Source organism: Streptomyces sp. NPDC058375 (assembly GCF_042723425.1).
Lineage (GTDB): Bacteria > Actinomycetota > Actinomycetes > Streptomycetales > Streptomycetaceae > Streptomyces > Streptomyces durocortorensis.
The window spans coordinates 1-47532 of the sequence record NZ_JBHXJG010000021.1 but is presented as its reverse complement, the minus strand read 5'-3'; the positions used below and the strand labels follow the sequence as shown (position 1 = coordinate 47532).

39 protein-coding genes and 2 tRNA genes are annotated in these 47532 nt (G+C 72.0%); 10 read left to right on the top strand and 31 right to left on the bottom strand.

Going from position 1 to position 47532, the window contains the following annotated elements:
• Positions 1-52: 52 nt before the first annotated feature.
• Entirely contained in the window at positions 53-1189 is a 1137-nt protein-coding gene (gene dnaJ, locus ACFWM7_RS06105; protein ID WP_383255618.1) for a molecular chaperone DnaJ, read from the bottom strand.
• Entirely contained in the window at positions 1190-2206 is a 1017-nt protein-coding gene (gene hrcA / locus ACFWM7_RS06100) for a heat-inducible transcriptional repressor HrcA (protein ID WP_030585444.1), read from the bottom strand. It lies immediately after the preceding gene.
• Between the two features lie 174 nt (positions 2207-2380).
• Here hrcA and ACFWM7_RS06095 point away from each other — a divergent pair, with 174 nt between their 5' ends.
• The 3 genes from ACFWM7_RS06095 (at position 2381) to ACFWM7_RS06085 (ending at position 7000) form a co-directional block, all read left to right on the top strand.
• Positions 2381-3112, top strand: coding sequence for an MBL fold metallo-hydrolase (locus ACFWM7_RS06095; RefSeq protein WP_383255615.1), 732 nt, complete (start codon positions 2381-2383; stop codon positions 3110-3112).
• A 52-nt stretch (positions 3113-3164) separates the two neighbouring features.
• Complete coding sequence (locus ACFWM7_RS06090) at positions 3165-3983, top strand: DUF3097 domain-containing protein (protein ID WP_383255613.1); 819 nt, start codon at positions 3165-3167, stop codon at positions 3981-3983.
• 140 nt (positions 3984-4123) lie between these two features.
• A complete protein-coding gene (locus ACFWM7_RS06085; protein WP_383255611.1) occupies positions 4124-7000 on the top strand; it encodes an ABC transporter substrate-binding protein in 2877 nt (958 codons plus the stop codon).
• Positions 7001-7021: 21 nt separating this feature from the next.
• On the opposite strand, the gene hemW is transcribed toward ACFWM7_RS06085, so the two are convergent.
• The 5 genes from hemW to ACFWM7_RS06060 all read right to left on the bottom strand — a co-directional run bounded on the left by hemW (position 7022) and on the right by ACFWM7_RS06060 (position 12459).
• Positions 7022-8263 carry a radical SAM family heme chaperone HemW gene (gene hemW / locus ACFWM7_RS06080; protein ID WP_383255608.1) on the bottom strand — a complete coding sequence of 414 codons (1242 nt, stop codon included), beginning with the start codon at positions 8261-8263 and terminating at the stop codon, positions 7022-7024.
• A 22-nt stretch (positions 8264-8285) separates the two neighbouring features.
• Entirely contained in the window at positions 8286-10259 is a 1974-nt protein-coding gene (locus ACFWM7_RS06075; RefSeq protein ID WP_383255606.1) for a SpoIIE family protein phosphatase, read from the bottom strand.
• 182 nt (positions 10260-10441) lie between these two features.
• The gene (locus ACFWM7_RS06070; protein WP_383255604.1) at positions 10442-10828 is read right to left on the bottom strand and encodes a barstar family protein; all 387 of its coding nucleotides are present in this window, start codon (positions 10826-10828) and stop codon (positions 10442-10444) included.
• A 54-nt stretch (positions 10829-10882) separates the two neighbouring features.
• Complete coding sequence (locus ACFWM7_RS06065; protein WP_383255600.1) at positions 10883-11365, bottom strand: DedA family protein; 483 nt, start codon at positions 11363-11365, stop codon at positions 10883-10885.
• A 263-nt stretch (positions 11366-11628) separates the two neighbouring features.
• Positions 11629-12459, bottom strand: a complete 831-nt coding sequence (locus ACFWM7_RS06060) for a hypothetical protein (RefSeq protein ID WP_383255625.1) — start codon at positions 12457-12459, stop codon at positions 11629-11631.
• A gap of 136 nt (positions 12460-12595) precedes the next feature.
• Here ACFWM7_RS06060 and ACFWM7_RS06055 point away from each other — a divergent pair, with 136 nt between their 5' ends.
• The gene (locus tag ACFWM7_RS06055; RefSeq protein ID WP_383255598.1) at positions 12596-13792 is read left to right on the top strand and encodes an MFS transporter; all 1197 of its coding nucleotides are present in this window, start codon (positions 12596-12598) and stop codon (positions 13790-13792) included.
• Positions 13793-13914: 122 nt separating this feature from the next.
• Here the strand turns inward: ACFWM7_RS06055 and ACFWM7_RS06050 are convergent, their stop codons facing one another.
• The gene (locus tag ACFWM7_RS06050) at positions 13915-15804 is read right to left on the bottom strand and encodes an AMP-dependent synthetase/ligase (RefSeq protein WP_383255596.1); all 1890 of its coding nucleotides are present in this window, start codon (positions 15802-15804) and stop codon (positions 13915-13917) included.
• A 261-nt stretch (positions 15805-16065) separates the two neighbouring features.
• A complete protein-coding gene (lepA, locus tag ACFWM7_RS06045) occupies positions 16066-17940 on the bottom strand; it encodes a translation elongation factor 4 (protein ID WP_383255592.1) in 1875 nt (624 codons plus the stop codon).
• 227 nt (positions 17941-18167) lie between these two features.
• On the opposite strand from lepA, the gene rpsT reads away from it, so the two are divergent.
• Positions 18168-18434, top strand: coding sequence for a 30S ribosomal protein S20 (rpsT, locus tag ACFWM7_RS06040; protein ID WP_007449624.1), 267 nt, complete (start codon positions 18168-18170; stop codon positions 18432-18434).
• A gap of 332 nt (positions 18435-18766) precedes the next feature.
• Here the strand turns inward: rpsT and holA are convergent, their stop codons facing one another.
• Positions 18767-19753 carry a DNA polymerase III subunit delta gene (holA, locus tag ACFWM7_RS06035; RefSeq protein ID WP_383255588.1) on the bottom strand — a complete coding sequence of 329 codons (987 nt, stop codon included), beginning with the start codon at positions 19751-19753 and terminating at the stop codon, positions 18767-18769.
• Positions 19754-19844: 91 nt separating this feature from the next.
• Here holA and ACFWM7_RS06030 point away from each other — a divergent pair, with 91 nt between their 5' ends.
• The gene (locus tag ACFWM7_RS06030; RefSeq protein ID WP_383255585.1) at positions 19845-20090 is read left to right on the top strand and encodes a hypothetical protein; all 246 of its coding nucleotides are present in this window, start codon (positions 19845-19847) and stop codon (positions 20088-20090) included.
• A gap of 30 nt (positions 20091-20120) precedes the next feature.
• Here the strand turns inward: ACFWM7_RS06030 and ACFWM7_RS06025 are convergent, their stop codons facing one another.
• Positions 20121-21002, bottom strand: coding sequence for a YceI family protein (locus ACFWM7_RS06025; protein ID WP_383255583.1), 882 nt, complete (start codon positions 21000-21002; stop codon positions 20121-20123).
• Between the two features lie 311 nt (positions 21003-21313).
• The gene (locus ACFWM7_RS06020; RefSeq protein ID WP_383255580.1) at positions 21314-22735 is read right to left on the bottom strand and encodes an FG-GAP repeat protein; all 1422 of its coding nucleotides are present in this window, start codon (positions 22733-22735) and stop codon (positions 21314-21316) included.
• A 231-nt stretch (positions 22736-22966) separates the two neighbouring features.
• On the opposite strand from ACFWM7_RS06020, the gene ACFWM7_RS06015 reads away from it, so the two are divergent.
• Positions 22967-23434 (top strand): pyridoxamine 5'-phosphate oxidase family protein, encoded by a 468-nt coding sequence (locus tag ACFWM7_RS06015; protein WP_383255578.1) that lies wholly within the window; start codon positions 22967-22969, stop codon positions 23432-23434.
• A gap of 111 nt (positions 23435-23545) precedes the next feature.
• Here ACFWM7_RS06015 and ACFWM7_RS06010 read toward each other — a convergent pair whose 3' ends face one another.
• The 5 genes from ACFWM7_RS06010 to leuS all read right to left on the bottom strand — a co-directional run bounded on the left by ACFWM7_RS06010 (position 23546) and on the right by leuS (position 32272).
• A complete protein-coding gene (locus ACFWM7_RS06010) occupies positions 23546-26098 on the bottom strand; it encodes a ComEC/Rec2 family competence protein (protein WP_383255574.1) in 2553 nt (850 codons plus the stop codon).
• A complete protein-coding gene (locus tag ACFWM7_RS06005) occupies positions 26095-27372 on the bottom strand; it encodes a helix-hairpin-helix domain-containing protein (protein WP_383255570.1) in 1278 nt (425 codons plus the stop codon). The genes ACFWM7_RS06010 and ACFWM7_RS06005 overlap by 4 nt, the downstream gene beginning before the upstream one ends.
• Positions 27373-27505: 133 nt before the next feature.
• The gene (locus ACFWM7_RS06000; RefSeq protein WP_383255568.1) at positions 27506-28351 is read right to left on the bottom strand and encodes a DegV family protein; all 846 of its coding nucleotides are present in this window, start codon (positions 28349-28351) and stop codon (positions 27506-27508) included.
• 111 nt (positions 28352-28462) lie between these two features.
• A complete protein-coding gene (locus tag ACFWM7_RS05995; protein WP_383255566.1) occupies positions 28463-29248 on the bottom strand; it encodes a hypothetical protein in 786 nt (261 codons plus the stop codon).
• Positions 29249-29398: 150 nt separating this feature from the next.
• On the bottom strand, positions 29399-32272 hold the full coding sequence (leuS, locus tag ACFWM7_RS05990) for a leucine--tRNA ligase (RefSeq protein WP_383255564.1): 2874 nt from the start codon (positions 32270-32272) through the stop codon (positions 29399-29401).
• A 579-nt stretch (positions 32273-32851) separates the two neighbouring features.
• On the opposite strand from leuS, the gene ACFWM7_RS05985 reads away from it, so the two are divergent.
• Positions 32852-34342 carry a hypothetical protein gene (locus tag ACFWM7_RS05985; protein WP_383255562.1) on the top strand — a complete coding sequence of 497 codons (1491 nt, stop codon included), beginning with the start codon at positions 32852-32854 and terminating at the stop codon, positions 34340-34342.
• Positions 34339-35916 (top strand): ferredoxin, encoded by a 1578-nt coding sequence (locus ACFWM7_RS05980; RefSeq protein WP_383255560.1) that lies wholly within the window; start codon positions 34339-34341, stop codon positions 35914-35916. The genes ACFWM7_RS05985 and ACFWM7_RS05980 overlap by 4 nt, the downstream gene beginning before the upstream one ends.
• Before the next feature lie 50 nt (positions 35917-35966).
• Here the strand turns inward: ACFWM7_RS05980 and ACFWM7_RS05975 are convergent.
• From ACFWM7_RS05975 to ACFWM7_RS05935, 9 genes are all read right to left on the bottom strand, one after another.
• A tRNA-Ala gene (locus tag ACFWM7_RS05975) sits at positions 35967-36039 on the bottom strand.
• A gap of 160 nt (positions 36040-36199) precedes the next feature.
• The gene (locus ACFWM7_RS05970; protein WP_003969224.1) at positions 36200-36433 is read right to left on the bottom strand and encodes a hypothetical protein; all 234 of its coding nucleotides are present in this window, start codon (positions 36431-36433) and stop codon (positions 36200-36202) included.
• Between the two features lie 332 nt (positions 36434-36765).
• Positions 36766-36838 (bottom strand) — tRNA-Ala (locus ACFWM7_RS05965).
• Positions 36839-36976: 138 nt separating this feature from the next.
• Positions 36977-37630: a histidine phosphatase family protein gene (locus tag ACFWM7_RS05960; RefSeq protein ID WP_383255621.1), complete on the bottom strand. Its 654-nt coding sequence runs from the start codon at positions 37628-37630 to the stop codon at positions 36977-36979.
• The gene (gene rsfS / locus ACFWM7_RS05955) at positions 37627-38058 is read right to left on the bottom strand and encodes a ribosome silencing factor (protein ID WP_124268201.1); all 432 of its coding nucleotides are present in this window, start codon (positions 38056-38058) and stop codon (positions 37627-37629) included. The genes ACFWM7_RS05960 and rsfS overlap by 4 nt, the downstream gene beginning before the upstream one ends.
• A gap of 137 nt (positions 38059-38195) precedes the next feature.
• Positions 38196-39947, bottom strand: coding sequence for an LCP family protein (locus ACFWM7_RS05950; protein WP_383255555.1), 1752 nt, complete (start codon positions 39945-39947; stop codon positions 38196-38198).
• 19 nt (positions 39948-39966) lie between these two features.
• On the bottom strand, positions 39967-40584 hold the full coding sequence (nadD, locus tag ACFWM7_RS05945) for a nicotinate-nucleotide adenylyltransferase (RefSeq protein WP_352241470.1): 618 nt from the start codon (positions 40582-40584) through the stop codon (positions 39967-39969).
• 38 nt (positions 40585-40622) lie between these two features.
• The gene (locus ACFWM7_RS05940) at positions 40623-40784 is read right to left on the bottom strand and encodes a hypothetical protein (RefSeq protein WP_032786345.1); all 162 of its coding nucleotides are present in this window, start codon (positions 40782-40784) and stop codon (positions 40623-40625) included.
• Between the two features lie 84 nt (positions 40785-40868).
• Positions 40869-41021, bottom strand: coding sequence for a hypothetical protein (locus tag ACFWM7_RS05935; protein ID WP_383255552.1), 153 nt, complete (start codon positions 41019-41021; stop codon positions 40869-40871).
• Between the two features lie 111 nt (positions 41022-41132).
• Here ACFWM7_RS05935 and ACFWM7_RS05930 point away from each other — a divergent pair, with 111 nt between their 5' ends.
• Entirely contained in the window at positions 41133-42257 is a 1125-nt protein-coding gene (locus tag ACFWM7_RS05930; protein ID WP_383255549.1) for a M48 family metallopeptidase, read from the top strand.
• Here the strand turns inward: ACFWM7_RS05930 and ACFWM7_RS05925 are convergent.
• The 5 genes from ACFWM7_RS05925 to proB form a co-directional block, all read right to left on the bottom strand.
• A complete protein-coding gene (locus tag ACFWM7_RS05925; protein WP_383255547.1) occupies positions 42190-43320 on the bottom strand; it encodes a hypothetical protein in 1131 nt (376 codons plus the stop codon). The genes ACFWM7_RS05930 and ACFWM7_RS05925 overlap by 68 nt on opposite strands.
• A 207-nt stretch (positions 43321-43527) precedes the next feature.
• Entirely contained in the window at positions 43528-44109 is a 582-nt protein-coding gene (locus ACFWM7_RS05920) for a hypothetical protein (RefSeq protein ID WP_383255545.1), read from the bottom strand.
• A 170-nt stretch (positions 44110-44279) separates the two neighbouring features.
• On the bottom strand, positions 44280-45563 hold the full coding sequence (locus tag ACFWM7_RS05915; protein ID WP_205084373.1) for a glutamate-5-semialdehyde dehydrogenase: 1284 nt from the start codon (positions 45561-45563) through the stop codon (positions 44280-44282).
• A 99-nt stretch (positions 45564-45662) separates the two neighbouring features.
• Positions 45663-46154 carry a hypothetical protein gene (locus tag ACFWM7_RS05910; RefSeq protein WP_383255542.1) on the bottom strand — a complete coding sequence of 164 codons (492 nt, stop codon included), beginning with the start codon at positions 46152-46154 and terminating at the stop codon, positions 45663-45665.
• 128 nt (positions 46155-46282) lie between these two features.
• Positions 46283-47437, bottom strand: coding sequence for a glutamate 5-kinase (gene proB / locus ACFWM7_RS05905; RefSeq protein WP_383255540.1), 1155 nt, complete (start codon positions 47435-47437; stop codon positions 46283-46285).
• Positions 47438-47532: the final 95 nt, after the last annotated feature.

Genomic DNA, 47532 nt, shown 5'->3' with positions numbered 1-47532 from the left:
CCGCCCGCCGGTAGGGAACCGGCGGGCGGTGCGGTGAAAGGCGAAAAGCGGTTCAGCGACCGTTGAACGCGTCCTTCAGACGGGAGAAGAGGCCCTGCTGACCTGGCTGGAACTGACCCAAGGGCCGTTCCTCGCCGCGGAGCTTGGCCAGCTCCCGCAGCAGCCGCTCCTGCTCGGGGTCGAGCTTGGACGGGGTCATCACCTCGACGTGCACGATCAGGTCGCCCCGGCCGCCACCGCGCAGATGGGTGATCCCGCGCCCGTGGAGGGGCACGGACTGGCCGGACTGGGTGCCGGGCCGGATATCGATCTCCTCCAGGCCGTCCAGCGTCTCCAGCGGGCACTTGGTGCCCAGGGCCGCGGCCGTCATGGGGATGGTGACCGTGCAGTGCAGATCGTCGCCGCGCCGCTGGAAGACGGCGTGCGGCAGCTCGTGGATCTCCACGTACAGGTCGCCGGGCGGGCCGCCGCCGGGGCCGACCTCGCCCTCTCCGGCGAGCTGGATACGGGTGCCGTTGTCGACGCCCGCCGGGATCTTTACCGTGAGCGTGCGCCGCGAGCGGATGCGGCCGTCGCCGGCGCACTCCGGGCAGGGGGTCGGCACGACCGTGCCGAAGCCCTGGCACTGCGGGCAGGGCCGCGAGGTCATGACCTGGCCCAGGAAGGACCGGGTGACCTGCGAGACCTCGCCGCGACCGCGACACATGTCACAGGTCTGGGCGGAGGTGCCGGGGGCCGCGCCCTCGCCGCTGCAGGTGTTGCAGACGACGGCCGTGTCGACCTGGATGTCCTTGGTGGTGCCGAAGGCCGCCTCGTTGAGGTCGATCTCCAGCCGGATCATGGCGTCCTGGCCGCGCCGGGTCCGCGAACGGGGCCCGCGCTGCGCGGCGTTGCCGAAGAACGCGTCCATGATGTCGGAGAAGTTGCCGAAGTTGCCGGCTCCGAAACCGCCCGCGCCGCCGCCGCCACCGGCGGAGAGCGGGTCGCCGCCGAGGTCGTAGACCTGCTTCTTCTGCGGGTCCGAGAGCACCTCGTAAGCGGCGTTGATCTCCTTGAACCGCTCCTGGGTCTTCGGGTCCGGGTTGACATCCGGGTGCAGCTCGCGGGCGAGCCGACGGAATGCCTTCTTGATCTCGTCCTGAGATGCGTCGCGGCGCACGCCGAGTACGGCGTAGTAGTCCGTGGCCACTTACGACTCCGCCAGGATCTGTCCGACGTAACGTGCCACTGCGCGTACCGCTCCCATCGTTCCGGGGTAGTCCATGCGGGTCGGTCCGACCACGCCGAGTTTGGCGACTGCCTCGTCGCCCGAACCGTAGCCGACCGCGACGACGGACGTGGAGTTGAGCCCCTCGTGGGCGTTCTCGTGCCCGATCCGTACGGTCATGCCGGAGTCCGTTGCCTCACCGAGCAGCTTCAGCAGGACGACCTGTTCCTCCAGTGCTTCCAGCACCGGCCGGATCATCACCGGGAAGTCGTGTCCGAAGCGGGTGAGATTGGAGGTGCCGCCGATCATCAGCCGCTCCTCCGTCTCCTCGACCAGCGTTTCGAGGAGGGTGGAGAGAACCGTGGAGACGGTCCCCCGGTCCTCGCTGTCGAAGGATTCCGGCAGCTCCTGCACCAGGCGCGGAACATCCGCGAAGCGGCGTCCGACGACCCGGCTGTTGAGCCGGGCCCGCAGATCCGCGAGCGATGCCTCGCCGAACGGCGCAGGGCAGTCGATCATACGCTGTTCGACCCGGCCGGTGTCCGTGATCAGGACGAGCATCAGCCGGGCGGGGGCGAGCGCCAGCAGCTCCACGTGCCGCACCGTCGAACGGGTCAGCGAGGGGTACTGCACGACGGCGACCTGCCGGGTCAGCTGCGCGAGCAGCCGCACCGTCCGGCCGACCACGTCGTCGAGGTCGACCGCGCCGTCGAGGAAGTTCTGGATGGCCCGGCGCTCGGGCGAGGACAGCGGCTTGACGCCCGCGAGCTTGTCGACGAAGAGGCGATACCCCTTGTCGGTCGGGATGCGTCCCGCGCTCGTGTGCGGCTGGGCGATGAAGCCCTCGTCCTCCAGCACCGCCATGTCGTTGCGGACGGTGGCCGGGGAGACCCCCAGCCGGTGCCGCTCGGTCAGCGCCTTGGAGCCGACGGGCTCCTCGGTGCCGACGTAGTCCTGGACGATGGCGCGCAGCACTTCGAGTCTGCGTTCGCTGAGCATCGCGCACACCTCCAGCTGTCTGTCTCCGGATCTCTCCGGTGTCCGGCTGGCACTCGGTGCGTACGAGTGCCAGCAATCCCGTCGTCAGTGTACGGGGGTGGGGTGGGGCCGGGGCAAGGGCGACCGGCCACGCTCCCACGAGACTGCGCAGGTCGTTGCCGATAGCGTCGTGGTATGGACGTCGCTTGGGAAGACCTCGGCTGGGAGCGGTTGGGCAACGGTATCGGCAGGCGCCGCCTCCCGGGCTGGGACGCCACCGCCGGGCTGGTCACCGGGCCGGAGGGCGTACTGCTGTACGACACGGGCGCGACCCTGCGCGAGGGCGTGGAGCTGCGGCGGCAGGCGGAGGCGCTGCTGGGTCGGAGGGTGACGCATATCGCACTGAGCCACCCGCACTTCGATCATGTGCTGGGCACGGCGGCGTTCGCCGGGGCCGAGGTGTACGGGGCGGTGGGCGTCGGGGCGCTGCTGCGGGACGAGGCGGATAGCCTGTGCGCGTCGGCCGTGCGCCACGGGGTGCCGGAGGACGAGGCGGCCAGGTCGGCGGACACGCTGGTGGCCCCGCACCACGAGGTGTGCGGCGACTGGACGCTCGACCTGGGCGGCGGCCGTCAGGTGCTGCTGGCGAACGTGGGCCCGGGCCACAGCGGCCACGACCTCGTGGTGCTGGTGCCGGGCTCGGACGGTGAGCCTCCGGTGGTGTTCTGCGGAGACCTGGTCGAGGAGTCGGGCGAGCCGCAGGCGGGCTCGGACGCGATCACCTCGCGCTGGCCGGCCGCGCTGGACCGGCTGCTGGCGCTGGGCGGCGAGGACGCGCTGTACGTACCGGGGCACGGGGCGGTGGTGGACGCCGGGTTCGTCCGGGCGCAGCGGGAGTCGTTGGCGGAGCGGTTCGCGGTGGCGTGACACCCGGGTCCGTGGCACGCCCCGACCCGGCCGGGGCGAATATCGTCATGCCATGCGCAGCTACCAGCCGGACCTGACCCCGCCGTGGAAGAGGTCCGCCCCCGTGCCCGAGGTCCCCGCCGAACCCGATCTGGTCGTGGAGGAGGTCGCCACCGGCTTCTGCGGGGCGGTGATCCGCTGCGAGAAGACCGCCCAGGGGCCGACGGTGACCCTGGAGGACCGCTTCGGCAAGCACCGGGTGTTCCCGATGGAGCCGCGCGCCTTCCTGCTGGAGGGCAAGGTCGTCACGCTGGTGTGCCCGGGCCCCGGCGGACCCGTGCGCCCCACCCGTACGGCCTCCGGTTCGGTGGCGGTGCCCGGCGCGCGGGCCCGGGTGGCGCGGGCCGGGCGGATCTATGTGGAGGGCCGGCACGACGCGGAGCTGGTGGAGCGGGTGTGGGGCGACGACCTCCGTATCGAGGGCGTGGTCGTGGAGTACCTGGAGGGCGTCGACGACCTTCCGGCGATCGTCGGGGAGTTCGCGCCGGGGCCCGACGCCCGGCTGGGGGTGCTGGTGGACCATCTGGTGCCCGGCTCGAAGGAGTCCCGGATCGCCGCGCAGGTGACCGGGGACCATGTGCTGGTGGTGGGGCACCCGTACATCGACGTGTGGGAGGCGGTGAAGCCGTCCTCGGTGGGGATCGACGCCTGGCCGGTGGTGCCGAGGGGCCAGGACTGGAAGACGGGCGTGTGCCGGGCGCTGGGGTGGCCGGAGAACACCGGAGCGGCCTGGCAGCACATTCTGTCCAAGGTGCGCAGCTACAAGGACCTGGAACCCCAACTTCTGGGCCGGGTGGAGGAATTGATCGACTTCGTCACCCTTCCGGACTGATGTCCCCGGGCTGAGTCCGACCCGCACCGGACGATCACGTACCGATCTCTATGAATGCCTGCGTCCCACACGCACCATCGGTTATTGAGGGATGTCGACGGGGAGAACGGGCCGCGGTTCACGGGGGAAGGGCACGGGCGATGGTGCGCGAGGTCTGGCGGGAGAGTGCGGACAACGAGGCGGCTTCGGCCGTCTTCCACCTGATGCAGCAGCTGATCGACCGGTACCGGGTCAACCGGCCGGTGATGCCGCTCGTGGTGACCCAGGCGGCGGACGCCGGGGCCGGGCCGGAGATCGACGCGCGGGTGGAGCAGCTCGTGCACCAGGTGCACCGGGCCAACGAGTTGCGCAGGGTGCCGGTGCGGCTGCTGGACGGTGCGGGGGCGGCGCCGTACGACGCGGCGCTCGACATGGTGCGCACGCTCTCCGAGAAGCCGTGGGAGACCCGCGAGAACACCCAGTACAAGAACTTCGACTTTCCGCGCTCCCGGCTGCTCGGGGCGATCGAGCAGGCCACCGCGACGGTCGTGGAGCAGTCCGACGGGAACACCTCCGAGATACGCGAGGAAAGGATTCTGGAGCAGCTGAGCCGGCTGCGCTGGCGGTCCGGCCGGCCGCGCGGGAGAACCCGGTGGGACGCGCTGCGGCAGTCGGTGCGGCCCGAGACATTCGTGGGGGCGCTGTTCATCGCCCTGCTCAGCGTGCTGCTCGGGGAGATCGACTGGCTGCTGACGGCCCTGGTGGCGGCCCTCTCGCTGATCGGGCTCGCCGTGGTGGGCCTGGCGAGCCGGGCCGCGCCGCCGTTGCTGTGGCTGCGCCGGGCCAGCCGCTGGTTCGCCACCACCTCCTCGCTGGCCGCGTCCAGCACCGGCTACCCGTCGGACGGCTGGTCGTGGTTCTCTCCGAGCGGTTCGTGGCGGGTGATCCGGGCGCGGGCGGCGGCGGTCGCGGAGCGGGTGGCGGACGCGGGGGCGGGCGACGAGCACGCGCGCCAGTTCCATCTGGAGCTGCGGGTGCAGGCGCTGCTGGAGGACCTGCGGCACAACTACCGCTCGCGCTCCCTGGACTGGCGGCGCAGCAAGCGCACGGTCCCGCCGGTGGTGTTCCTGCCCCGGGCCACGCAGGACAACGGCGGCATCCTGCTGATCAACGCGATCAACAACGTACGGTCGCGGCGCAGCGAGGTCGATCCGCTGCTGCTGCTCGCCTCGCTGCCGGCCTCCGAGATCATGCGGCACACTCCGCCGCTGCCGCCGGAGCGGCCGGGTCCGGGGGCGCCGACCGGTTCGTCCGGGGCGCGGGCCCGGTACGAGCGCTGGGTCGACGATCTGAGTCTGGGGCAGTCGCCGGTGGCGGCGGCGACCCTGGCGTGGGTGCTGCTGCTGCCGCTGTCCACCGCCAAGCTGACCCATGAGCACGCGCACGCCCAGCTCGTCACCCACCGGGTGCGGCGGACCTGGGCGTGGTGGGTGATGTCGCGGGCGACCATCGCGATGGCCGTCGTGGGCAGCCTGCTGGGAGCGTTCCTGTGGGCCGGGCACTGGCGTGACTCGTACTGCCACGGGCCGCTGACCGACCGCAACACGGACGCGATCTGGGACGGGGGCGGTGACGACCGGGAGTGCGTGGGGGTGGCGACCGCGCCCGAGGTGCTCTTCGCGCGGGGCAACGACCTGGAGCTGAACGGGGCGGGCGAGGGCATCACGTTCGAGCGGATCGAGCAGGCGATCCGCGAGGAGAACGACGACATCGAGGCGGGCGACGCGTATGTGACGGTCGTGTACGCCGGTCCGCTCACCGCCCCGGGCAACGACCGGGAGGCGACCCGCAAGGGGCTGGAGGAGCTGACCGGGGTCTACCTCCAGCAGCGGGCGGTGAACAAGACGGTGCGCCGGTCGGTGAAGCTGCGGGTGCTGACCGCCAACGGCGGCGAGGACATGCTGCGGCAGCTCACCGCCGTGGAGAAGATCATCGAGGTGGCCCGGCGGGATCCGACAGTGGTCGGGGTGGTCGGTCTCGGTCGCAACACCCAGGAGAGCGAGAAGGCGACGAAGCTGCTCCGGGAGGCCGGGCTGCCGTTGGTGAACACGACGAACTCCAGCAGCGACCTGCCCCGCGAGTATCCGAACTACTTCGGTCTCGCGGCGACGGACGAGGAGCAGACGCATGCGCTCGGCCTGGTCGCCCGGCAGATCGCGAAGGGGCTGGACCGCCCGCACGCGATCGTGCTGTCGCGCGAGGACAGCAACGGGGACCTGGACCGGTACACCGCCGAGCAGCGGGACGCGGGCCGCAAGATGCTTCAGGACGCGGGCTTCGAACAGGGCAAGGACGTGACGTACGACCTGGCGGGCGGGGCGAGCCTGAACGCCCCGCTGACCAGCATCTGCCAGGCCGAGCGGGTTCCCGACGCGCTGTACTTCGCGGGGCGGGTCGAGGACGTACCGACGCTGATGCGGGGGCTTTCGGAGACCACCGGGTGCTCGGACCGGCGGATGACGGTGTTCACCGGGGACGATCTGACGAAGGGGACGTTCGACGATTCGACGTCCATCGCGGCCAACGTCACGCTCTACCACTCCTCGCTGGCCCCGCTGGACCGGGGGAAGAACCTCGGCTTCTACGGGGACGCGTACCGGACGCTCCGGCGGCTGCACCCCGAGGGCGAGGTCACCGCGCTGGTCTCGGGGCGTCCGGCGTACGAGGACGACCTGTTCGCCAGCGGGCAGACCGTGATCTCGTACAGCGCGACGGCCGCCCTGTACGACGCGGCGGCGCGCGGCGACAAGCGGCGGAGCGCGGCGGAGACGTGGGCGACGCTGCACACGGTGGACCTGAACAACATGCCCACGGGGACGATCTCGTTCAGCCGGGCGCGGTCCTCGGTCTCGGACAATGTGCACGGTCTCAACATCGTCAAGGTGGTCCGGCCGGGGCCGAGCGCGGAGCGCACCCTCGTGTGCGGCAAGCCGGCCGGGGTCGCGCCGCCGCTGACGGCGAAGGACTGCAAGCCGTGAGGCTCCTCGTCCCGGTCCGGCTCAGTCGACCAGGTCGCGGACGACGGCGTCGGCGAGGAGCCGCCCGCGCAGGGTGAGGACCGCGCGGCCCTGTTCGTACGGCTGTGGCTCCAGCAGTCCGTCGGTGAGGGCGCGGCGGGAGGCGGCGAGGCCGTCGGGCTTGAGGAGGTCCAGCGGGCAGCCCTCGCGCAGCCGCAGCTCCAGGAGGATCCGCTCGACCCGGCGGTCCTCCTCGGCGAGGATCTCGCGGCCCGCGCCGGGCGAGCGGCCCTCGGCGAGCGCCTGGGCGTACGCGCCGGGGTGCTTCACGTTCCACCAGCGCACGCCGCCGACGTGGCTGTGGGCGCCGGGGCCCGCGCCCCACCAGTCGGCGCCGCGCCAGTACAGCTCGTTGTGGAGGCAGCGGCCGGCCTCGGTGGTGGCCCAGTTGGAGACCTCGTACCAGTCGAAACCGGCGGCGGCGAAGGCCTCGTCCGCGATGAGATAGCGGTCGGCGTGGGCGTCGTCGTCGGTCATCGGGATCTCGCCGCGCCGGATGCGGCGGGCGAGCTGGGTGCCCTCCTCGACGATCAGCGCGTACGCCGATACGTGGTCGGGGCCCGCGCCGATCGCGGCGTCCAGGGTGGCCCGCCAGTCGTCGTCGGACTCGCCGGGGGTGCCGTAGATCAGGTCGAGGTTGACGTGGTCGAAGCCCGCCGCCCGCGCCTCGGCGACGCAGGCCTCGGGGCGGCCGGGGGTGTGCGTGCGGTCCAGGATCTTCAGGACGTGCTGCTTGGCGCTCTGCATGCCGAAGGAGACCCGGTTGAAGCCGCCCTCGCGCAGGGCTTCGAGGTAGGCCGGGTCGACGGACTCGGGGTTCGCCTCGGTGGTGATCTCCGCGTCCTCGGCGAGCCCGAACTCCTCCCGGATCGCCGCCAGCATCCGTACGAGATCGGCAGCGGGCAGGAGGGTGGGCGTGCCGCCGCCGACGAAGACCGTACGGACGGGGCGCGGGTCGTCGCCGAGGACCTTGCGGGCCTGGCGGACCTCCTCGATGAGGTGGGCCGCGTAGTTGTCGCGGGAGGCCAGCGCACCGCCGGAGCCGCGCAGCTCGGTGGCGGTGTAGGTGTTGAAGTCGCAGTAGCCGCAGCGGGTGGCGCAGTACGGGACGTGCAGGTAGAAGCCGAGCGGGCGGTCGGCTGCGCCTTCCAGGGCGTGGCGGGGCAGCGCCCCGTCGTCGGGCACGGGCTCACCATCGGGCAGTACGGAAGGCATACCGTCCATTGTCGCTCGCGCCTGAAGTGGTTCAGTCCGCGTGCAGGACGAGCAGCGCCACATCGTCGTCCGGCGGCTGCTCGGCGAACTCGTGGACCGCTCGCCGGATCCGCTCGGCCGTCGCCTCGGCCGGCAGCCCGGCGCACCCGGCGAGCACCCGGGCCAGCCCGTCCCCGTCGTCGAACATCAGCGGGCCCGACCGCCGCTCGGTCACCCCGTCCGTGACGCAGAGCAGGGTGTCCCCGGGCGCGAGATCGAAGACCTGGCTCTCGTACGCCACGTCCTCCACGACCCCGAGCAGCACCTGCGGCTCGGCGGCCGGGCGTACGGAGCCGTCGGGGCGCAGCAGCAGCGGCAGCGGGTGCCCGGCGCTGGCCACCGTGCAGCGGACCCCGCCGTCCGGCAGCGGCACGACCTCCCCGTACAGCAGGGAGAGGAACCGCGACTGGGTGCCGTCGTGGAGCTGCTGGCCCCCGGCGGCGGCGACCATCAGGGCGGCGGCCTCGGCGGCCTCCATGGCGTCGTCGAGGAGGAGGCGGTTCAGCCGGTCCAGGACCTCCCCGACGCCGAAGCCCTCCCGGGAGAGGAGCCGGAGCCAGGGGCGGGCGAGGCCGGTGACGACGGCGGCCTCGGGGCCGGAGCCCTGGACGTCGCCGAGGACGAAGCACCAGCGGTCGCCGGGGCACGGGAAGATGTCGTAGAAGTCACCGCCGACCACGCCGTCGTCGCTCGGTTCGTAGACGAGGGCGCTGGTGACGCCCGGGATCTCCGCGACCTTGCTGGGGAGCAGGCCGCGCTGGAGGATCCGGCTGATGGTGGCCTGCCGGGTGTAGGCGCGGGCGGCGCCGACGGCGAGGCCGAGGCGGCGGACGAAGTCCTCGATGAGCGAGGCGACGGTCTCCGGCACCTGGGTGACGCCCTCGCGGCCGACGAGGACGGTGCCGAGCGCCCGGCCGCCCGCGGTGATCCGGAACGCGAGCGCGGCCCCGTCCCGGCCGCCGGGGTGCGGGGGCGGCGCTTCCTCGGCCGCCCCGGGCTGATCGGCCGGCTGGGCGGGCCAGGGTACGGGGACGGGCACGGGTCCGGAGCCGACGCCGGCCGGGAGGCGCAGCGGCTCCCTCTCCAGGGCGGTGCGCAGGGGCTCGGTGCCGGTCTCGTCGCTGTGCCAGACCCGGGCGAGCCGGGGTTCGGCGGCCGGTCCCCCGCCCTCGGTCTCCAGCCAGATCGCGCACCAGTCGGCGAGCCGGGGCACCAGCAGCTGGCCCGCTATGGCGGCCACCAGGTCCTCGTCGAGCTGCCCGGCGAGCAGGTCGGAGGCCTCGGCGAGGAAGGCCGGGGCGCCCCGGCTGTCCCAGACCGCGTCGTCGCGCTCGGTGCGCCGGGCGGCGGGGGCGAGGATCTCGGCGGCGCGCAGCCCGCGCCGGAGGGCCTCGCCGTCGGGCGGGGTGGCCGGGGTGCTCCAGTCGTCGACGGGGAGGCGGGCCCAGACGGTCTTGAGGCCGGTGCGGTAGGTGATGCCCCAGGCGTCGGCGAGGGTGGCGACGAGCTGGAGGCCCCGGCCGTACTCGGCGGGGTCGGGCAGCTCCCCCGCGACCGCCCCGCCCGGTTCCGGCCCGGGACTCGGCTCGTCGCCGCTGACCGGGCGGGCCGGGTGGTGGTCGGTGACCTCCAGCACCAGGGCGGCGGACGGCTCGTCGCCGCCTTCCTCCTCCAGCCGCAGGACCAGGTCGACCGTGGTCCCGGCGTGCACGACGGCGTTGGTGACCAGCTCGTTGGTGACGGTCACGGCGTCGTCGGCGAGCCGGTCGCTGAAGCCCACCGCGGCGGGCACCCCGAGCCCGGTCCACTCGGCGAGCGCGGCCCGTACGAACCGCCGGGCGGCGGACGGGGCGAGCGGTATCCCGGGCAGGCTGGTGCGACTGGCCAGGCGGGGGCCGTGCGCGGCACCGGCACGGACGGTGCCGGGACGCTGCACGGTGTCCCGCTGCAAGGGAATGGGCGCCACGGTGCGGCTCCTACGGTCGGACGACACCGACAGAGTGACAGACCGGCCGCATCCATAAGCACCGAGTTACGGAAGTGAGCAGAAAATCGAGCAGCTTCGAACGTGCGGGACGGCGGGACGGATTGACGACTCGTCGGACGCGGCGTCACCGGTGCCGCCGAACGGAGAGCGGTGGACGGTGTTCAGCGGAGCAGCAGGGCGCCGGGGGCTTCGTCCTCGAAGATCTCGACCAGCCAGTCGAAGACGGTCGGCCCCTCTTTGTCGCGCGCCGCGGCGAGCTCCTCGGCAACCGCCGGACGATTCGTCGGGTGGCAGCGGCTCAGCCGGATCTCCAGTTGCCGGGCGGTTTCCGCATGTCCGAGCGCACGCGCGGACTCGGCGTGGTCGTACCACTCGACGGCGAAGTCATCGTCGTCGGGCGTGCCGAATCCGCCGCGCAGACAGTCGGCGAAACTGTCGGGGCCCCGGCCGAAATAGCCCCCGGGCCCGTTGACGGCCTCGCCCATGACCAGCCAGAAGTCTTCGAGCGTACGGATGCGTCGCCCGTCCAGTACGTAGATCGCCGTCATGCCGTCAGGTTAGGCGGCTCAGGCGGCCCCGGACGTCGAAGGTGTCCGGGCCGGCTACCGCGCTTGGTCGCCGACGGAGGACGGGACCGCCGCCGCCCGTCGTCTGCGGTACACGACCACCCCGCCCGCCGCGAGCAGGATGGCGACCACGCCGGCCACCCCGAAGGCAGTCTGCTCGGCGAAGAGCCGCCCCAGCCCCTTGAGGATGCCGAGGCCCGCCGTCGCGTAGATGAGCGCCCAGGCGGCTCCGCCCACGAACAGGGCGGGGAGGTAGCGCGACAGGGGCATGCGCATGCTGCCCGCGAGGAAGTTGGCGGCGGTCTGGAACCCGACCGTCAGGAAGGAGACGGCCACCACCGGCGCGCCCCACCGCTGGATCGCCCGCTCGGCGCGCCGGAACTTCGCCGAGGAGGTCCGCGCGGCGAACCTGCTGCGCCGGGCGCCGGCTCCGGCGAGCCATCCGACGGCGAACGTCCCTCCGGCGCGCAGCAGGACGATGACGTACAGGGCTCCGGCCGCGAGCGCGATCTTATCCACGACGCCTCACCCCGGGCGCCGACGCGAAACCCGCGCCCCCCGTCATCCGCACGAGCGTCGCCCGCACGAGCGTTCCCGTCCGGCCGGGCGCACGCCGGGCACGAGCCCGGTCACCGTCTCTCACCTGCGCCCCGCCTCTGCCTGTTCCGTCCGCCGGGTACCACACCAGGCAAGGCCAGCCTAACCGGGCGCGCATACGGTGGGTAGCGGCCCCCTGGTCGGCGCCGGGGCGGGAGCAGATGCCCCGATCGGGCGGAGCCGGTTCAGGTCGCGCTCGCCCGGGCCGAGCGGGGGCGGGCTCGCAGGGCGGGCAGCCGAGCGCAGGCCTGCGCTTCGGCCAGGCCTTCACCGAGGGCCAGGAGCGAGAGGATCCGCACCGGCCGCCCGGCCATCGCGGCCGCTTCCAGTTTGTGGTGACCGTCGAGGAGGAAGTGGGTCAGGCCCCAGTGCGCGAAGTAGTCGTCTCCTCGGTCGACAGCGGGCAGGCACACGTCCAGCGTGGACATCGCCACCGCTGTCGGGACCGTTTCCCGCTCCATGAGCGCGACGTACTCCTCGACGCGCTCCCTCTCGTTCCAGTTCGGGGGGACCATGGGCACGACGAACTCGTAGAGATGGGCGTCCGCGTCGACGGCGGTCTCGAAGGTCCGGTAGTACGGGGTGCGGGGGTACTCCGGAAGACCCCAGAACTGATCGACTCCCCACGTCGCGACCTGCTCCCCGCTGAAGTAGTCGCCTTCCTTGCCGGGAACGACCAGCCGGGGTTCCACTTCCAGGAGCAGGGGACGGTACTCGCCTTGCGGCAGCAGCGCTCCGAACGCGTCGATCACACCGCCGTCGTCCAGATCGCCCAGCGGCCCGGTGAGCCGTTCTTGCAGGCTCTCCAGGGACAGCCTCTCCGTCGCACCCGTGAGCCTGCGGAACAGCAACGGGCATGTTCCGCAGTAGAAGCTGAGTTCAAAGGCAGGCTCGTCGTCGACCAGGAGCAGTCGTCGGCGGGGGCCGCCGCCGACTTCCTGCCCTTCCGTGTCGAAACGCAGCCGCGCCTCGGGGGCGGGGACGCCGAGGGTCCGCGGGGTACCCGATGTGATCATCACGGACCGACCGTACGTGACGGACGGCCCCGGCGAGACCGCCGACGACACCCTCGCCACACAACACCTACCACTCGGTCGGAATGCATGCCGCGAAGAGTGTACGTCCGTACGCTCGGGGGTTAGGGTCGTCCGCATGACCGTCGACATCGAGACACGGCCCCTCCCCGCCGCGCGCCACGCGCGGGTCGCCGTAGCCGTTCTGTTCTTCACGAACGGGGCCCTGTTCGCCAACCTGCTGCCGAGGTATCCGCAGATCAAGGAGGATCTGGCGATCGGCAACGGCGCCTACGGTCTTGCGGTCGCCGCGTTCCCGGCGGGGGCCATCACCGCCGGCCTCGCGGCAGGGGTGCTCATCCGCCGCATGGGCTCGGCGCAGGTCGCGGTCCTCGGAACCCTGCTGACGGGCGCGGGCATCCTGGCCGCCGGTCTGGCCCCGTCGGTGGCGCTGTTCGCGGCCGCCCTGTTCCTGGCCGGAGCCATGGACGCGCTCACGGACGTCGCCCAGAACGCGCACGGCCTCCGGGTGCAGCGGCTCTACGGGCGGTCCATCCTCAACTCCTTCCACGCGATCTGGTCCATCGGCGCCGTCACCGGAGGGCTGATGGCGGCAGGAGCGATGTCGCTGGGCCTTTCGCTCGGCGTCCACCTCGCCGTCTCGGCCGCCGTCCTCGTCGTCGCCGCCGCGGCCGCGCTGCGCTTCTGCCTCCCCGGCCCGGACAACGAACCGGAGGAGACCGGCCCGGAGCGGCTCGACACGAAGGGGGCGAGCGGTGCCTCGCGCGTCGGGTTCGTGCTGGCGGCCCTCGTTCTGATCGCCACGGCCGGCACGCTCGTCGAGGACGCGGGGAACTCCTGGGCCGCCCTCTACCTGAGCGACGCGCTGCACGCCTCCGCGGCGCTCGCCGCCTGGGGCTTCATCGCGCTGGTGGGCGCCCAGTTCATCGGGCGCATCTTCGGGGACCGCCTCGTCGACCGCTTCGGGCAGCGTGCCGTGGCCCGGGCCGGCGGCCTGATCACCGCGGTCGGCATGGGTCTTGCCCTGGCGGTTCCCACCCTGCCCGGAACCGTTCTGGGCTTCGCCCTGGCCGGATTCGGGGTGGCGACCCTGGTGCCCGCGGCGATGCACGAGGCCGACGCGCTGCCCGGCCTCAAGCCCGGATCGGGTCTGACGATCGTCTCCTGGCTCATGCGCCTGGGCTTTCTGCTGTCGCCGCCGGTCGTCGGCCAGGTCGCCGACGCGGCCGGCCTGCGCACCGGCCTGCTGGTGATCCCCGCCGCCGGAGTGCTGGTGGTGCTGCTCGCCGGGGTCCTGCGGAACCGGCGCGGCTGAAAACAGCGGGCAGGGAGTCCGGGCCCGTGAAGGTCCGTACTCCCCGCCCGTGCCCGTCCGGGGCCGAGCCCCCGGACGGGTTCGCGCGAGCAGCCGCTGGGCCTCGCGCGAGTGTGCGTACGTCAGGCCTCGCGCGAGCCCGCGTACATCTCGTCGATGAGCCCCCGGTACTCCCGCTCGACGACCGGCCGCTTCAGCTTGAGGCTGGGGGTCAGCTCGCCGTGCTCGACGTCCAGGTCACGCGGCAGCAGACGGAACTTCTTGATGGTCTGCCAGCGCTGGAGCCCCTCGTTGAGGCGCTGTACGTACCCGTCGATCAGCTCGACGGTCTGCGGGGCGGCGACGACCTCCGCGTACTCCTTGCCCTCCAGACCGTTCTCGGCGGCCCAGTTCAGGATGGTGGGGCCGTCGAGGGCGATGAGCGCGGTGCAGAAGTTACGGTCCGCGCCGTGCACCAGGATGTTGGAGACGAACGGGCAGACCGCCTTGAACTGCCCCTCGACCTCCGCCGGGGCGACGTACTTGCCGCCCGACGTCTTGATCAGGTCCTTCTTGCGGTCGGTGATGCGCAGGTAGCCGTCGGCCGACAGCTCGCCGATGTCCCCGGTGTGGAACCAGCCGTCCGACTCCAGGACCTCTTCGGTCTTGTCGGGCAGCTTGTGGTAGCCCTGCATGATGCCGGGGCCGCGCAGCAGGATCTCGCCGTCGTCCGCGATGCGCACCTCCGTACCGGGGAGCGGCTTGCCGACCGTGCCGGTGCGGTAGGCCTCGCCCGGGTTGACGAACGAGGCGGCGCTGCTCTCGGTGAGGCCGTAGCCCTCCAGGATGTGGACGCCGGCGCCCGCGAAGAAGAAGCCGATGTCCGGCGCGAGGGCGGCGGAGCCGGAGATACAGGCGCGCAGCCGGCCGCCGAAGGCGTCGCGGATCTTGGAGAAGACCAGCGTGTCGGCGACCTTGTGCTTGGCGCCGAGCGCGAAGGGCACGGAGGCCTTGCCGGTGCGCCGGAAGTTGTCCTGGGAGACCCTGGCGTACTCGCGGCCCACCCCGGCCGCCCACTGGAAGATCTTGTACTTGGCGCCGCCGCCCGCACGGGCCTTGGAGGCGACCCCGTTGTAGACCTTCTCGAAGATGCGGGGCACGGCGGCCATGTACGTCGGCTGGACGACCGGCAGATTCTCGATGATCTTGTCGATGCGGCCGTCGATCGCGGTGACGTGGCCGACCTCGATCTGGCCCGAGGTGAGGACCTTGCCGAAGACGTGGGCGAGCGGCAGCCAGAGGTACTGCACGTCCTCGGCGGTGATCAGCCCGGTCGCCACGGTGGCCTTGGCCATGTACGACCAGTTGTCGTGCGGCAGCCGTACGCCCTTGGGACGGCCGGTGGTGCCCGAGGTGTAGATCAGGGTGGCCAGCTGGTCGGCGGTGATGGCGGCGACCCGCTCGGTGACCGCGTCCGGGGTCTTGGCGAGCAGCTCGTTGCCCCGGGCCTCCAGGTCGGCCAGGGTGATGATCCAGCCATCCGGGTCGCCCTCGGCGGGCTCGACGCCGGCCGGGTCGATGACCACGACATGGGCGAGGTCCGGCAGGTCGGCGCGGGTCTCCCGGGCCTTGGCCAGCTGCTCGGCGTCCTCCGCGATGAGGATCCGGCTCTCGGAGTCGGCCAGGATGAAGGCGGACTCCTCGGCGTTCGTGGAGGGGTAGATCGTGGTGGTCGCGGCGCCCGCGCACATCACCCCGAGGTCGATGAGGATCCACTCCACCCGGGTGGCCGAGGAGAGCGCGACCCGCTCCTCCGGCTGCACGCCGAGTGCGATCAGCCCGGCGGCGATCGCGTAGACCCGCTCCGAGGCCTGGCCCCAGCTCAGCGACTTCCAGTCGTCGGGCCCCTGGCCCGAGGCCGACGGCACCGGATAGCGGTACGCCTCCCCGTCCGGGGTCGCCGCCACGCGGTCGATGAAAAGGGACGCCACGGAGGGCGGCCGGTTATCGATCAAGGTCTGTGTGTCGCTCACGACATCCTCCGGGCCTGCGGCATTGCTACGACCGGCTTCTTTGATACTGCGACTACTGCTGCTGTCCTGCTGCGCAACCTGCTTGTTCGGCTTGTTTAACTGGCGAGTAACCAACGATGCGTGATCAGAGTAGAGCGCACTCGTCCGCCACGTAAGAGGCAACGGGCCGCCGCTTTCATAACGAAAGGGCCCTCGCACCGCACGTTACTGCGGTGTGAGGGCCCTTCGGCCGATCGTCGCCGGGAGCCGGCGGGACAGGGGCTACTTCTTCCCCTTGCTCTCCCCCGCGGACTCGTCGGTCGACAGCACCGAGATGAAGGCGTCCTGCGGAACCTCCACGTTGCCGACCATCTTCATCCGCTTCTTGCCCTCCTTCTGCTTCTCCAGCAGCTTCCGCTTACGGGAGATGTCACCGCCGTAGCACTTGGCGAGGACGTCCTTGCGGATGGCGCGGACGGTCTCACGGGCGATGACCCGGGCGCCGATGGCGGCCTGGATCGGCACCTCGAAGTTCTGCCGGGGGATCAGCTTCTGGAGCTTGGCGACGAGCCGGACGCCGTACGCGTACGCCTTGTCCTTGTGCGTGACCGCGGAGAACGCGTCCACCTTGTCGCCGTGCAGCAGGATGTCGACCTTGACGAGGTTGGCCGTCTGCTCGCCGGTGGGCTCGTAGTCGAGGGAGGCGTAACCCCGGGTCTTGGACTTCAGCTGGTCGAAGAAGTCGAAGACGATCTCCGCGAGCGGCAGGGTGTAGCGGATCTCGACCCGGTCCTCGGAGAGGTAGTCCATGCCGAGCAGGGTGCCGCGCCGGCCCTGGCACAGCTCCATGATCGCGCCGATGAACTCGCTCGGCGCCAGCACCGTGGCGCGGACGACCGGCTCGTGCACCTTGTCGATCTTGCCCTCGGGGAACTCGCTCGGGTTGGTGACGACGTGCTCGGTGCCGTCCTCCATCTCGACGCGGTAGACCACGTTGGGGGCGGTGGCGATCAGGTCGAGCCCGAACTCGCGCTCCAGCCGCTCGCGGACCACGTCCAGGTGGAGCAGGCCGAGGAAGCCGACGCGGAAGCCGAAGCCGAGCGCGGCGGAGGTCTCCGGCTCGTAGACCAGGGCGGCGTCGTTGAGCTGGAGCTTGTCCAGCGCCTCGCGCAGGTCCGGGTAGTCCGAGCCGTCCAGCGGGTAGAGCCCCGAGAACACCATCGGCTTCGGGTCCTTGTACCCGCCGAGCGCCTCGGTGGCCCCGTTCTGCAGGGAGGTGATCGTGTCACCGACCTTGGACTGCCGGACGTCCTTCACACCGGTGATGATGTAGCCGACCTCGCCCACGCCGATGCCGTCGGCCGGGGTCATCTCCGGGGAGGACACCCCGATCTCCAGGAGCTCGTGGGTGGCGCCGGTCGACATCATTCGGATGCGCTCGCGCTTGTTGAGCTGACCGTCGACGACACGGACGTAGGTGACGACCCCGCGGTACGAGTCGTAGACCGAGTCGAAGATCATCGCGCGGGCGGGGGCGTCCGCGACGCCGACCGGGGCCGGCACGTCCCGCACGACCCGGTCGAGCAGCGCGTCCACGCCGACGCCGGTCTTGGCGGAGACCTTGAGCACGTCCTCGGGCTGGCAGCCGATGAGGTTGGCCAGCTCCTCGGAGAACTTCTCCGGCTGGGCGGCGGGGAGGTCGATCTTGTTGAGCACCGGGACGATGGTGAGGTCGTTCTCCATCGCGAGATAGAGGTTGGCCAGCGTCTGGGCCTCGATGCCCTGCGCGGCGTCGACCAGCAGGACCGTGCCCTCGCAGGCGGCGAGCGAACGGGAGACCTCGTAGGTGAAGTCCACGTGGCCCGGGGTGTCGATCATGTTGAGGACGTGGGTGGTGCCCGTGTCCTCACCCGTGTTGGGCGCCCAGGGCAGCCGGACCGCCTGGGACTTGATGGTGATGCCGCGCTCGCGCTCGATGTCCATCCGGTCGAGGTACTGAGCACGCATCTGCCGCTGGTCGACCACTCCGGTCAGCTGAAGCATCCGGTCGGCAAGGGTCGACTTGCCGTGGTCGATGTGCGCGATGATGCAGAAATTGCGGATCAGCGCCGGGTCGGTACGGCTCGGCTCGGGCACGTTGGAAGGAGTCGCGGGCACGCAGGGTCCTGATTCTTGAGACGCCGAACGCCGTGTCTCGGGTCGATGTCGGGTCGGTCGGATCGTCGGTCGGATCGATACGTAGGCTCCATCGTCCCACGCCTGCGGGGCAGCGACCGGTTTGGGCCGGTCGGAGGGTGACTGCTACCGTGGACAGCTGTGCCTCGTGGCTCTCACGAGCGGCGTGGCTCACCTAGAAGATCCAACGAACCTGAAAAGGCTCTTTCGTGGCGAACATCAAGTCCCAGATCAAGCGGAACAAGACCAACGAGAAGGCGCGCCTGCGCAACAAGGCCGTCAAGTCGTCGCTCAAGACCGCGATCCGCAAGGCCCGCGAGGCCGCCGCTGCCGGTGACGTCGAGAAGGCCACCACGGCCGTCCGCGACGCCTCCCGTCAGCTCGACAAGGCTGTCTCGAAGGGTGTCATCCACAAGAACGCCGCCGCCAACAAGAAGTCGGCGCTGGCGTCCAAGGTTGCCTCCCTGCAGGCCTGAGCTTCTTCCCGAAGCTCACTGATGTGATGCGCCGGAACGGACCAGCGGGCCCTCTCTCCCGCCCCTGACCGGCACCCCGCGCCGCACACCGAACCTGCGTTCGCCACGCGGGTGCGGCGCACCAAGAGTGTGACCCGGAAGCCCCGGACGCCGATCTCCCCAGATCAGCGCTCCGGGGCTTCCGCGCGTATGGATCCACCCCAGCCCGTCCGGCGCGCACCCAGCCCGTCCGGCACACACCCAGCTCGTGCGGGGCACCATCAGCCCGTCCGGCGCTTGAGGACGGAACAAGTCACCACAGGCCCCCGCACCACCACGGCACCCCCGAAGGGCTACCGCCCCGCCCGCGCGGCCTGCGCAACAACGACGACGGCCTTCTCCAGGGCGTACTCCGGATCGTCCCCCCCACCCTTCACCCCCGCGTCCGCCGCAGCCACGGCCCGTAGCGCCACCGCGACCCCGTCCGGCGTCCACCCCCGCATCTGCTGCCGCACCCGGTCGATCTTCCACGGCGGCATCCCCAGCTCCCGGGCAAGATCAGCCGGCCGCCCGCCCCTCGCAGAGGACAGCTTCCCGATCGCCCGCACCCCCTGCGCCAGCGCACTGGTGATCAGGACGGGCGGTACCCCGGTCGACAACGACCACCGCAGCGCCTCCAGCGCCTCCGCCGCCCGCCCCTCGACCGCCCGGTCGGCGACGGTGAACGACGACGCCTCCGCCCGCCCCGTGTAGTAGCGCCCGACGACCGCCTCGTCGATCGTGCCCTCGACGTCCGCGATCAGCTGGGACACCGCACTCGCGAGCTCCCGCAGATCGCTGCCGATGGAGTCGACCAGCGCCTGGCACGCCTCCGGCGTCGCGGACCGCCCATGGGTCCGGAACTCCGACCGTACGAACGAGAGCCGCTCGGCCGGCTTGGTGGTCTTCGGGCAGGCGACCTCCCGGGCCCCGGCCTTGCGGGCCGCGTCCAGCAGCCCCTTCCCCTTGGCTCCGCCCGCGTGCAGCAGGACGAGCGTGATCTCCTCGACCGGGGCGCCGAGATACGCCTTGACGTCCTTGACCGTGTCGGCCGAGAGGTCCTGCGCGTTGCGAACGATCACGACCTTGCGCTCGGCGAAGAGCGAGGGGCTGGTGAGCTCGGCGAGCGTGCCGGGCTGCAACTGGTCGGACGCCAGATCACGTACGTCCGTGTCGGCGTCGGCAGCCCGCGCGGCCGCCACCACCTGCTGCACCGCACGGTCCAGGAGGAGATCCTCCTGGCCCACGGCGAGGGTGAGGGGGGCGAGCGGATCGTCGGTGGAATTCTTCCTGGTGGCCATCGCGATCCAGCATCCCATGGCCCACTGACAGCCCGGATCCCCCGCCGCCCCAGGGTGTGGGGCACAGATACCCGTACCGGAGAATGTCCGGGTGAGCGATGTGAGACATGTACTGGTGCTGCCCGACCGCGACGCCGCCGAGGAGGTGGCCGGAGAGCTGGCGGACCGCTTCGGGGTCGCCGAGGAACCCCAGCTCGTACGGGACGCCCTGGCCGGCGAGGACGACGCCGAGGACGCCCAATGGCTGGTGGTCGTGGAGGACGCGGCCGGACGCCTGGACCCGGCCGCGCTCGACGAGTTCGCCGCCGCGTACGAAGGCTGGCTGGAGAAGCCGTAACCGGTCCGACGCCCCGCCCGCCCGGCCCGCTCAGCCCTTGGGAACGATCTGGATGTCCAGATCGATGACGATGCTGGGCCCCACCACGGCGATCCCGCGCGCCAGCATGGTCTGCCAGGTGAGCGTGAAGTCCTCGCGGTGCAGTTCGGTGGTGGCCCGGCAGGCGGCGCGCGTCTCGCCCTCCAGGCCGTTGCCGAGACCGAGGTACTGCGTGTCCAGCGTCACGGTACGGCTGACGCCGTGCAGGGTCAGCGCACCGGTGACACCCCAGCGGCTGCCGCCCCGGTGGACGAAGCGCTCGCTGTAGAACTCCAGCGTCGGGTAGCGGCCGACGTCGAGGAAGTCGCCGGAGCGCAGGTGGTCGTCGCGCATCTGGACGTTGGTGTCGATCGACGCCGCGTCGATGATCACGTGCATGGCGGAGTCCTCCATGCGGTCGGCGATCCGGACGGCCCCGGCGAAGTTGTTGAACCTGCCGTGGATGCGGGCCAGCCCGATGTGCCGGGCGGTGAAGCCGATCTGCGAGTGGTTCGGCTCGATGTCCCAGTCGCCGGGGTCGGGCAGCTGCGGGGGCTGCGCCACCTGGAGGGTCACGTCGCCCAGAGTGGCGTGCGCCCCTTCGCTCACCGTCGCCGCCCCGTGGAACGGGGTGAAGCCCTCGGCCGTGACCGCAAGCCGGTAGTCGCCGGCCGGGACCGTGGCGAGCAGACTGCCGAAGGGGTCCGTCTCGCCGGCGGTCACCTTGCGGCCCGTACTGTCGGTCACCACGAACTCGGCCTGCTGGACCGGTTCGTTGACCGGGTCCAGCACCCGGCAGCTGAGCACGCCCGCGGTACGGGGCATCCGGAATCCGGCGAGGGCCCCACCGCGCCCACCCGCCTGGCCTCTGTTTCCCAGCCAACGGCCGAACATCTCTGACGTACCCCCACGGGCGCTTCGCACCTCGGGCCCCCTGACAGGTGGACGTCACCGTCTGATCAGCGGCCCGCCGACGATCATGCATTCGATCACTGTTGAGGCGTTCGAGGCAAACCGAGTAGGTCGGAGAACCTTGTGCAGTTATGCGCCAATCCGGCATTGAACGTGTGGAGCTTCTCGGGTCGGCGGTGAGGGCCCGGCCTGGCACGGCCCGCCCTCGCCCGTCCGTCGCCGAGGCGAGGCCGGCGCGATGGAGCAGAGCCTCCCGGCGCCTCAACGCCGCCGGGAGACCCTGCCCCGCCGTCTCAGGCCCCGCCACCGACCGGCATCGACCGGCCGAAGTACGTCCACGGGGCCTTGGACAGCCCGACGTCCGCCGCCGAGAAGGCGATCGCGTACGAGGTGCCCACGCCGCCGGCGGAACCGCCCAGGTTCCACAGGGCGCCGTTGCTCGTGTCCTCCATCGGGGCCCCGACGGCCAGGTCGGCGCGGGCGTCACCGTTGGTGTCGGTCAGGCGTACGGCAGCGCCGAACCGGTCGTACGGCTCGTTCGCGCCCGGCACGCCTGCGGTGCCCTGGTGCACGGCCTGGGAACCGACGCCGGTGAGTCCGTCGACCGAACCGCGCAGGACGACGACTCCACCGGCGTTGGGAACCGAGCCGATGGTCTCGAACTCGACGCCGACAGCCGCGTCGGCGAAGCCGTCACCATTGATGTCGCCCACGGCCACCGCCTCACCGAACGTGTCCCCGGGCTCGGTGGCTCCGGGAACGCCGGGACTGTCCTGAGTGAGCGTCCTGCGCCCGGAGATGCTGAGCCCCGCCGCGGCGCCCGCGTAGGCGGTGACCGCGTTGTCGTCGGGAGACCCGACGATCAGGTCGTCCCGACCGTCGGCGTCGAAGTCACCCGTGGCAGCCGCGTGCGCATCGTCCGGCAGGACCTCGGGGTCGCCGAGCGCCCCGTCGTAGACGAGCGACGCGCCGCCGTAGCTGCCGTCCCTGTCGTAACGGCCCCCCACGACGAGATCGTCCCTGCCGTCGCCGTCGAAGTCACCGGCCGCCAGGGCGCGGTAGTAGTCCGAGCTGTCGGGAGCGATCGTGGTCGTCAGCCGGCGGCGCTCCTCGGCGCCGCCCCTGGCGATGGCTCCGAAGATCCACACGTCGTTGCCGCTGGTGCCGACGGCGAGCTCGGGGTTTCCGTCGCCGTCGAAGTCACCGACGACGAGTCGGTCGCCGAAGCGGTCGTGCTGGGTGGGAGCCGGGTCAGGGACGTCGGTGCCTCCGACGATGCCGGATTTCGAACCCCACAGGACCGTGACGGCACCGCCCGCCACGTCGCTGCCGACCTTCTCGTCCGGCGTGCCGGCGACGATGTCGGTGTAGCCGTCACCGTCCAGGTCTCCCGTGGCCAGCGCCGAGCCGAACTCGTCGTTCTCCTCCAGCGCGCCGGGAACACCGGGCGAACCCTGCGTGACGATCTGCGTCCGGCCTGCCGAGACTCCGGCCGACGAACCGGTGTTGACGACGATCGCACCAGCCCTGGGAACGCCTGACACGGCGGCTTCGGAGGCGGTGACCAGGTCACCGTAGCCGTCGCCGTTCACGTCGCTCTGCCCACGGAGAGGGGCCGCAGGCGCGTTGGGCGCAGCGTGAGCAGGGGGCGCGGCGAACAGACCGGCCACAAGGGCGGCGGCGAGGACGGGGGCGGAGCGGTACGGATGGCGCATGGACTCTTCTCTATCGATGCGGTGGCCGGAAAGACCTGGCAGACGGCGACGAGGAGCCGGAACTCCGGAACCTCGCCGAGCGCTACAGGTAAGACACACACCCATCTCGAATGGTTGTGCGAAAACCACCGGGAACCACCGGTCCCCTGCGGGGACCACTGGTCCTAGGACTTCGGCCCCAAGCCTCTTGGCTGAGGCGCGGCACGGTGGTCGGCCTCTAGCGTGTCGATCATGACTGAGTACGATCCCCCGCCCCCGCGCAGCAGGGGCCAGCGCAAGCAGGACGTCCTGGACCGTCTGCGGCAGGACGAAGACGCGTGGGTGGGGACGGCGTCCCCGGACGGCGTCCCCACCCTGGTGCCGCTGTCGTTTCTCTGGGAGGACGACACCGGCACGCTGGTGATGGCCACCCGGCGAACCAACCCGACGGCCGTCAACGTGACTCCCGACGGGCAGATCCGGGTCACCGTGGGCCACACCCGCGACGTGGTGCTGGTCGAGGGCGGGGCGAGGCTCGTGGAGGCAGCGGACCTTCCCACCGTGACGAGGGATGCCTTCGCCGCCAAGCTCCGGGGATGGAGTCCGCGCGGCCCCCGCTATGTGTTCCTGCGCATCACCCCCCACACCGTGCGCGCCTGGCGCGAGGAGAACGAACTCGCCGACCGCGACCTGATGCTCTCCGGCACCTGGCTGACCTGACCCCACGCCCCGGCCCCGGGAGCGGGGGGAACGGAACCGGGCGCGGAGAGGGGAACAGAGCCGGGCGCGGGGAGGGGAGACCGGCGGGCGGCGGGCCCGGTTGCCGCGGCGTCATGACCGGCCCACCGCCCGCAGCTCCTTCCCCGCGCCCGTCACCGCGATCGGGCCGTCGGTGTCGGTGCGCAGAACCCGGGCCCCTGCCGCCGCGAGGGCGTCCACCGTGCGGGGCGAGGGGTGGCCGTACGGGTTGTCCGCGCCGCAGGAGATGAGCGCCAGCCTCGGCCGTACGCTGTGGAGCAGCCCGACGTCCTGGAAGGGCGAGCCGTGGTGGGCCACCTTGAGGACGTCCACCGGGCCCGACGCCTCCCGCCCGCGCAGCAACTCCCGCTGGGCCAGGGGTTCGAGGTCCCCGAGGAGCAGCAGCGTCAGACCTCCGGCCGCCCGTACGCGCAGGGTGACGCTGGAGTCGTTCGGCTCCCGCCCCGCCGTTCCCGATCCCCCGGGCCCCGGGCGGGGCCAGAGGACCCGCCAGTCGACCGGGCCCGACCGGCGGTGCTCACCGGCCGCGGCCCGCACCGTCGGAACCCGCGCCTCGGCCGCCGTCCGCCGCACGAACGCGGCCTGCTCGGGCGGCTCTTCGAGGCTCGTCGTCTGGATCGCGCCCACCGCCCTGCCTCGGAGCACACCCGGCAGCCCGCGCACATGGTCGGCGTGGAAGTGGGTGAGGACCACGAGCGGGACACGGGTCACCGCGAGATCGCGCAGACACCGGTCGACCGCACGGGGGTCGGGTCCGGCGTCGACGACCACCCCCGTGCCCTCCCCCGCCGCGAGGACCATCGCATCGCCCTGCCCCACATCGCAGAGCGCGAACGCCCAGCCGGGCGGCGGCCACCCGGTCATGATCCGGGTCAGCGGAACCGGCCGCAGCACCGCCAGCACCAGAAGCAGCCCGGTGGCCGCACAGATCCAGGGGCGACATGCCAGCCTCGGAGCCAGGAGCACCGCCAGAACGGTGAGGGCGGCCAGCAGCGCCGCACCGGACCACCCTCCGGGCCACTGCGCCTCCGCCCCGGGAAGACCCGCCCCCGTGCGGGCGACCGTGGCGATCCACCCGACCGGCCAGCCCGCGATCCCGGCCAGCAGCTCGGCCGCCGGCGGAGCGACCGGGGCGACGGCGAGGGCCGCGAACCCGAGCACCGTCGCCGGTGCCACCGCGAACTCCGCCAGCAGATTGCACGGGACCGCCACCAGGCTGACCCGCGAGGCCAGGACCACCACCACGGGTGCGCACACGGCCTGCGCGGCCGCCGCCGCGGCCAGCACCTCGGCGAGCCTGCCCGGCACCCGCCGCGCCCGCAGGGCGGCGCTCCACCGCGGAGCGAGGGTCAGCAGCGCACCGGTGGCCAGGACCGACAGCAGGAAGCCGTAGCTCCGGGCGAGCCAGGGGTCGAGGAGCACCAGGAGGACCACAGCGGCCGCCAGGGCGGGGATCAGCGATCTCCGGCGGCCCGTCCCGATCGCGAGGAGGGTGATGAGACCGCAGGCCGCCGCGCGGAGCACGCTCGGTTCCGGGCGGCACACGATGATGAAGGCGAGGGTCAGCGCCCCGCCGATCAACGCGGTGCCTCGCAGGGAGAGCCCCAACAGGGGTGCGAGACCGCGCCGTTCCGCGCTCGACGCCGCCCCCGGCGGCCCGACGAGGAGAAAGAGCAGAATCGAGAGATTTGCTCCGGAAACGCTCAACAAGTGCGTAAGGTCGGTCGCCTTGAAGGCGTCGTGGAGGTCGGGCGGCACCCTGGAGGTGTCGCCGACCACCAGCCCCGGCAACAGCGCACGCGCGTCCGCGTCCAGCTCGTCCGTCGCCTCCCGCAACCCGGCGCGCAGGTCCCCCGCCACGCGCTGGATCCAGGTCGGGGGCCCGGTGATCCGGGGCTCCCCCGCGTCGTCCACCCGCAGGACCGCCGCCAGGCGTTCGCCCTCGTGTGCCGGAGGCGAGAGCCGGCCGCTGAGCCGGAGCCGGGTGGACGGCAGCAGCTTCTGCCAGTCCGCCCGGTGGTCGCCCGACCCGACCATGAGCAGCACGGGCGTACGGACCCGGGTGCTCGGGCCGTCCGTCCCCACCTCCGTGACCTCGGCGTCGATCAGGAGAAGGGGCGGAGCGCTGTGGCTGCCCCGTACCGCCGGGCGGGCCGCCCGGGGATCCGAAGTCACCCGGACCTCGGCGTCGATCCGCGCATACTCCCGGGCCAGCCCGGGGACGGGACCGCGCCGAACGTCGGCCCCGTGGAGCCCGGCCACGACCGTGCCCGCCGCCGCGCAGAGCAGCACGGCTCCCCCGGCGGCGACGGCCCGGGACCGTCCGGCGGCCCTCCCCGGAGAGGCGCGCGAGGCCGCCACCAGCAGAACGAGCGCCGGAACCAGACAGGCGACGGCCACCGCGGCCACCCACCGCCCCGGAAGGCCCAGTGCCGAGGCCGCAGCGGCCCAGACCGCCAGGGCGGGTGGAACGAGCCGCAGATCCGTGGGCCCCTCCCGTCGTGCCCCCTCCCCCACCGCGCCCGCCGCCGCCACGCCCCCGGTACCGTCCCGGTCCGCGCCCACGCCCCCGGTGCCGTCCCGGTCCGCGCCCCGGGGGGCGAGCCGGGCCTCACGGCTACTCATGGCCGTACGAGCGGCTGGAGGTCGGCGAAGCGGCGGTCGCCGATCCCGTTGACCTGGCGGAGCTCGTCGACGGACCGGAATCCGTTGTTCTCCGTGCGGTAGTCGATCATGTGCTGGGCGAGCACCGGCCCGACCCCCGGCAGGGTTTCGAGCTGCTCCGCGGTCGCCGTGTTCAGGCTCAGCGGCGCCGAGGGCCCAGCCCCACCCGCCGGGCCGGCCGGTCCGGCTCCGACCCCGCCGCCTCCGGTCGCCCCGGCGACCGGAGGACCGGGCGGAAGACCCACGGCGACCTGCTCGCCGTCCACGAGAACCCGCGCCCGATTGAGCCCGGTCAGATCCGTGCCGGCCCGCACACCGCCCGCGGCTTCGAGCGCATCCGCCACCCGTGCTCCCGCCGGCAGCCGACGGACCCCCGGCCGGTGCACCTTGCCGCTCACATCCACGACGATCTGCTCGTTTCCGGTCCCGCTCCCGTTTCCGGTCCCGTCCGCGACCGGCGGCTCCCCGGCGGCCGGACGGGGCACCGGGTCCGAGGCGCCGGAACGTAACGGATCCGGTGGCAACGCGGGCGCCGCCGCTTCGTCCGCGACCGGTTCCGGCGCGCGCACGGCCTGGGGGCGTACGGACCAGAAGTGCACCGTGGCGACGGCCACCGCGGCGAGCAGCACCAGCCCGAGCACCACAGGCGTGCGCGGCGCCATCCCACACCGGAGCCGCACCCACAACGGCAGCCGCTCCCGGACGGCCGACACGAGACGCCGCGCTCTCGACGTATCGCCGGGCACCGCCCCCACGGTCTCGGGCGCGGATGCGGATGCGGATGCGGATGCGGATGCGGATGTGGATGCGGATGCGGATGTGGATGCGGATGTGGATGCGGATGTGGATGGGGATGCAGATACCGGTGCCGCTGTCGGCTCACGTACCGGTACGGGTTCGACATCGCTCCCCAGCCCGTAGGCGCCCGCCATCAGCGCGTCCGCCCGGCGACGCGCGGCCGCCGACGCCAGGGCGGACCGCCCTCGCACGGACCGCCGCCCACCGTGGCGCGCAGCGGAACGAGCGCCGGGGCCCGCACCCGCCCGGCCGCTCGGGCGCGTGCCGGATCCGTGCCGCGCCCGTGCCGGCGTCCGCCCGGACGGCGGGTCGGGCGGAGGCAGAACCGCAGAGGCGGACTGCGGGGATCCGGACGGGAACGTGGAGGATGGATCGGACGAGGAGGCAGAGGTGAAGGGAGCGTCGGAAGCCGACGCCCGAGAAGATCGAAGGGCCATGCCTCACGACGTTAGGCACATCCGCCCGAACCCGCTGAGCAGCACCGATTCCTGTGGACAGCCCGGCAGTTGTGAACAACCCGGCCACCCTACGGAGTGAAGCTCCCCCACGGAGTGGAGCCCCCAGGCCCGTTCACCGCAGCGAGATCACCGCGCCGAGCAGCCCCGGACCCGTGTGCGCCCCGATCACCGCGCCGACCTCGCTGACATGGAGGTCGACCAGGCCGGGAACGCGTTCGCGCAACCGCTCGGCCAGGCGCTCCGCGCGCTCCGGGGCGGCGAGGTGGTGGACGGCGATGTCCACCGGGGCCGCTCCCGCCCGGTCGGCGACGATCTCCTCCAGGCGGGCGATGGCCTTGGACGCCGTCCGCACCTTCTCCAGCATCTCGATCCGGCCCCCGTCGAGCTCCAGGATCGGCTTCACCGCCAACGCGGATCCCAGCAGGGCCTGGGCCGTGCCGATGCGACCGCCCCGGCGCAGATAGTCGAGAGTGTCGACATAGAAATACGCCGAGGTGTCCGCGGCCCGCTTCTCCGCCGCCGCCACCGCTTCGTCCAGGCCGCCGCCCGCTTCGGCGGTCTCCGCCGCCGCGAGTGCGCAGAATCCCAGGGCCATGGCGACCATGCCGGTGTCCACCACGCGTACCGGAACGGGGGCGTCCTTCGCAGCGAGCAGCGCGGCGTCGTACGTGCCCGAGAACTCCGACGACAGGTGCAACGACACCACCGCGTCCGCCCCGGCCTCGGCCGCCGCCCGGTAGGCCGCGGTGAAGACCTCGGGGCTGGGGCGGGAGGTGGTCACGGAGTGGCGTTTCTGCAGAGCCAGGGCGAGCGAGCGGGCCGAGATCTCCGTGCCCTCCTCCAGCGCCTGGTCGCCCAGGACGACGGTCAGCGGCACTGCGGTGATGCCGTGCCGTTCCATCGTCGGGCGCGGCAAGTAGGCCGTGGAATCGGTGACGATAGCGACATGGCGGGACATGAGCCGGAGGTTACCTGGCGTGGTGGGAGTGCGGCAGCCCGGCCCCGGCCCTCTGATCGTTCATGGCCGCTTCGGAACGTATCCGGTCGGGCCTGAAACGGCCCGCGTGCGTCAGTTCGTCGTTTCCGGCCGCGTGGACTTCTGCCAGGGGTAGGTCGTGCGCAGCCGCGGGTCCGGTGCGGTGATCGCCTGCGGGTTTTCCTCGCGGGCCGGTCCGGACCACGCCTCGTCGGCCGTACTGCTGCTGCCGACCGAGGGGCCCGCCGAGGCCGCCGGCTCCGGCCAGTCCGTCCCGGGGCCCTGGCCCGGCGTCGTGGCGGAGGCCCCCGCGCCGGACGCCTGCGACGACTCGTTCACGTCCCAGTGCCGCAGCGCGCCGGCCTCGATGTCGATCTGCGCGTTCAGCGCGTCCAGGTCGTCGTCGGCGAACTGCCGCGCCCGGTCCCGCGCGGCCCAGCGCAGCGACTCCGCCGAGTGCGTGATCCGCTGCGTGCGTTCCTTCAGCTTGGGCAGCAGGCCCGCGACCGTGGCCCGGTCCGGCTCGCGCTCCAGCCTCTTCAGCTCGTCGTCCAGCTCCAGACCGTGGGCGCTCAGCCGCCGGAACAGGGCCACCGACTCCGCCAGCGAGGCGTCCTCGGCGGCTCCGGCGTGCAGGGCGTCCTGGGTGGCCCGCATCGAGGTGCGCAGGGAGAGCCGGAGCTGCGCGAGCTCGCCGGCCACACCCACCTGCCCGAAGCTCTTGGCCCGGAGCGTGGTGTCCTCCACGGTGCGACGGGCCTGCGTGATCGTGCGGTCGACGCCGCGCTTGGCCGCGCCGACGGCCTTCACGGTCGCGTAGACACCCAGCGCGACGAACGCGACCAAGAGCAACGCCAGGATCGTGAGCGCGGGTTCCATGAATGCCCCTCGGTGTCTCGATGCGGCCGCCGGTACCGGTCGCCCCCTCCACCGTAAACGGAACGGGCAGGCCGAGGGTTCCTTCGGAACCCCCAACCTGCCCGTAGGGGATGGCCCTAACCGCGCGCCGCGACCGTCAAAGGGCGGCCGTCACGCGGGGACGATGTTCACCAGCTTCGGCGCCCGCACGATCACCTTGCGGATGCCCGCTCCGCCCAGCGCGGCGACGACCGCGTCGTCGGCCAGGGCCAGCGCCTCCAGCTCCTCGTCCGTGATGGAGGGCGAGATCTCCAGGCGGGCCCGGACCTTGCCCTTGATCTGGACGACGCAGGTGACGGTCTCGTCGACCACGTACGCCGGGTCGGCCACCGGAAAGTCCTGGTGGACGACGGAGTCGGTGTGGCCCAGCCGACGCCACAGCTCCTCCGCGATGTGCGGGGCCAGCGGGGCGATCAGCAGGACCAGCCGCTCCGCGACCGAGCGCGGCAGCGGGCCGCCGGCCTTCGTCAGGTGGTTGTTCAGCTCGGTGACCTTGGCGATGGCGGTGTTGAACCGCATCCCCGCCATGTCCTGGCCGACCCCGTCGATCGCCTTGTGCAGCGCGCGCAGGGTGTCCTCGCCGGGCTCCGTGTCGACGACGGTGACCTCACCGGTCTCCTCGTCGACGACGTTGCGCCACAGCCGCTGCAGCAGGCGGTACTGGCCGACCACGGCACGCGTGTCCCAGGGGCGCGACACGTCCAGAGGGCCCATCGCCATCTCGTACAGGCGCAGGGTGTCCGCGCCGTACTCCGCGCAGATCTCGTCCGGCGTGACCGCGTTCTTCAGGGACTTGCCCATCTTGCCCAGGACGCGGCTGACCTTTTCGCCCGCGTAGTAGAACGCCCCGTCGCGCTCCTCCACCTCGGCGGCGGGGACGGCGATACCCCGGCTGTCGCGGTAGACGAAGGCCTGGATCATGCCCTGGTTGTACAGCTTGTGGAACGGCTCGGCCGAGGAGATGTGGCCCAGGTCGTGCAGCACCTTGGACCAGAAACGCGCGTACAGCAGGTGCAGCACGGCGTGCTCGGCCCCGCCGACGTACAGGTCGACTCCGCCCGTGGGCCGGCCCTCGCGCGGACCCATCCAATACTGCTCGATCGACGGGTCGACCAGCTGCCGGTCGTTCGTCGGGTCCAGGTAGCGCAGCTCGTACCAGCAGGAACCGGCCCAGTTGGGCATGGTGTTGGTCTCGCGGCGGTACTTGCGCGGACCGGCGCCGTCGCCCAGGTCCAGCGTCACATTGACCCAGTCGGCGTTGCGCGACAGCGGGGTCTCGGGCTGGGCGGACGCGTCCTCCGGGTCGAAGGTGCGCGGGGAGTAGTCCTCGACCTCGGGCAGCTCCAACGGCAGCATCGACTCGGGCAGCGGGTGGGCGATGCCCTCCTCGTCGTACACGATCGGGAAGGGCTCGCCCCAGTAGCGCTGGCGGCTGAACAGCCAGTCGCGCAGCCGGAAGTTGACGGTGCCCTCGCCGACGCCGTGCTCCCGCAGCCACTCGGTGATCTTCGCCTTGGCCTCGACGACGCCCAGGCCGTCCAGCGAGATCTCGTCGTTGGCGGAGTTGACCAGCTTCGCGTCGTACGAGCTGAAGGCGTCGTCCCACGTGGCGGGGTCGGTCCCCCGGCCGTCGGAGGGCTGGACGACACAGCGCATCGGCAGCTCGAAGGCGCGCGCGAAGGCGAAGTCGCGCGCGTCGTGCGCCGGTACGGCCATGATCGCGCCGGTGCCGTAGCCCATCAGGACGTAGTCGGCGATGAAGACGGGGACCTTCTCGCCGCTGACGGGGTTGGTCGCGTACGCGCCGGTGAAGACACCGGTCTTGTCCTTGGCCTCGGCCTGCCGCTCGACGTCGGACTTGGCGGCGGCCTGCTTGCGGTACGCGGTGACGGCCTCGGCCGGGCTCGCGTGGCCGCCGGTCCACACCGGGTGGGTGCCCTCGGGCCAGGCGGCCGGAATGATGCGCTCGACCATGTCGTGCTCGGGCGCCAGGACCATGTAGGTCGCGCCGAACAGGGTGTCCTGGCGGGTGGTGAAGACGGTGATGCCGCCCGCGGTGTCCACCGGGAACTCGACCCGGGCGCCCTCGGAGCGGCCGATCCAGTTGCGCTGCTGCAGCTTGATGGCCTCGGGCCAGTCCAGCCCGTCCAGGTCGTTCAGCAGCCGGTCGGCGTAGGCGGTGATGCGCATGTTCCACTGGCGCAGCTTGGCCTTGAAGACGGGGAAGTTGCCGCGCTCGGAACGGCCGTCGGCGGTGACCTCCTCGTTGGCCAGCACGGTGCCCAGGCCGGGCGACCAGTTGACGGGTGCGTCGGAGGCGTAGGCCAGTCGGTACTGGCTCAGCAGGTCGGCGCGCTCGGCGGCGCTCAGCGCGCTCCACTCACGGCCGTCGGGGGTCGCGCGCGTGCCGCTTTCGAACTGCTCGACCAGCTCGGCGATCGGGCGGGCCTTGTCGGCCTCGGTGTCGTACCAGGAGTTGAAGATCTGCAGGAAGATCCACTGCGTCCACTTGTAGTAGTCGGCGTCGATCGTCGCGAAGGAGCGGCGGTTGTCGTGGCCCAGTCCCAGCCGGCGCAGCTGGACCTTCATGTTCTCCATGTTGGCCTCGGTGGAGACCCGGGGGTGGGTGCCCGTCTGCACCGCGTACTGCTCGGCGGGCAGGCCGAACGCGTCGAAGCCCAGGGTGTGCAGCACGTTGTGGCCGCTCATCCGCTGGTGGCGGGCGTAGACATCGGTGGCGATGTAGCCCAGCGGGTGTCCGACGTGCAGACCCGAACCCGAGGGGTACGGAAACATGTCCATGATGAACTTCTTGGGCTTGGCGGCCAGCTCCGGGTCGCCCGCCAGGTCACCGGTGGGGTTCGGCGCCTCGTACGTCCCCTCGGCGTCCCAGAAGTCCTGCCAGCGTGCCTCGATGTCGGCGGCCATCGCCGCCGTGTAGCGGTGCGGCGCGGCCGTCTCGGCAGCGGAATTCGTCTCGCTCATGATCCTCAAAGCTCCATCGATCGTCATCTGCCGGGAAACGAAAAATCCCCTCGCACAGGAGGGGACGCCGCGCTGACTCCGACCAGGCGTTCTCACCGGTCGGGACTCTTCAGCGCGGCTCGCTAAGCAGAAGGCGTACGGCACGCATGGCGTCAGGGTACCCCACGGACCCGGAGGGGAGCGGGGAGTAACCAGAGGGCGGACATCACGCGCGCGAGCCGGGAGCCCGCCGTCCGCACGCCCGCTCGTACGCCGCGGAACGCACCCCCCGACGCACCACCCGCCGACCACTCTCCGTAGCGGAGTCGTGACGTCCCCGTGGGTGCGGAGTGTGCGTTCTGCGGGCTTCCCATGAGGTTTTCGCGGAGCCCTGGGGCGGGGTCCGGGGCAGGGGGAACGCCCGGGAAGCGGGGGTTACTCCGCGTACCGACCTCTATCGGGGCAACCGAGCAAACCTCGTACTGGTTGGTATGGGGCGTCCTAGCATGCGGCAACGGGACCGCTTTGCCGAACTATTCGGAGTCGCCCCCCATGAACCCTCATCGCAAGATCCGCGTATCCCCCAGCATGAGCCCCGCAATGAGTCGGCCGGTACAGGGCGGCCTGACTGTCGCCGCGTTGGTCTTCGTCCCTCTGTTCGCCGTCGCAGGGAGCGACGAGCTGCGCACCACCCTCGATTTCACCACCGGCGTCCTGTCGCTGGTGTCGCTCAGCGCGGCCGTCGCGTGGGGCCTGCTGGCCACCGACCGGCTGTTCCTCTCCACCCGTCAGCGCATCGTCTGCCAGGGCATCCACCGGGCCACCGCCATAGCCTCGCTGGGCTTTCTGCTGCTGCACGGCACCGGGAAGGTCGCACTCGGTCATGTGGCGCTGATCGGCGCGCTCATACCCTTCAGTCTCGGCGTGACCGGTGCCGCGGGACTGATCGGCCTCGGCTCGCTGGCCGGGCTGCTGATGGTCGTCACGGCCACGACCGGCGCCCTGCGCAGCGCCTTCGCACACCCCTCCCCCAAGGCCGCCCGGCTCGGGCAGTCACTGGGGTCGCCCCGGGACACGGGCGGGATCGCGGGCCGGTGGCGCGCCGTGCACGCGCTGGCGTATCCGGCGTGGTGCGCCGCGCTGATCCACGGCCTGTACGCGGGGCGCGCGCCCGCCACCTGGGTGGTCGTGATGTACGGGCTCTGCCTCGCCGGGGTCGCCGGCGCGCTGTGCCTTCGGCTGCTGCCACGTCCGACGAAGCGGCGGATCGCGGACCGGGTCGCCGAGCTGCTGGGCCAGGGGCCCCCGGCCGCCCCCGATCCGGTCCTGCGGGAGTCCTCCTCGTCCCCCGGGGAGCCCTGGTCCGATCCGGCCGCCTGGAGCGAGACGGACCGGGACGTACGGGGCACGCCGGTGCGCCCGCGCACGCTCTCGGCGCCGATACCCCCGGCCGCGCCCCCTCCCACGGCGATCCCAGGCTCACTGCACGAGGCGCCGACGGAAACGCTGTACGGCGGCCGGCCGCCCCTGTACGAGCCCCCGCTGTACGAACCCCCGCCCCGCAGCGCCGACCGCATCGCCTTCGGCCCGCCGGAGGAGCTGCCGGGCCAGGGGCGGAGGAAGGCAGGCCCGGGGTCCGGGACCGGGCCCGGACCGGGTCCTGGCATCACGGCCGGATACCGAGCCGTCTCGCTCGGCGGCGGCCCGCCGCTCACGCCGGAGACCCGCTGGCCCTCACCGTCCCCCGCGCCGCCCGCGCAGGCGCACCACGGCCCGCCGCCCCGGCAGGACCCGCCGGCGCACACCGCGCAGGAGCACACGCACACCGCGCAGGAGCACACCTACGCGGCACCGGAGCACCCGTACGGGGCGCCTCCCTACGAGACACAGGAGTACGGCACGACGCCGGAGTACGGCACGCCGGCCTACCGGTTCCCGGAACACGTCGGCACACCGGCCGACGACGACACCGCCGCCACCGCCCCCATCACCTCCCCCTTCGCCGCGCCCCGTGCCGAACCGGGGGCCGGGCCGTTCACCGCGCCCCCGGCCGGCGAACCCTGGCACGCACCCGCAGGAGACCGACCGTGAACGTCCCCCTCCCCGATGTGCCCGAAGTCCGCGTCGTCGGACTGCCGCAACTGACCACCGGATTCGACCTGGTGGAGCGGCTCGACCTCGCCATGCACCTCAAGGTGCACGGGCCGCTGGAGCCGATGACCGGTGAGCGGCTGGCCGAACTGGCCGAAGCGATCTCCCTGCGCGGAAGGGGAGGCGCCGGTTTCCCGTTCGGCAAGAAGCTGCGAGCGGTGGCGAAGGCGTCCATCCGGCGCGGGGTGCGGCCCGTCGTGGTGATCAACGGCAGCGAGGGCGAACCCGCCTGCCGCAAGGACACCGTCCTGCTCAACCGCGCCCCGCACCTGATCCTGGACGGTGCGCTGCTGGCCGCGGAGGCGCTCGGCGCGCGCACCCTGGTCGTCGCCGTCACCCGCAACTCCACGGAGATCTCCGTACGGGCGGCCCTCGCCGAGCGCGGCCTCTCCGACCGGCGCGGCCAGCAGTTGCGCGCCCGGGTGGTCCGCACCCCGGAGCGCATGGTCTCGGGCGAGGCATCCTCGGTGATCCGGGCGGCGAACGGCGGGCCCGCCCTGCCACCGGGCCGGCGCGAGCGGGCGGCCGAGACCGGGGTGGCCGGCGCGCCGACGCTGCTGTCGAACGCGGAGACGTACGCCCAGCTCGCCGTCGCCGCCCGGATCGGGCCCCGCCGCTACGGGCACACCGGGCTACCGGGCGAACCGGGCACCGTGCTGCTCACCGTCTCGGGCGCCGTGGCCCGGCCCATGGTCGTCGAGGTGCCGACCGGGGTGCCACTGCGGTACATCCTGGAGCTGGCCGGGGCCCCGCCCCTCCCCCAGGGAGTGCTGACCGGCGGCTATCACGGCAACTGGATCGACGCGGTCTCCTCGCACAACGCCGTGGTCTCCCGCGAGTCCCTGGCGGCCGTAGGGGGCGCGCTCGGCGCAGGGGCCATCCTGCCGATCGGCCCGGACACCTGCCCGCTCGGCGAATCGCTCCGGATAGCCAACTGGCTGGCCGCCGAGACCGCCGGACAGTGCGGTCCGTGCAAGCTGGGGCTCCCCGCCGCCGCGGGCGGGCTCTCCGACGTTCTGAACGGCGGCGGGCCCGCCGCCCTGGAGGCCCTGCGCGAGGTCACCCAGGCCGTGAAGGGCCGCGGGGCGTGCAAACACCCGGACGGTTCGGCCCGGTTCCTGCTCTCGACCCTGTCGGCGTTCACGGACGACCTCGCCGCACATGTCCTGGACGGCGGCTGCGGCCGGGAGACGGCCGGGGTGCTGCCGCTGCCCGCGCCCGGCTACCAGGACGTGGAGGAGTCGATTCCGAGCGGCGAGAAGCTCGCGGTCGACTGGACGCTCTGCCAGGGCCACGGCCTGTGTGCGGACCTCGTCCCCGAGCTCATCCGGCTCAGCCCGGACGGCTATCCGGCACTGGCGGACGCCGCCGTCCCGATGCATCTGCGCGGACGCGCCCAGCGGGCCGTACGGCGCTGCCCCGCCCTGGCGCTCCGTATCGAGCAGCCCGCGGCCGAACAGCGTCCCGCCCTGCCGACCGCCAATCGGCGTGCGCTGGGCAGCGGGCGCGGCTGAACAGAAGAAGCGGGCCGCCCGATCCGGGTGGCCCGCTTCTGTCGATCCTGTGGAGCTAAGGAGAATTGAACTCCTGACCTCCTGCATGCCATGCAGGCGCTCTACCAACTGAGCTATAGCCCCTTGCTGCTTGCCGCCCGGTTTCCCTTGGCGACATCGAGAACATTACACGGTCCCCCCGGCGCTTCACCAAATCGTTTCCGGTCTGCACCGATACGCCCGAATCATCCAGAGTGTTCGACCTCAGCCGCAGGTCAGACGGTCGCGGCCCGACGATCACTGGTCATGCGGTCGCGAAGGAGTAGAAGCGCTTGAGGGTGCAGTGCTCCTCCAGCAGCCGCCCGTAGATCGGCTCCCCCTCCAGCTCCCGGTAGGTCTCGATGGGGTCGCCTTTTATGATCAGCGCCCGGGCACATTCCTCGCACCAGTACTGGTACTCCGCGTTGACCGGGTCCATGTCCCTGACGATGGGCGTACCGCTGCCGCACCAGTCGCATTTACGCCTGTGTGCACCCATCAGTCAGCTCCAGCTGTGGCCGCAGGCCGTGCACACGTAGGAGACCCCTCCGTTGTCACCCAGAACCTGGGCCACATGGGACGAACCGCAGGACGGACAGCCGAGACGGGATCGAACTTCGGACGTTACGGGGCCGGGGAGCGGTGCGGCGACAAGGCGCTGGTCGGGGACGTGTTCGCGACTCGCAGGCATCGCGCTCCCTCCCGATCGGTACGGCGCCCCCTCCGGCGTTCCGATTCTGCCATGACCCCGCAAGGGGGTCAGCCCGCTCGGCGCCCTCCGTGCCTCCATGCAGAAGATCCCGCCCCCTGATGGGGACGGGATCCTGATTGTGGAGCTAAGGAGAATTGAACTCCTGACCTCCTGCATGCCATGCAGGCGCTCTACCAACTGAGCTATAGCCCCGCTGTTCGCTGTGTTTCCCTGCGTTTCCGCGCCGCGAACAAGAAGAACTTTAGCCTGCGACCGGCCGGAAAGTGAAATCCGGCCCGGGCCGCCCGGGGGCGGCCCGCGAACGGCCTCTCAACGGCCTCCCGACGGCGTCTAGTCGTCGTCGCCGAGCACCGGCTCCGGGAGCGTGCCGGCGTTGTGTTCCAGCAGACGCCAGCCGCGCGCACCCTCCCCGAGGACGGACCAGCAGCAGTTGGACAGCCCGCCGAGCCCTTCCCAGTGGTGCGCTTCCAGACCCAGCAGCCGGCCGATCGTCGTCCTGATCGTGCCGCCGTGGCTGACCACGACGAGCGTGCCGTTCTCCGGAAGCTTCTCGGCGTGCTCCAGAACGACCGGTGCCGCCCGGTCGGCGACCTCGGTCTCCAGCTCGCCGCCGCCCCGGCGCACGGGCTCGCCGCGCTTCCAGGCCGCGTACTGCTCGCCGAAGCGCGCGACGATCTCCTGGTGGGTCAGCCCCTGCCACTCGCCGGCGTACGTCTCACGGAGCGCGGCGTCATGGGCGACGGTGAGGCCGCTGACGGCGGAGAGCTCGGCGGCCGTGGCCGCCGCCCGCCTGAGGTCGGAGGCCACGATGGCGTCCGGCTTCAGCGAGGCGAGCAGCCGGGCGGCGCGGCGGGCCTGCCCGACGCCGGCCTCGGTCAGCTCGATGTCCGTGGAGCCCTGGAAGCGGCGCTCCAGGTTCCATGCCGTCTGGCCGTGGCGCCAGAGGACGACCCTGCGGCCCCTGCCGCTGCTGCTGCCGTTCAGCTCTGGTCACCTTCCGTGCCGCCGTTGAGCTGTGCGTGCTCGTCGGCCTTGCCACGGGTCTTGACCGCGTCCTCGGGGAGGGCGATCTCCGGGCAGTCCTTCCACAGGCGCTCCAGCGCGTAGAAGACGCGCTCCTCGCTGTGCTGGACGTGGATGACGATGTCGACGTAGTCGAGGAGGATCCAGCGGGCGTCGCGGTCGCCCTCGCGGCGCACCGGCTTGGCGCCGAGCTCCTTCTGGAGCCGCTCCTCGATCTCGTCGACGATCGACTTGACCTGGCGGTCGTTGGGGGCCGAGGCCAGCAGGAAGGCGTCGGTGATCGACAGCACATCGCTGACGTCGTAGGCGATGATGTCGTGCGCGAGCCGGTCGGCGGCCGCCTGAGCGGCGGCGTTGATGAGCTCGATGGAGCGGTCCGTGGCGGTCACATGCAGGCTTTCGTCGGCGGTCGGATGCAACCTCTAGGGTCTCACGGACCACCGACAGAGCCTTACTGCGTTTCACCGGTCGCGCTCCACCGCGGTCCCCGGCCGACTCCGGAGCGTCGGCCGGGGCCCCGAGCGGGCTACTGGACCTTGTAGTCCTGGCCGAGGACCGCGGACACGTCGGCGTTGGCGGCCGGCTCGCCCTTCTTCACGTCGCCCGCGGCGAGGCCCAGGGTCTTGGCCACCTCGACGGCCTTCTCCTTGTCCTCGGCGGACCGGTAGAGCACGACGGACGACGCCTCGGCCCCTGCCTTGCCGCTGTCCACGAAGGCGTAACCGCCGTTGACCAGCTGGACCCGGGCGGCCTCCGCGGCCTTCTCGTTCCCGGTGGCGTCACGGACGGCGACCCGGAGCGGAGCGCCCGCCTCGGGAGCCTTCACCGTGCCGCCGAGGATGTCCTTGACGACGCCGCGGGTGTCCGCCTCGGTGAGCGTGCCGTCCGCCTGGACCGGCAGGAGAGCCGTCTTGTAGTCGCCGACCTTGGCCCGCGAGGCCAGCGTGGCGAGCGAGGCTCCGAGGTCCTTCTCGGGCAGTGACGGGTCGAGCACCTGGAGCAGCGTCTCGATGGTGACGGTCGCGGCCTTGGGATCCTCGGAGATCTTGCGCAGCGTGGCCCGCATGACTTCGCCGAACCGCGTCAGCTGCTTGGCCTCGGGCTCGCCCGGCGCGCGGTAGGTGGCGTACGCGACGGCCATCGGACCGCTGAGCGTCTGGCCCTCGCCCTTGTTCACCAGGGGCGATTCGCCCTTCTTCGCGCCGGGCACGTCGGTGTCGGTGTCGACCTCGATGTTGCCGACCAGCTCGACGAGGTTCTCCAGATACGGGGTGTCCAGCCGCCAGGTGCCGGTGATCCGGGTGCCCAGGAGGGTGTCGATCGACTCCCGGGTGCCGGTCCTGCCGTCGTCGTCGACGGACTTGCCGAGCGTGGTGGTGGTCCCGTCGTCGCCCGCGACGGCCAGGGAGTTGGGCAGCAGGACGGTGGTGCCCTGCTTGGTGGTGGCGTTGTCGACGAGCAGCGCCGTCGAGGTGCCGCCCCTCTTCGTGTCGTGCAGATGCACCACGATCATGTCGCGCTGCTGGGCCCCGGCGGCCACGGCCTTCTTCTCGTCCGACCCGGACAGGCCCGGGATCATGTCGGCGGACCAGAGGTAACCGGCCCCGCCGACGACGACGAGAACGGCGACGACTATCAGGGCGACCATCCGGTTGCGGCCCTTGCGCCGGGCCTCCTCGCGCCGCTCGCTGCGGCTCTCGGTGAACTTCAGCCAGTCGATGACGTCTTCGGAGTCCTCGTCGGGCTCCTCGATGAACGAGAACTGCTCGGTGCGGTAGTCGGGGGCGGGCTTGCGCTGCCCCGGAAGAGCGGACTCCCCCTCCGGCTCGGCGGCCTCCGGCGGTTGCCGTACGGGAGCCTGCTGCCCGGTCTGCTCCGGTGCGGGGGCGGTGCCCTGCTGCGGGATGCCCCACTGTTCGCCGGTGTCGACGGCGGCGGGCTGCTGCCCGGTGGCGTAGCCGTAGTCGGTGTAGGAGCCGTAGCCGTACGCCTGGTCGGTGCCCTGACCCTGCTGCGTCTGGCCCGGGTGCTGTCCGGCATAGGGGTCGTAACCCTGGGGCTGCTGCTGGGGGTTGCCGTACGCGTCGTAGCCGTAGCCGGCGCCCTGGCTCTGGAGCCCCTGGCCCTGCTGGGCGGCGTAGGCGTCGTAACCCTGGCCCTGCTGGTCGTAACTCTGATGGGCCTGCTGCTGCCCCTGCTGCTGGTAGACCGGCTGCCCGTACGCGTCGTAGCCGACGATCTGCGGCTCCTGGTAGTACGGGTTCTGTCGGTCGTTCACCGGTGCCCCTCTCCGTGGCTCATTCGCCGCGGTACAGCTGGCGCTTGTCGATGTAGCGGACCACGCCGTCCGGCACCAGGTACCAGACCGGCTCCCCCTGCGCGACCCTCTCACGGCAGTCCGTGGACGAGATCGCCAGCGCGGGCACCTCCACGAGGGAGACACCGCCCTCGGGCAGTCCGTCGTCCGTGAGCACGTGACCCGGGCGGGTCACACCGATGAAGTGGGAGAGCGAGAACAGCTCCTCCGCGTCGCGCCAGGTGAGGATCTGGGCGAGCGCGTCGGCGCCGGTGATGAAGAAGAGGTCCGCCTCGCCGTGGACCTCGCGCAGGTCCCGCAGCGTATCGATGGTGTACGTCGGTCCGCCACGGTCGATGTCACTGCGGCTCACGGAGAACTGCGGGTTGGACGCGGTGGCGATGACCGTCATCAGATAACGGTCCTCGGCCGGGGAGACCTTCTTGTGGCTCTTCTGCCACGGCTGCCCGGTCGGGACGAAGACGACCTCGTCGAGATGGAACTGGGCGGCCACTTCACTGGCCGCCACCAGGTGTCCATGGTGGATCGGGTCGAATGTCCCGCCCATCACGCCGATACGGCGCTTGCCGGGGCCGGTAGGCACTTCCTGCTCTCCCATGCGTGCAGAGCCTACTGGCACAGCTGTACGCCCCCGCCTCAGCGGTCGCGGTTGAAGCGGGTGGTGACCCACAGGAGGAACATCAGCGCGAGGAAGGCCAGGCCGCCCACGAGGTAGGGGTTGAGGCTTTCGTGGTTGCCGCCGCCCTCCCCTCCGGAGGCGAGGGTGGCCAGCTCGTGTGCGGTACTCGTGAGGCTCATCTTCGGCAGGACCTATCGATCGTGAGGCGGAAGGAAGACGTCAGGCACATCGTATGCGGGACCTTCGGGCACGCTCACGGCGACTCAGTCGTTGTTGTCGTCGTTGCGGTATCCACGCAGCAGGAACCAGGCGAGCAGCACCGCTCCGAGGATCGAGCCGAGCAGCACGATCCGGAGGGTGTCGCCCGGTCCCTGCTCCTCGGACGCGGCGGCGAGCAGTACGGCGGTGTGCGGCATTTCGGGCGCTCCTCAAAGTTATCCACAGCCCCCCGCACACCGTAGCGCCAGCGCATACGCTGGCTTTTGTCCGGGGGACGAGCAACGTCTCGTACGAACAGGGGGCCATCCATGACCGACAACAGTCACGAGAACGTGCCGAGCAGGGCGCGCCGGCGATTCCCCGGGATCTCCTCCCGGGCCTACGAGCACCCCGCCGACCGCTCGGCCCTGGTCGCCCTGCGCAAGCTGACCGGGTTCGACACGGTGTTCAAGGCGCTCAGCGGGCTGCTTCCGGAGCGGAGCCTGCGGCTGCTCTTCCTCTCCGACTCCGTCCGGGTGAGCGACGCGCAGTTCGCCCATCTCAACGACATGCTGCGCGACGCGTGTTACATCCTGGACCTGGAGAAGGTCCCGCCGATGTACGTGAAGCAGGACCCGCAGCCCAACGCCATGTGCATCGGTCTCGACGAGCCGATCATCGTGGTCACCACCGGCCTGGTCGAGCTGCTCGACGAGGAGGAGATGCGGGCGGTGGTGGGCCACGAGGTGGGCCACGCGCTCTCCGGTCACTCGGTGTACCGGACGATACTGCTCTTCCTGACCAACCTCGCCGTGAAGGTCGCCTGGATCCCGCTGGGCAATGTGGCGATCATGGCCATAGTGACGGCGCTGCGCGAGTGGTTCCGCAAGTCGGAGCTGTCCGCGGACCGGGCCGGGCTCCTGGTCGGCCAGGACATCACGGCCTCGATGCGCGGCCTGATGAAGATCGCGGGCGGCAATCACCTCCACGAGATGAACGTGGACGCCTTCCTCGCCCAGGCCGACGAGTACGAGAAGGGCGGCGATCTCCGCGACTCCGTCCTGAAGATCCTCAATGTGCTGCCCCGGACGCACCCGTTCACCACCGTGCGTGCCGCCGAGCTGAAGAAGTGGTCGGAGACCCGCGAGTTCCAGCGGATCATGGACGGCCACTACCCGCGGCGCGGCGAGGACAAGGACACCTCGGTGACCGACTCGTTCCGGGAGTCCGCCTCGCACTACGCGGACACGGTGCGCACCAGCAAGGACCCGCTGATGAAGCTGGTGGGCGACATCGCCGGCGGCGCGGGAGACCTGGGCGGCAAGCTGCGCGACAAGTTCACCGGAGCCGGGTCCGGCGGCGGTTCCGCCACGGGCGGGGGCGGGGCTACCGGTCGGCCTCAGGACCCCGAGGAGGGGAGCTCGGGGCCGTCGGCGGGGCCGTCGAGGGACTGACGCCCGCCAGCGTCCCGCACAGCGCCGCCGTGGGCGGACCCGTGGTGTACGGGTCGGTTGCGGCGGGCCCGCGGGCGTCCGCCCGCTCCCCGGCCAGGAGCGGGCGCAGCGTCCCGGTCGCGTCGGCCGAGCAGGACTGCGGCCCTGCCTGGACATGGGCGGTGCGCACCTCCAGGCGGTGCAGCCGCAGGTCCTCCCGGTCGAAGCGGAAGTGCAGCTCGCGCCGCACGGTGAACAGGGACGCGCCTTCCTTGCGCGGGGGTCCGTCCGCCGGGCGCAGGGCGTAGGTGAAGGTGTGGTCCGAGACGACGCCGAGGACGCCCGCCGCCTCCTCCTCGTAGCGAAGGGTGCCCTGGACCCGGATCTGCGGGTCCGCGAGCTCCACCCGCTCCGGGTCGAAGCGGATCAGCCAGCCGGTGGCGGCGTGGCTCCCGTCGTCCGCCGGGTCGCTCAGGCTGCGTTCGAACTGGGTGCGCTGGTCCGGGTCGAGGAGGTGCTCGACCGGCCGTCGTACGGAGCTGGTGAGGACGTCGGGGTTCAGGGACGACTCCACCAGGTAGTCCTTGACCGTGGCGAGAGCGGCGGTGATCTGGCTGTCGGAGAAGTTCTGCGTGCGCTCCACGGCGGGGAAGTTGATGCCCGCCGCGCCCGTGCGGAATCCGGAGACCGGCTCGGTCCGGTACAGCTGCTCGGGTGATCCGCCCGGTACGACGCCGCGGGGGGCCAGGGGGACGACGGTGGTCCGCAGGGGTTCGGCGCGTCGGGTGGCCGGCTGGGGGTACGGGCTCCGGAAGCCGATGTAGACGGCCACGGCGAAGGCCAGGGCGATGAGGACGACCAGGGCTATGGCGGCCCGGGAGCCGCCGCCGCTGCGGACGGAGACCGGTTCCTCGGGCAGGGTGCGGACGGCGCGGGCGTGCTCGCCCATCCGTTCCTGCGCCGAGAACTCCTGCATCCGGGCAGCCTGGATGAACGATTCGTCGAAGACGAGCGAGCGGTATTCGTCCTCGCCGCCCGCGGTGTTCTCGGGCGGGCCGTCCGGCGGTTCTGAGCGGCCTGTCATGACTTCTCTCCCGATCTCCACACCGGTCGGTTCGGTGCGCAACGGTCTGCTTCGGCCGAGCGGGGCGTGCGGCAGCGAGAAGCCCCCCTGGGAACGAGGGGTCACATCTTCAGGGTAGGTCGATTGCGCTCCGCGTAAACGCGGAGGCCGCCGGGAACTGCGCGGGCGGCCGGGGCGGCCGTCGGCGAACGGGTGACGGAAGGGGGCTCAGGGCACCCGGGGTTCGGCGGAGACCACGGGGCGGGAGTAGTCCGCGGAGGCCGACGGGGCGGCCCCGGGCTTGTCCACGCCACTGCTGGCGGGCGGCGGCACCTGGTCCTGGCGGTTGTTCGAGGCGCCCCGGTAGACCGCGGTGAAGGCGAGGGAGACCATGCCGACGCCCATCACCAGGGCGAGCAGCCAGGCGACCGGTCGGTGCCAGCGGGCGGAGTTGCGGTAGGGGCGCAGGGAGCCGCCGTGACGGCCGTACGGCCCGGGGCCGTCGCCCTCGACGCCGTGGTCCGGGTCGTAATCGAGGTCCTGGGGGTCGTGGTGGCCCCGGGAGTCGCCGTAGGGGCCGTATGCGTCGTCGTCAGCACGGCGGCTGCGGCGGGCGCGGGCCGCGTCGGCCTCGGCGCGGGCTTCGGCGGCGGCGAGCAGGCGCTCCACGGCGGTGGGCTCGTGGACGGGCGCCGACCGGACGAAGTCCTCGTCGAACACCACGGAGGCGAAGTCCTCGTCCGCGCCCCCGCGGTCGTCGTCGGGCTCCCAGCCGTCAGAGAACGGCCTGCCCCCCACGTCGTCCGGCACGGATTCAGCGTAGCCGGGCCGGGACCTTTTGGGCAGAGACCCCGCGAACTCCCCCGGATCGGTACGGGGGAACATGCGATCGCCCCCTCCGGGCGGGGCGGTCGGCCGACCGGAAGGGACGAGGCAGGAGGGGTAGGAGTGGCAGGAGAGGTCAGGAGGTCGAGGCGGGGCTAGCGGGTGTGCCCGTCGCCCGTGACGATGTACTTCGTCGAGGTCAGTTCGGGCAGGCCCATCGGGCCGCGGGCGTGCAGCTTCTGGGTGGAGATGCCGATCTCGGCGCCGAAGCCGAACTGCCCGCCGTCCGTGAAGCGGGTGGAGGCGTTCACGGCCACTGTGGTCGAATCGACCAACTGGGTGAACCGGCGGGCGGCTGCCTGCGAGGTGGTGACGATCGCCTCGGTGTGGCCGGAGGACCAGAGCCGGATGTGGGCGACCGCCGCGTCCAGGGAGTCGACGACCGCGGCCGCGATGTCGTAGGAGAGGTATTCGGTCTCCCAGTCCTCCGCCGTCGCCGCCACCACGGTGGCCTTGGATCCCTCGGCGCGCTCCAGGACGTGCTCGTCGCCGTGGACGGTGACCCCGGCCTCGGCCAGGGCGTCCAGGGCGAGCGGCAGGAAGGCGTCCGCCACGTCCTTGTGGACGAGCAGGGTCTCGGCCGCGTTGCAGACGCTGGGGCGCTGGGCCTTGGAGTTGATCAGGATGTCGACCGCCATGGCCAGGTCCGTCTGCGCGTCGACGTACACGTGGCAGTTGCCGGTGCCGGTCTCGATGACGGGGACGGTGGACTCCTCGACGACCGTGCGGATCAGCGAGGCGCCGCCGCGCGGGATGAGGACGTCGACCAGGCCGCGGGCCCGCATCAGCTCGCGCACGGAGTCGCGGCTCTCGCCCGGGACGAGCTGCACCGCGTCGGCCGGCAGACCCGAGCCGCCGACCGCGTCGCGCAGGACGCGGACGAGCGCGGTGTTGGAGGCGTAGGCGGAGGAGGAGCCGCGCAGCAGGACCGCGTTGCCGGACTTGAGGCAGAGGGCGGCGGCGTCGACGGTGACGTTGGGCCGGGCCTCGTAGATGATGCCGACCACGCCGAGCGGGACGCGCACCTGGCGGAGGTCGATGCCGTTGGGCAGGGTCGAGCCGCGCACCACTTCGCCGACCGGGTCGGGGAGGGCCGCGACGTCGCGTACGTCGGCGGCGATGGCGCGGATGCGTTCCGGGGTGAGGGTGAGGCGGTCGATGATGCCTTCGCTCGTCCCGGCCTCGCGGGCGCGCTCGACGTCCTTCGCGTTGGCCTCGACGATCTCGGCGGTCCGCACTTCCAGCGCGTCGGCGATGGCCAGTAGCGCGTCGTCCTTGGCCGCGCGCGGAAGTGGCGCGATGTCGGCGGCGGCCGCGCGGGCCCGGTAGGCGGTCTGCGCGACCGGGGAGAGGTTGTCGTAGGGCGAGAGCGTGGTCATGCCCGCAGAGTAATGCGCGCTCTGCGGGCATCCGTCACGTATCCCGTGATGCGAGACGGCCGACCCGAGGGGCGGACGCCCCTCGGGGCACCCCGGGGGTCAGTAGGGGTGCACGCCCACGGGGGCCGCGGGAGGCGGCCCGTAGCCCTCTGCGATCCGCAGGTGGTAGGTCTCGCGGTCGATGACTTCGAGGCCGACGATCTCCCAGGGCGGGAGCTGGGCGCTGGAGCGGTGCTCGCCCCACAGCCGCAGCGCTACCGCGGCCGCGTCGTGCAGGTCGCGGGCCTCTTCCCAGTAGCGGATCTCCGCGTGGTCGCCCGCGTAGCGGCTGGTCAGCAGGAAGGGATGGTCGTGCGCGAGCTGTTCCAGGCCGCGTCTGACCTCCCCCAGCGGAGTCTCGGTGCCCGACACGCTGAGCGTGATGTGCCAGAGCTTCGACTGCGGGGACTCCTCCTTCGCCGTCGTGACCGGCTCCCGTTCGGCGGTGTCCGACGGAAGGGGATTCCGGTCGAAATCCGCCCCCGCCCCGACACTCGTCAGGGCGCGGCTGGCCGTGCCTCGGGGCGGCGCCCCCGGGCGCGCTCGTCTCACCGGCGGCCTCCTGTGATGTGTTGCTGTCCGGTACCCCTGTTTCCCCACTACAAAGTGGACCAGTCCACAGGCGGGCGTGGGGTGGTTTTGGTGAAGGTCCCTGCCGAAGAGCGGGACTTTCAGCCGATTCAGCGGGTGAGGCGCGGCGTGAGAAGGACCAGATCGTCCCTGTGTACGACCTCGCGCTCGTAGGCGGGGCCCAGTTCACGGGCCAGATCCCGGGTGGAGCGGCCGAGCAGCTGGGGGATCTCCTTCGCGTCGAAGTTGACGAGGCCGCGGGCGATCGGGGCGCCGTGCGGGTCGCGCAGTTCGACCGGGTCGCCGGCGCTGAACTCGCCCTCGACGGCGGAGATTCCGGCGGGCAGCAGTGAGGTGCGCCGCTCCACCACGGCCCGTACGGCGCCGTCGTCGAGGGTGAGCGCGCCCTGCGGGGTGGAGGCGTGGGCCAGCCAGAGGAGCCGGTCGGCGGAGCGGCGGCCGGTGCGGTGGAAGTAGGTGCCGGTGTCGCGGCCCGCAAGCGCGTCGGCGGCCCGGCTGGCGGAGGTGAGGACGACGGGGACGCCGGCGGCGGTGGCGATGTTGGCGGCCTCGACCTTGGTGACCATGCCGCCGGTGCCCACGCCCGCCTTCCCTGCGCTGCCGATGGTGACGCCCGCGAGGTCGTCGGGGCCGGTGACCTCGGCGATGCGGGAGGCGCCGGGGGTGCTGGGCGGTCCGTCGTAGAGGCCGTCCACGTCGGAGAGGAGGACGAGCAGGTCGGCGTGGACGAGGTGGGCGACTAGGGCGGCGAGCCGGTCGTTGTCACCGAAGCGGATCTCGTCGGTGGCGACGGTGTCGTTCTCGTTGACGACGGGGACCGCGCCCATCTCCAGGAGCTTGTCCAGGGTGCTGTAGGCGTTGCGGTAGTGGCCGCGCCGACTGGTGTCGTCGGCGGTCAGGAGCACCTGTCCGACGCGGACGCCGTAGCGGGCGAACGAGGCGGTGTAGCGGGCCACGAGGAGGCCCTGTCCGACGCTGGCGGCGGCCTGCTGGCGGGCCAGGTCCTTGGGCCGGCGGACGAGGCCGAGCGGGGCGAGTCCGGCGGCGATGGCTCCGCTGGAGACGAGGACGACCTCGCGTTCGCCGCCGTCCCTGACCTTGGCCAGGACGTCGACGAGGGCGTCGACCCGGTCGGCGTCGAGGCCGCCGGAGGCGGTGGTGAGCGAGGAGGAGCCGACCTTGACGACGACCCTGCGGGCGCCGGTCACCGCCGACTCGCGGTGCGACGGCCTCTGGTCTGCCACGTGCTTCCTCGCTCTGGATCGCCCCGGTGTCCGACGAGGGCGTCGAAGCCTGTCGGCCGGTACCGCCCCCGGCACGTCACAGTACGCGAGCGACC

Coding starts and splice junctions, on each gene's coding strand:
- ACFWM7_RS06010 (WP_383255574.1), bottom strand. CDS start 26,098: ATGAGTAGCCGTGAGGCCCGGCTCGCCCCCCGGGGCGCGGACCGGGAC.
- ACFWM7_RS06015 (WP_383255578.1), top strand. CDS start 22,967: ATGACTGAGTACGATCCCCCGCCCCCGCGCAGCAGGGGCCAGCGCAAG.
- ACFWM7_RS06005 (WP_383255570.1), bottom strand. CDS start 27,372: ATGGCCCTTCGATCTTCTCGGGCGTCGGCTTCCGACGCTCCCTTCACC.
- ACFWM7_RS05935 (WP_383255552.1), bottom strand. CDS start 41,021: ATGCCGCACACCGCCGTACTGCTCGCCGCCGCGTCCGAGGAGCAGGGA.
- ACFWM7_RS05930 (WP_383255549.1), top strand. CDS start 41,133: ATGACCGACAACAGTCACGAGAACGTGCCGAGCAGGGCGCGCCGGCGA.
- ACFWM7_RS06055 (WP_383255598.1), top strand. CDS start 12,596: ATGACCGTCGACATCGAGACACGGCCCCTCCCCGCCGCGCGCCACGCG.
- ACFWM7_RS05970 (WP_003969224.1), bottom strand. CDS start 36,433: ATGGGTGCACACAGGCGTAAATGCGACTGGTGCGGCAGCGGTACGCCC.
- nadD (WP_352241470.1), bottom strand. CDS start 40,584: ATGGGAGAGCAGGAAGTGCCTACCGGCCCCGGCAAGCGCCGTATCGGC.
- ACFWM7_RS06000 (WP_383255568.1), bottom strand. CDS start 28,351: ATGTCCCGCCATGTCGCTATCGTCACCGATTCCACGGCCTACTTGCCG.
- ACFWM7_RS06090 (WP_383255613.1), top strand. CDS start 3,165: ATGCGCAGCTACCAGCCGGACCTGACCCCGCCGTGGAAGAGGTCCGCC.
- ACFWM7_RS05995 (WP_383255566.1), bottom strand. CDS start 29,248: ATGGAACCCGCGCTCACGATCCTGGCGTTGCTCTTGGTCGCGTTCGTC.
- holA (WP_383255588.1), bottom strand. CDS start 19,753: ATGGCCACCAGGAAGAATTCCACCGACGATCCGCTCGCCCCCCTCACC.
- ACFWM7_RS06085 (WP_383255611.1), top strand. CDS start 4,124: ATGGTGCGCGAGGTCTGGCGGGAGAGTGCGGACAACGAGGCGGCTTCG.
- ACFWM7_RS05915 (WP_205084373.1), bottom strand. CDS start 45,563: ATGACCACGCTCTCGCCCTACGACAACCTCTCCCCGGTCGCGCAGACC.
- ACFWM7_RS06060 (WP_383255625.1), bottom strand. CDS start 12,459: ATGATCACATCGGGTACCCCGCGGACCCTCGGCGTCCCCGCCCCCGAG.
- hemW (WP_383255608.1), bottom strand. CDS start 8,263: ATGGACGGTATGCCTTCCGTACTGCCCGATGGTGAGCCCGTGCCCGAC.
- ACFWM7_RS06020 (WP_383255580.1), bottom strand. CDS start 22,735: ATGCGCCATCCGTACCGCTCCGCCCCCGTCCTCGCCGCCGCCCTTGTG.
- ACFWM7_RS06070 (WP_383255604.1), bottom strand. CDS start 10,828: ATGACGGCGATCTACGTACTGGACGGGCGACGCATCCGTACGCTCGAA.
- ACFWM7_RS06095 (WP_383255615.1), top strand. CDS start 2,381: ATGGACGTCGCTTGGGAAGACCTCGGCTGGGAGCGGTTGGGCAACGGT.
- ACFWM7_RS05940 (WP_032786345.1), bottom strand. CDS start 40,784: ATGAGCCTCACGAGTACCGCACACGAGCTGGCCACCCTCGCCTCCGGA.
- hrcA (WP_030585444.1), bottom strand. CDS start 2,206: ATGCTCAGCGAACGCAGACTCGAAGTGCTGCGCGCCATCGTCCAGGAC.
- ACFWM7_RS05985 (WP_383255562.1), top strand. CDS start 32,852: ATGAGTCGGCCGGTACAGGGCGGCCTGACTGTCGCCGCGTTGGTCTTC.
- ACFWM7_RS06025 (WP_383255583.1), bottom strand. CDS start 21,002: ATGTTCGGCCGTTGGCTGGGAAACAGAGGCCAGGCGGGTGGGCGCGGT.
- leuS (WP_383255564.1), bottom strand. CDS start 32,272: ATGAGCGAGACGAATTCCGCTGCCGAGACGGCCGCGCCGCACCGCTAC.
- ACFWM7_RS05925 (WP_383255547.1), bottom strand. CDS start 43,320: ATGACAGGCCGCTCAGAACCGCCGGACGGCCCGCCCGAGAACACCGCG.